The organism is Candidatus Dechloromonas phosphoritropha (assembly GCA_016722705.1).
Classification (GTDB): Bacteria; Pseudomonadota; Gammaproteobacteria; order Burkholderiales; family Rhodocyclaceae; genus Azonexus; species Azonexus phosphoritrophus.
On the sequence record JADKGN010000001.1, the window covers coordinates 1 to 57,671 of the forward strand.

Consider the following 57,671-nt stretch of genomic DNA (forward strand, 5'->3'; position numbering starts at 1 on the left):
GCAGCGGGCGAGCACCCGCCTGATCTACGACCTTTATGCCTACCAGCGCACCAAAGCCGAGCCCCAGCCGCAAGCCCCCGGTCAGGTACGCCCTCGTCCGTGAACTCACGATGCCGACCTCACAGACGGCGCGCTCACCAAGGTCAGCACGCCTTCAGCTACTCCGACGGCTTCGGCCGCGAGATCCAGAAGAAGATCCAGGCTGAGCCGGGCCCCGTGACCGACGGCGGGCCCGTGGTCAGCCCACGCTGGTGGGCAGCGGCTGGACGGTGTTCAACAACAAGGGCAAGCCGGTCCGCCAGTACGAGCCCTTCTTCACCGACACCCATGTCTTTGAATTCGATGTCCGCCGCGGCGTCAGCCTGATCCTGTTCTACGACCCGGTGCAGCGCGTCGTCGCCACCCTCAATCCCAATCACACTTGGCAGAAAGTGGTGTTCGACCCCTGGCGGCAGGAGACCTGGGACGTCAACGACACTGTCCTGATCGACGATCCCAAGGAACCCAATGACGATCCGGATGTGGACAATTCAGATGTAGCGGACTACTTCCGCCGTCTGCCCGACGCGGACTACCTGCCGTCCTGGTATGCGCAGCGGGCCGACGGCGCGCTGGGTGCGCAAGAGCAGGCTGCCGCAACCAAGGCAGCCAGGCATGCCTTCACGCCGAGCGCCGCGCATGTGGATTCCCTTGGCCGTGCCTTTCTCACCGTCGCCCACAACAGACTCAAGCGCAGCGATACGCCAGTCAATGACCGCCCAGAAGAGGCCTTCCGCCGCACCCGCGTCGTACTCGATATCGAAGGCAACCAGCGTAACGTCATCGACGCGCTCGACCGCAGCGTCATGCGCTACGACTACGACATGCTCGGCAACCAGGTGCACTCGTGGAGCATGGATGCCGGCGAACGCTGGCTGCTCAACGACATTGCCGACAAGCCCATTCGCGCCTGGGACAGCCGCGGCTTTGCGCGGCGCCTGACCTACGATGCGCTGCGCCGCTCTACAGGCCTGTTCGTGACCGAAAGTGGCGTGGAACGACTGGCAGAGCGTACCGTATACGGCGAAGCCCTGGGAGCCGCGACCAACCACCGCGGCCGTGTGTCCCAGCAGTTCGACGCCGCCGGCGTCGTGACCAGCATCGGCTACGACTTCAAGGGCAACTTGCTCTCGAGCCAACGCGATCTCCTGCCGGACTACCAGTCCGGGGTCGACTGGTTGCAGGACCCCTCCGCAACCGCCGGCCGCTTCACTAGTAGCGGCACGTACGACGCGCTGAATCGCCCCGTCACGGCGACCTCGCCGGACGGCAGCGTGTATCGTCCCCAATTCAACGATGCCAACCTGCTCCAACAGGTCGACGTGCACCTGCGGGGTGCAGGTACGGCCACGCACTTCGTCACCAACATCGACTACGACGCCAAGGGCCAGCGCCAGCAGATCTCCTACTACAACGGAACGGTCGCGGCGTACGAGTACGATCCGCTGACCTTCCGCTTGATGCGCTTGAAGACGACGCGCCCCGCGGGCGCCGACACAACCGCCTCGCAGATCTTTGAGAGCCCGACCCTGGTGCAGGACCTGCGCTACGTCTACGATCCGGTTGGCAACCTCACCCGCATCCATGACGCGGCCCTGAACACAACGTTCCGCGATGGTCAGCAAATCGATCCGGCCGCGGGCTACGCCTACGACGCGATCTACCAGCTCATCGAGGCCACGGGCCGCGAGCACATCGGGCAGAGCGCCTTCAACTTCGATCCACCCGGCGGCGCCTGCCGCGACTACCCCTTCGTCGGCAATCGGGCGAACCCCAACGACCTGCAGGCGCTGCGCAACTACACCGAGCGCTACCAATACGACGCCGTCGGCAACTTCGAAACAATGGCCCACCTGGCGAGTGGAGCCGGCTGGACGCGGCGCTACGAGTATGGCGAACCAAGTCTGATTGAGGCGGGCAAACCGAGCAACCGGCTGAGCCAGACGACCGTGGGCAACGGATTCACTCAGGTCGAGCGCTACGCACACGACGCCCACGGCAACATGACGGCGCTGCCGCACTTGCCGTTGATGCGTTGGGACTACCGAGATCAGCTCATGGCATCCGCGCGCCAGGTGGTCAACGACGGTACACCGGAAACGACCTACTACGTTTACGATGCCGCGGGGCAGCGGGTGCGCAAGGTTACCGAGCGGTCGGCAAACGCCGGCGTAACCGCGGCGCGGAAGAATGAGCGCATCTATCTCGGCGGGTTCGAGGTGTATCGCGAGTACGACGGCGCTGGCGCTGCGGTTACGCTGGAGCGCGAGTCTCTGCACGTCATGGATGACCAGCAACGAGTGGCGCTAGTGGAGACGCAGACCGTTGAGGACGGTAGCGTGGTCCGGACGCCCGTGCCGTTGCAGCGGTACCAGTTTGGCAACCATTTGGGTTCCGCTAGCGTGGAGTTGGATGGGGGTGGGGCGCTGATTGGGTACGAGGAGTATCACCCGTATGGAACGTCAGCGTTTCAGGCGGGGCGCAGCGCCGCGGAGGTGAGCCTGAAGCGGTATCGGTATCCGGGGATGGAGCGAGATGAGGAGACGGGGCTCGCGTGCCACGGAGTGAGGTACTACGCGACGTGGTTGGGGCGGTGGGCGAGTGCGGACCCAAAGGGGGTAAATACGGGGATAAACCGCTATCGTTACGGAAGTGGAAATCCGGCGAATCGCCTCGACCCCTCCGGCCTAGAGGATGTTGCTTCGCAATCATGGACCGATTGGTTTCTGTCGTTCAACCCTTTCAGCAATATACCGCTTATGGACGCTACTAGAACCCTTGGGCCAGTGTATGGCGACCCGGTCCACCTCGATCCGGATGCGGTCAAAGAAGGACAGACTCGCACGGCAGAATCAGTTTCAGATGTCGGTTCCACCATCCTGGACATCGTCCTTAGCGTTGCGGGTTCTGGAATTGAACTTCCGATCGGACGAGGTTGGGGCGCTGCGGAACGTGGACCATCGATGTCACGGCACCAGTTGCGGAAGGTGTTGCCCGAACGGTGGTCGCATCCGAGGCGCGCAAGGGTGTGGAGGCGGCCAGCCTCTCGAGGGTCGACCCGTTAGCGAAAAAGTTGACCGATACGTTCTACAAGAACCTTGAGCGCGCAGCGGCACGTGCTGGTAACGAAGTAATCTCCACGGGCGCCGTACGGGGAATTGAGGGTGTCCCGGTGATCATGGCTCAAGGAGAAAGTGCCGAGGCTGCTGCGCAACTCAGGCACTTCTCCGAGGGCCAGGGATTTTCGTTTGCCATGGATCCTCGGAATCGGGAGTGGGTGGCGATTGCGACTGGCGAGGGGGCTGCGCCCACAGCTCAACTGCGATCGGGTCGTGTGATGCCCGCGGCACAGCGCAATGGAACTCATCTGGATGGTGCCAGCTTGCTCGCGCGCCGCCCCCTTACCCTCGAAGAGTCAAGAGCGGCCGGCTTGTTCGGCGGGGCGATCGTGATGCGGGCCGATAACACGATCGAACTTGGCGTCGCCTCTGGAGTGCTGAATAGGGCATACGTCAATGGCCCTGGAGGGGCGATGGGGCGAACACTTCCCGAAGCTGAGATCCAAATGATGACCGAGCTATTCGAAAGCATGGGGTTCCAAACAATTGTCAATAGGTAGTGGTGTTGCGATCACTTTATCAGGCTCAGAGCGAGCGATTCTGCAGGGGTCATCATGGCAAACCAAATTGCGATAGCAGAGAGTGCAATTCCCTTGAGTATCAAAGGGTCCAAGGTCGATTTGCTGTTGCCCGAAGCCCGATCACAGCTAAACCTTTATCCGCTAAAGCCAACCACGCCGCAGAACTGTAGCCCCACCGCAAGCAAGCCGACGAAAGGATCCCGTGATGAACAAGATCACCTTCCCTCTCAATCTCCAGGTGCAGGGCCCCGAAGTCGCTGACCTTCACGAGGCACTGGCATTGCTGGGCTTCGCGATCGCCAAGTCGGAACAGACCAAGCAGCGCTTCGGCCCTACGACTCAGGCCGCGCTGAGCAAATTTCAGACGGTGCAGAAGCTCGCCGCGACCGGCGAGGTCGACGCGGCCACCGCCGATGCCCTCAACGCGGTGCTGGCCGACATGGGTGCCTTCGATCCAGCGCCGGGCGGCGGCAACGATCCGCCCGTACCCAACATCCCTCCCGAAACTTCTCGGCTATTCAGCGTTCAGGGCGAGGTGGTCAAGCCGGATGGCGCGCCGGTGCCCAACCAGATCGTGCGCGCCTACGACCGGGCGCTGTGCGAATGGCGCCAGCTGGGTGACGCCGATGCCGTAGTCCGCACCAACGATCTGGGCCGCTATGAATTCACCTACGATCCGGCGCAGCTGACGCAGTGGGGAAGACTCGCGCCGACCTCAAGGTCGAGGTGCGCGATCCGACCGCCGACACCGTGCTCGCCGAGTCGCCGCTGATCCTGCGCGCGCTGCCGCATGAGACGGTGAATTTCTCGATTGGCAAGGACCCCTACCGTGGCCCTGACGAATTCAGCCGATTGCAGAAGACGCTCGCACCGATGCTCGGCGCGCATGACGCCGATTTGAGTTGCCTGCTGGTGTCGGACGTGCTGATTCTGGCCCGCGAGGCCGGCCTGGCCATCTCCAAGGTCGCCTACTATGTAAAGGCGCGGCGCTGGTCGGCAACGTTCGGCCTGCCCACTGCGCTTTTTTACGGCTTGTTGCGCGGTGGCGAGCCGACCCGCATCGACGCCTTGTTGGCCCGACCGCTGGAGCGTCTGTGGGCGCGACTGCAGGAAGCGAAATCGCGCAATTTCATCGGCCTCGCGCTGTCGCTCAATTTGCGTGGGCAACTGGCGCAGGTGCAACAGGGCTATCTTGCGCGGCCCGAGCATCCCTATGCGAAATTGTTGCAAACCACGGGGCTCGGCACCGACAAGCAGTCCACCTTCACCCGCCGGCTCACCACGGGCGATGCTTCGGGCGATGAGCTGTGGCAAGCCCTGCAAGTCGAAGACGGTTTCAGTGCCGGCGAGGTGGGCACACTGCAACAGACTTTCGAGCTGCAGGCCGTGGTCGGCGACAACACCAGCCTGAGCGGGGCCCTGCGCGGTGGCCTGGCAGTGCAGGCTGCGCGAGAGGTGGCCGCGTTCAGCCCCGAATATTGGCGCGACATGGTGTTGACCATCGCCACGGTGGAGTTTCCCGACGAGGTGCTGCCCGATGGCACCCCGGCACAGCGCAGGGCCGCGTACGCGCAGATGCTCTACCGCGAGGCGGAGCGGCGCTATCCGACCGCTTCGCTGACCGGCCAGATGACGCGAAATGCGCAGTGGGCGAGCCACCCGGCGCTTGGCTTCATGTCCGACAACCCGGACTTCGAATTCGGCGATTTGCGGCTGCTCAACTTCCTGCGCGAGAACCCTGGAGCACTTGACGCCGGGCAGGGCGAGGTTCGCGGCGACCTGTTGCGCATTGAGCAGCTCTTTCATCTGACCGCGCCGCAGGACAAGCTCGTCTCGATCCAAGCGATGTGGAATGCCGGGATGCGCTCGGCCTCCCAGGTCGCCGCGGCGGGCCGCGCCGGACTGGCGCGGCGCCTGGCTGGCACGGTCGACACCAAGACCGTTCAGCGCATGTACCGCAAGGCGGTGCATGTGACCTCGCTGGCGCTGAGCGTCTATCTGCGTTTCAACCCCAACCTGAATCGCCTGCCGCTCGCCACGCTGCGCTCGAATCAAGCGCCCGACGGGCAGGCGGCGACCACACAGGCCCTGGCGCGGTCGACCATCGCGCTGCCCGAATGGCAAGAGTTGTTCGGCTCACCCGACGCCTGTGAATGCTCGCACTGCGAATCGGCGCTCAGTCCCGCCGCCTATCTGGTGTCGATCATGGCCTTTCTTGAGTGCGCCGTGGATGCCGACGGCCACAACGCGCTGGACGAACTGCTCGCGCGCCGCCCAGACCTTGGCGCACTGCAGCTGAGCTGCGAGAACACTGAGACCTTGGTGCCACACATCGATCTGGCAATCGAGATCCTCGAATCCATCGTTGCCAGTGCCAACGGCCAGACACTGTCGGCCACCGATATCGGCCCCACGACCTGGGATGCCGACCTGCTCGCCGCGCAACCCGAATACCTGCGCACGGCGGCCTACGACATCGTGCGCCTCGCGCCCTACCCTTTGCGGAGCCTGCCATTCGACCTGTGGGCTGAGGAAGGCCGACGCTACCTGAAGCGCATGGGCATCGAGCGCGAGGAGTTGATGTTGGCCATGCCGGCGATGCCCGGCGTCGGTCCGCTGCAAATGGCCACCGAGGCGCTCGGCATGAGCCGCTTCGAGCGCGAACTGATTGCCCAGCCGAAAGTGGCACCCGCTGCATTGGCACCTCTGTGGGGCTACGACAGTGCTGCGAAGCTTGCCGCAGCAAAGCTTGGAACGGTGGCCAACCTGCTGGCGCGTGCCGACATCGACTACGACACCTTGCTGCGCCTGCTGAACACGCGCTACTTGAATCCAGCGCGATCGATCAGCATTCGCTTCGACGGCACACCCTGCTCGGTCGACGGCGCCGTGCTCATCGACGCGGCCGGTGTCGAACTAGCTGGAGCACCCTTGCGCACGATGCTCGACCGGTTGCACCGGTTCGTGCGTTTGCAGTCACGTCTGGATTGCGACGAATACACACTCGACTTGGTCATCCAGGCCCTGGGTGCCGGCGATTTCGATGCGCCGCACTTCTTCGAGAAACTCGCCGCCGTGCAAGCGCTGCGGCGCGACTTGCGTGTCGGACTCGCCGACCTGGGGAGTTGGTGGGGCGCCGCGCTCGACACCTTCATCTTTGAGGACGACCAGCCCTCGCAGTACGAGTCGATCTACCTCGACGAGGCGCGATTCCCGGACACACACTCGGGCACTGGCGTGGACCTGCGAAACGCCGTCTTCGCGCTGCGCGCGGACCGTGCCGATCTGGCGATCACGACCTCGGCCGACGCCAGCTTGAGCCCGTGGCTGGCCGAATCCGACAGCGCCGCTGAGCCGACTTACCTCCTCCAGGCCGACTACGGCGCGTACATCCAGAGCGCCACCCGTTTGACGGGCGACGATCTGCTGCTGCTGGTGGGCGCCATGCTACCCAAGGATGCCATCAGCGGGCATGTCGCACTCGACCTGGCGAATGTATCGCTGACCTATCGGATCGCTACGTTTGCTCGCGCATCGAAGCTCAGTGTCAAGGACTTCATTCGTCTGATCGCCTTGACGGGCCAGATGCCACTGCATGCGCCGTCTGTCGATGCCGGCCCGGTCGACACCCAGAGCTTCGTCGACGTGTTGCGCGAAATCCAGGCCGCCGAACATTCCGTCGAGCAACTGGCCTACCTGCATCTTCACGAGGCGCAAGCCGTGGCGGCGCTGGCGCCCGGCGCCGAGACCGCCGCGGCGTGGCTCGAGTCGATGGTCGAAAGTTTCAATGGCATCGTGCGCCTGGACGACGCCGGCTTGACTGACGAGCTGAAGTCCTCGCTGACCCAGTCTCTCGGTTCGACGCTGAGCTTGGACCCAGCCGCGCTGGACGCCTTGTTGTTCACAAACCGCCCTCGGTTGGGCGACGCGTTGTTGTCGCACGTGATCGTTGCCGCCAACCAGGGCGGTACGGACCTGCCGGTGCCAGTGGGCGAGTTCCCGGCCTTGTTCGATCAACTCAACAAGTTCAGTCTCGCGTGGAGCGGCTTGAAGCTCGATCTCGCGTTCTTGCCCTTCTTGCTGGTTACGGGCCCAAGAATGGGATGGGCAGACATTGCCGCGCTGCCGGTGACTGCTCCCCCCACGGCCGTATTCGACCCCTGGCGCAGATTGGTGTCCGCTGCGGCATTGCAGAACTCAACCTTCACGCCAGAGGAGTCACTGTTTGCCTTCATCGAGCAAGCCATTGCGCAGTCGATTGATCCCGCGAGCTTCTTGCTCGACGACTTTCTGGCACAACTCAGCGCGTGGACCGCATGGCCCCTGGCCGACGTCACCTATCTGACAGGGTCGAGGGGCTTCAATCTCGCCCTGCCCTCAGCCATGCGCGACGAGCGCGCGTTGCTCGCCATGAAGGAGGTCTTCGATCTGATCCGGACCTCGGGCGTGAGCGTGGCGCAGGCCCACAGCTGGACGATCGAGGAGCTCGGGTACGTGCAGACGCAGGCGATCAAGCAAGGCCTGTCCCCTGCGTTCGCCCCGGAGCGGTGGCTCGATGTGCTGGGCACGATCCAGGACCAATTGCGCACGCTCAAGCGCGATGCCTTGCTCGGCCAGGCATTGAACCATCTGGGCATGAAGGACGCCGAGGCGTTTTACGCCCAGTACCTGATTGATCCGGCAATGTCGCCGGCCGACCGCACCTCGCGCATCGTGCTGGCGCATTCGGCGGTGCAGTTGTTCGTGCAGCGCATCCTGCTGAATCTGGAGCGCTACAAATTCGATAAGGCCGACGCGACGGCCTGGCAGTGGCAGCAGAACTACCGTGTCTGGGAGGCGGCGCGGCGGGTCTTCCTGACGCCCGAGAACTGGCTCGAGCCGGAGTGGCGCGACGACAAGTCAGCCTTCTTCCGCGAACTCGAAGACGCCCTGGACCAGGAGGATGTGACGGCCGAATCCGCCGAACGCATCTATGTCGACTACCTTCGCAAGGTCGACCAGGTGAGTCGGCTCGAGATTCTCGGCAGCTACGAGGAATCGTGGACCGCCGGCGATACCGATACCGTCCATCTGCACGTCGTAGGCCGCACGCAGGAGGTGCCGGCAGCCTACTTCTACCGACGGCTGGAAGACCATCTGCACTGGACGCCATGGGAGCGCATCCAGCTCGACATGTCTGGCGACCACCTCGTTCCGGTCGCCTACAACGGCAAGCTCTACCTCTTCTGGCCCGAATTCAAGGTCACCGATTCGAACGATCCAACGGCTATGGAGCAAACGATGGATAAGGTCGCCGCCGCGCAACAGGATATTGCCGATGTCCAGAACGATATCGACGCCAAGAAGCGGGAGATCAAGCAAAACGACGACCCCGAGGAACTCCCCTCGTTAGCGGCCGATCTCCTGGCGCTTGTCGACGAGCTGCGCATTGCGCAGGGTGCATACGACAAATTTGTTGACCCGGACGGCACGGTGCATGTCGACCCTGATATTGAGAATCCCGTGCGCTTCGATGTCGAGCTGGGCATGTCCTGGTGCACCCTCGGACCAAATGGAACCTCGCCCAAGCAGAGTGCTCGCGAGAAACTCGTCTATCAAACCAACGTCGACCCCGAGTGGCACTATTTCAGTGGCTGGGTCAGCGGCGACAACCTGCTGCGCATTGCGGTACGGTCGTCGCATTCTTCAGAGCCCGACATTGGCTATTTCTATCTCGACAACCTCAATGGTGAGTTACATGCCAGCACGTTCCTGAGCGGCGCGCCGGTCGGCGACGTGTCGATCACGGGCGCGTCGCAGAGCTTTCAGTCCCTCAACCTTATCTATTTCACCGACGGAATATCGCGACTGGAGTTGCAAATTGCGGGCGACCCATGGCTGGGCGAGATGGTGAAGGAAGAAGCCCGATCCGCAGCTGCGGGCCTCAGGGCCGTCGAGACAAACGTCGGCAATATGGACATGTTGTCGGTGCCTCGAATACCGCAAATTCGCACGCTGTTCAATACCCTGACCGACGGCTACGGCCGCGTTCACTATCTCCATCAGCTGGGGTTGGGGGCACCGAGGCGGCACCGTTCTTTTTTTCCAGCAATCTGGGCTGCTACTTTGCTCAGCAGGAGTCCGTGCCGGTGCGGCCGATTTTCCAGGTCGCTGCAACAAGCGCATCGCCCGGCTCGGTTCGCCTGATGGCACCGGTGCCGTCGGCCCGTGCTGCGGTTGTCGAGGCCGACGCGCACTATCAGTCGAACGGCACCCAGATCATCGACCGAGGCCTCGGCAGCGCGGCCGGCACCACGTTGCAATCGAATACGACGCTGGTGAACAGCATCCTCGTCGACGACAAGGAACCCATTGTGTTAGCCGGCACCGACCTGTTGGAGACCACGACGAAGTACCGCTTCACGCAATTCGCCGACCCGAACAGCAGCCTGTTCTTACGCCAGGTGTGGCGCCACGGCGTGACCGGCTTGCTCAGTCCTGACCCATTGGACGACGAGGATTCGGAAACTCTCTATCGGCAACTTTTGCCGCTCGACGGTTTTGATTTTGCAGCGTCCTACGAGCCCAACACCGCTTGGGTGGCCACGCCATACCCCAAGGGCGAGATCGATTTCGACGACAGTTCGCCCTGCGCATGGTCGAACTGGGAACTCTTTTCCATATCCCGATGACCATCGCGACCCGGCTGATGCGCAACGAGCGCCACGCCGAAGCGCGACTATGGATGCAGCACATCTTCGACCCAACTGCCGCCGACGACGCCGGCCCCGAGGGCTTCTGGAAGATCAAGCCCTTCTACGAGGAGCAGCAGGGTGGGGCCGTGCAGTCGCTCGACGAATTGCTGACAACTGGCAATAGCGCCTACGAGCAGCAGGTCGAGGCCTGGGTAGCCGATCCCTTCCAGCCCCACGTGATTGCCAGGTTGCGCATTTCGGCCTACATGCAATTCGTCGTGATGCGCTACCTGAGCTCGTTGATCGGCGAGGCGGACCTGCTGTTCCGCCGCGACACGCGCGAATACATCGATCAAGCGCGGCAACTCTATGTGCTGGCCAGCAGCATCCTGGGCGAACGACCGATCATGCTGCCGGCGCAGGAGACATTCATCACAACGCCGAACCTGCTGCTGAACCGGTTCCGATTCGACTGGAACGGGCTGGCAGGCGGCAATCCACTGGACTCGCTGACGTCGTGGCTTTCGGTGGGTTTGCCTGGGGCTTCGACAACACCGAAGAGGAGCATCGGCTTGGCAAGTGGCGGGCTGACCGTCGATGCCACGGGTGCTGGCGGTGCCTTGTCCACCTCATTCGGCGGGACCGGGCACGCTGTCACGCTGGGCAGCGCCAGCGGGGTGGATACCTTGTTGCTGATGTGCATCCCGCACAACGATGTCCTGTATGGCTACTGGGACCTGGTCGCCGATCGTCTGTTCAAGATCCGGCACAGCATGAATTTGAGCGGCCAGGTCAGGCAGCTTGCGCTGTTTGCGCCGCCAATAGACCCTGCGTTACTGGTACGTGCTGCCGCCGCGGGCCTGGATATCGAGGCCGTTCTGAGCGGGCAGTTTGCGCCGCGCTCGAACTACCGGTTCGCCTTCATGTTGCAGAAAGCCCTGGAGCTTTGCGGCGAAGCGCGCAATTTGGGCCAGATGCTGCTGGCCGCTCTCGAGAAGCGCGATGCCGAGCAACTCGGCGTGTTGCGCAGCACACACGAGCTTGGGCTGTTGGCGGCGATTCGCTCGCTCAAGACGAAGAGTGTCGATGAGGCAGATGCCTCGCTGGCGAGCCTTGTGGAGAGCCGAGAAGCGGCGCAGTTCAGGATCGAGTACTACTCGGGCCTGGAAAGGGTCAACGCGGGAGAGCAGAAGAGCCTCGATGCTTTGGAGAAGGGCCGAGTTTTCCAGATCGCGGCCGAGATCGCCGAGACGTCGGCAGGCCTCTTGAATCTTTTGCCAAATATATCGATCGGCTTCGCACCCCCAGCTCCTCCATCGACATCGATTTCCTTCGGCGGCTCGAATCTCGGTGCTGCGGTGCAAGCCACCGCAAGTGCGGCCAGGGCGCTTGCAAACGCCAAGACCTACGAAGCTTCGAAGGCCAGCACGATGGCGGGATACGGCCGCCGGTCGCGCGACTGGCGCTTCCAGGCCGATCTGGCACGGCGCGACGTCAAACAATTCGACAAGCAGATCCTGGCTGCCGAGATACGCAAGCAGAGTGCCGAAACCGATCGTGACAATCACGACAAGCAGATTGACCAAGCCAAGCAGGTCGATGAATTTCTCAAGCTCAAGTTCAGCAACCAGCAACTCTACGGCTGGATGGTTTCCAAGCTGGCGTCCGTGCATTTCCAGGCCTATCAGATGGGCTACCAGATGGCCGTGCAGGCCGAGGCCGCATTCAGAGAGGAGTTGGGCCCCGCCGAACAATCGATGTCGTTCATCAAGTTCGACAACTGGGACAGTCTCAAGAAGGGGCTGCTCGCCGGGGACCTGCTGTGCCAGCAGCTGCGCCAAATGGAAGTTGCTCACATTGCCGCCAACAAGCGCGAGCTCGAGATCACGAAGCACATCTCCCTGTTCCAGCTCGATCCGACCGCTCTACTGGCACTCCGCGAAACCGGCAGTTGCGATATCCATATCCCCGAGGTGTTGTTCAACATGGATTTCGCGGGCCACTATTTCCGCCGCATCAAGTCGGCGCGCATCTCGATTCCCTGTGTGGTCGGCCCCTATACCAACGTCAGCGGCGTCTTGACGCTGACCGAAAGCTGGACAAGAAGGAACGCGAATCTCGCCGACCCGACTCAGCCGGAACGTGACCTGACGGTCTCCCCGCAGACCGCCATCGCGACCAGCAGCGCCAATCAGGATGGTGGCGTATTTGAGCTCAGCTTCAGCGATCCGCGCTACCTTCCATTCGAAGGCGAAGGGGCCGTCAGCACCTGGCGGCTGGAACTCCCGAGCGCCGTCCGAGCCTTCGACTATGACACCATCACCGACGTAATCCTGCATTTGAGCTATTCGGCACGTGATGGGGGTGCCACAGTGCAGGAAGACGGGGCCACCAGCTTCAAACAGGCGGTGAGCGAAGGACTGACTGCCGCGCTGAACGACCTGAAATCGCTGCTCGAACAACCGGATGTGAGCTTGTCGCGCCTCTTCAGCCTGCGCCAGGAGTTCGCCGCCGAGTGGAACCGCCTACTCTTTCCGGGCGAGGGCCAGCCGCAAACGCTGACCTTGAGTCTGACCAAGCGGCATTTTCCGAAGTACCTGGATTATGTCTGGCTGGATTCGTCAGCTGCACCCATCGTTTTGGTGGTCGACTCACTCAACGTCTTCCTCAACCCCGCCCTCGATCACCCGATCGACGCGGCGGGCGTCGTCTTCAAGGTCAACAATTCGACGGCCAGCGATAGCGACCCACCGGGACTCATCGAGTTCGAAGCGGTGTCCGGCCTGTCCGGCAACACTATTGACAACTTGGCGGGGCTGACTCTCACGCTCACGATCAACAATGGCACATTGCTTCCAGAGGCGTGGAAGGATATGTACTTCCTCGTGAGATATCGCGTGAACATAGGCGGCTAGCCTGAACGCCAGACCAACGCGCGCTCCCATGGCAGCAGACATGGGAGCGCGCCGCGGTACCCGGGGCCGATCAAAACGGGCAGGTAGAAGCAGACTCCCGGCAAACCGTCGCAAGCGGGCGCGATACTGGCATGTTCCTCGATCCGAGCACATTCCAGGCAAGGAAAGGTGCCGAATCTCTTTGCGGCACTCGCAAGCTGGCCGCTACAGGCGGCCATCGCGTTCGGCGATACTGCAAGGAGGGGGAGACGCGCGGACCCAAAGCGATGCTTGCCGTCACGCGCATCGTCCTGCAGGTGGTCGGAGCGTATCTGTGGGGAAGAACCCCAGGGCGCCGGTTCCGCGGCTCCTGGGCTCAGTGGTCTTTGCTCAAGGGTCCGGAGCGTCGCCGGCGCACCACATCTTTTCGGGTGCTCCATCATCGACGACGTACGATGCCGCGGCGATGACACGTCCAAGACATCGTGATCTGTTGCGTGCGACGGTCGGCAATGGTTAGATGGACGGTCATTACGGTTTCAAAGTCGGATGTCCGTTGTTGGCCGAAAGTGTGAGTACGGCCAAGCTACCAGAAAGCCGACGTCGGCAGTAGGCACTCCGATCCCTGGAAGGTGAGAGACAACTTCGATAATCGTGCATTATTTCGGCAGATGCCGCCATTCCCACGGTGGCACAGGATCTTTCTCCGACCACAGCCCTGCTTTCTTGGCTTTGGCCTCGGTTTCAGCGAATTCATAGCGGTGACGATCCGCTTCGCTTTGCTCCTTGGCATATTGACGATACGCTTCGTCGATCAGACGACTGAGCAGCAGGTCGCTTTCATCGACCAGTTTCGGTTTGTGCTGTACATAGACCGTGGCGCGGGAGACACCGGCCAGAACGCATTGCTGTGGCACCTCGCACCCTTATGCGCAGACCGGGCTACACTCGTTTGTCTTCTTGCTGAAACTGCTATGTCAGTAATGATTTCCCTGCAACACCGCACCTGCAGCCCGATCCAGCGCCGTCCTCAATGACCAATTCCCCCGCCCCTGAACTCGACCGCTTGGCTGGTCTGGTTGAACGTGTTACCTACCACAACGAGGAGAACGGTTTTTGCGTGCTTCGCCTTAAGGTGAGGGGTGAGCGAGAACTGATCACCCTGATTGGTCATGCGCCCGCTGTATCTCCGGGTGAATACGCCTCTGCTTCCGGTCACTGGATCACCGATCGCGAACATGGCCGACAGTTCCGCGCGGTGTTCGTCAAGATCTCTCCGCCAACCACCCTGACCGGCATTGAGCGTTACCTCGGTTCGGGCATGGTCAAAGGCATCGGCCCGGTCTATGCCGGGAAACTGGTCAAAGCGTTCGGTGCATCCGTCTTCGACATCATCGAGCAGTCACCGCAACGGCTTCGTGACATCGCTGGCATCGGAGAAGTTCGCGCCAGAAAAATCACCTCCGGCTGGGCCGACCAGAAGATCATTCGCGGCATCATGGTCTTCCTGCATGCGCATGGTGTCTCCACTTCCCGCGCAGTGCGCATCTTCAAGACCTATGGCCACGACGCAATCGACATCGTCCGCGAGAATCCTTACCGACTCGCGCGGGACATTCGCGGCATCGGATTCCTTTCGGCAGATACCATTGCCCAGAAGATCGGCATAGGGAAGGATTCTCCTCTGCGGGCTCAAGCCGGGATTTCCTATGCGCTCAGCGAAGCCTCTGGGCAGGGCCACTGCGGATTACCCTATGCCGAACTGGTGCCTTTGGCGGTGAAACTCCTCAATATTTCAGAATCCATCATCGAAACGGCCATCGCGCGGGAGATCGAGACCAAGGAACTGGTTCCCGACACCGTCGATGCTCAGCCCTGTGTGTTTCTGGCCACTCTTTACGCGGCAGAGCAATCCATCGCTGCTCAGATCGAGCGTCTGATTGGCGATACGACGACGCTGCCATCCTTCGATGCGGAGAAGGCTATCCCTTGGGTTGAGCAGAAACTCTCCATCCAGTTGGCGGATAGCCAGAAGGCGGCAGTACGCCTCGCACTCCCTGCCAAGTTCCTGGTGATTACCGGCGGGCCAGGGGTGGGCAAGACGACCCTGGTCAATTCCATCCTGACCATCATGAACGCCAAGGGTGTAAAGCCGCTGCTCTGCGCACCCACTGGGCGAGCAGCCAAGCGACTCTCGGAATCCACTGGCATCGAAGCAAAGACGATCCATCGCTTGCTGGAAGTCAATCCGATCAATGGTCAGTTCAAGCGCAACGCTGACAATCCGCTGGAATGCGATCTCCTGATCGCTGATGAATGTTCGATGATCGACGTGCCGTTGGCAAACCAACTGTTCAAGGCAGTGGCGACTTCCACCGCTGTGATCCTGGTGGGGGACGTGGATCAACTGCCTTCGGTGGGCCCCGGACAGTTTCTGGCCGATCTGATCGACTCCGGCGCGGTGCCTGTCATTCGGCTGACAGAGGTGTTCCGCCAGGCGGCCGCATCGCGCATTGTGCGTATTGCCCACCAGATCAACCAGGGCATCTACCCTGACTTCCCAGCCAAAGGCGAGGTCTCGGATTTTTACTTTGTCGGTGCCGAAGACCCAGAGGCCATCGCCCAAACCGTGGTTGATCTGGTGCAAACGCGCCTACCCAAGAAGTTTCGCCTTGATCCGGTGCGTGACATTCAGGTGCTGTGCCCGATGAACCGGGGGATCACCGGTGCTCGCGGCATCAACCAGTCCCTGCAGGCAGCCCTCAATCCTCCTGGCGAACACAGTGTCGATAAATTCGGCTACCGCTTCAGCGCTGGCGACAAGGTGATGCAGATCGAGAACAACTATGACCGGGATGTCTATAACGGCGACATCGGCTTTGTGACCAGCGTCAATCTCGACGATGCCGAACTTGCCGTTGAGTTCGATGGGCGCGCGGTGAGCTATCCGTTCGGGGAACTCGATGAACTGGTGCTCTGTTACGCAACGACAATTCACAAATCACAGGGCTCAGAATATCCGGTGGTGGTGATTCCCGTATCGACCCAGCACTACATGATGCTCAAGCGCAATTTGATCTACACAGGGATCACCCGTGGCAAGAAGCTGGTTGTGCTGGTCGGCCAGAAACGCGCTCTGGCCATGGCGGTCAAGGGGAAACAGGTCGGACGACGCTGGTCGAAGCTGAAAGAACGGCTGGTCACGGCGAAAAGGTAGCCGCCCATCAGCACCCTATCGGGGTTGTAAGCCGGAATCCCAGAAATTTCCGTCACCCCAGCTCCAGTCCGGCCACGAGCGCGTCCAGGTCGATCACCTTGCCGTCGCTCTGGAAGGTGTAGTGCCCATTCAGCAGGATATGTCGCCACGCCGCTGGCGATATCTGGGTGATGAGCGGCAACGCCTTGGCGTTGCCGCTGGCCTCGAATTTCGTCAGCCACCGCGATAGGATGGCCGAGTGGTAGAAGATGATCGCATTAGCAATCAGCCGCGCGCACTGGTTGCTGGTCTCGATTTCGATGTCGGTGCGCCTGGTCAGTTCTTTCTTGCCGCCGACCTGCGCGATGGCTGAGCGTAGCTGGTGATAGGACTCGATGCGGTTCTGCGAACGGTGCACGTTGCGCTCCAACAGCGGATCGCGCAGGTACCTGCCGCTCGTAAAGCTCGATCCTTAGAGCCTTCTACGGCCGGTTGTGGCCGGGTGTGATCATCTGACTAAAACAGTCTGGCGTCTCTTCAATCTGCTTTGCCGACCCTGATCAGGTGCGTCCTGACGGGCTGGTATAGGCCATGCTGCCGCCCATCGGTTAGCAGCACATCCTCGATTTTGCGAAACAGATTCAACCGTCGTCGTTCAGGTCATCTTGACGGATATGCAGGCCGCCGGGCTCAGCGTCTCGTATGTCTGATCAGGTGCTATCGACCAGCGTCCCCATGCCCGAATCGCGCAGCTCACGGGCCAGCGCCTTGGCAAGCACGCTGACATCTGACTGCGCGGCGAGTTGTGGCGTCCCCAAACCACGAATGATCTCGCCCTGCCGGCGGTTCTCGACCTGACCATAGCTCAGAAAGGTCGTCAGCACCTTTTCATGGCCAAGATTCTGGCTCCAAGCCTTGAAATCCTCCGGGGTCTTGCAGACCGACTGTCCGAACCGAACGAGAGTATTTCTAAGGCTGTGCGGGTTGAAGTAGGGCAGGCCGGCGCCGGCAAAGGCATCCCTGAAGATCGTGCGAATTCGCGCGGCGCTGCTCCAATGTGCCCGTTTCAGGCCGACCGCTTCAAACTGCCGAGAGTCACCCAGTGCAATGTCCGTGGCCGGGAAGAGCGGATCGTCATTGCCCCAGAGCTTCTCCGCCTGAAGAAACGCCACCCACTCCTCGACAATTCGGCGAATCTCGTCCCCAACCGGGAAAAAGTACGTTGTGAAGGTTTTGCTGAATTTGGTCCGAACCTCTCGCGCATCTTGATGGACGCAACCAGCAGCGAGGTCGACGTGCTTCAGCTTCAGCGAGGCGATGGCGCTGTCCCGTGCGCCGGTCAAGAGCGTGAACGCGATGAGGGCGCGGTCGCGGCGCTGGATCGCGCTCTCGGCCGGCATCATGGCGATGACATGCTTCACCTGTTCCACAGTCGGCCCCGCCTGCTCCCGTCTGGCCGTCGCAACGCGCACGTCCTTTTCCGACAGGTTGAAATACTCCGCGTCGGAATACTGAAGGCGCGACTTGTAGCCCGGTTGCCCAGCGAGCCAGTGGAAGAATCGTTTGACGTGCGCGAAGGTGGCGTTCAGGGTTGCCTTGCTCAGCTTCTCGCCGGATCGTTGCCCCTTTTGCTCGACCATGTGCTTCTTGAATGCAATGGCCTGCTCGAAGTGAAACGCCTTGAAATCACGGTGCTTGGTATCGGCCTCGAACTTGGCTAAAGCGTTCGCGACTGCGTCAACAGTCGGCTCGCTGTGGCCCTTCGCCTCCTTCAGATAAGCGAAGTACCGGCGCTTGATCCGTTCGTTGTTGGCGTTGTGTTTCGTCATGCTTTGATGCTCCCTATCTGAAGTCACTGTTCACGGAGGGCTGTTGGCTCTCGCCTATGTGTCGCAGTGCTTGCGGAAACGTGATGTCCAGTTTCCCGCGAACCTGCGCCAACTTGGCCAAACTGACGCGCCGATAGATGATCGTTTCGCAATCCGGGCAGATCGCGATCAGGTTCCCCTGGGTTGCGGTCAGGGCTTCGTAATCCGCCATTGACCCGGCTGGCGCTTTCGGCGCGCGGCAGCGCACGCAATAGATTTCGCCCGGCTGGCAGGTCCGCTTGTTCTTTGCCCGTTGCGCCTGAAGGAAGGTAACCAGGTCGCGCCCGAGGATCAGCATCGGTCGCCGATCATCGCTGGTCGCGAGTCCTCGCTTGACCCACGCCCGCACGGTATTGCGGTGCACACCAAAAAGCGTGGCGATTTCTTCCACGGTGTAATTGCGGTGGATCTTGGCGAGGCGGGGGTTCGGGTGACGCTTGCTCATAGATCAACTCCGAAGTGCAGGGGAGCCGCCGCGACTGGCGCGTGCATAGTCGTTGTCGGCAGTGCCGCTGACACCTTTTCCGCCCGGCTGACTGGAAAGCGATGAAACCAACGAAACCGATTCCATCACTTCGATGCGCCAACGTTCCGCCGATCCGTTGCCGGTTGCGCGCACGATGCGCATGCCATCGACGATCCGGCCCGCGTGCCGGCGAATCCACCAGCCCAGCTTGCGCCGGTTAATCTCGCCGCGCTCGTCGGCGATGTCGTGCAGGACTTCGCGCAGTTCCGCGTGTTCGTCATGCAGCGCGTGCGCCTGCCTGACGGCATCTCGCACCATCGCCGGTGTCTTGCCGAACCCCGCGAACCAGGCATTCAGCAGCCGTGCCAGCGTTTCCCGGTCGGGGTCTTCGGCCATTGCCTGAAAGATCGAGGCCGTCGGGTCGCCACAGCCCAGCCACATCAGCGGCTGCCGGCAGAGGTCGGACCAGTCGCCGTAACTCGCGAGCGACTTGCACTCGGTCCTGGGCCGGCCGGCGATGATCCAGGCGCGAATGATCGTCAAGGCCGCCGACACATAACGCCCGCGTTCGCGCAACACGTCACGCACGAGATCGGGCCGGGTGAACGTGCGTGCCGCCGGCACTTCGCAGTCGGGGGCCAGATGGATGGAGATGCAACGTCGCGTCATGTCCTGCACCGGCCCGACATTGTTGCCGCTGGAAAGGAACAACGCGCGCGTGTTGACCGTGGCGGTCTTGGAAACGCCAAGGATGCGCCCGCTCATGTGTTCCGAAGTCAGCGCTGTGCACAGGCTCTTGTGCGCCACCAGGTCACCGGTGAGATTGTCGAACTCGACCACGGCCGGGCCGCGCAACAGCTCGGCGAGCAGCAGTTTGCGACACTCCTCGTCATCGGCCGGGAAGGTCGTCGGCGTGCCGCGCTGCGGCGTGGCGAATGCCGTGATCAGTTCGCACAGGTAGGACTTGCCCGAGCCCACCATGTGCGCCCGCACATGAAACATCGGCGCCACCGGCAAGCTGGCGCGGATGGCAGCGGTGAGCAGGGCTGTCAGCGCCGCCGCGCGATCGGTCTCGCCGGCGAAACTGAACTCGGCCAGCAGGTCTCGAAGCTGCGCCAGCGCCGCTTCGGCCATCGCACGGGTTGGTTTGTCCGCAAAGGCAAACGCACGCGCATCGAACACGCCGAACATACCCGTGGTGGCATCGTAGCCGGCCGCCATCATCAGGCTGCCGTCGGGGCGCAAATAAGGCTGGCGTGCCAAGCCAGCGAGCACCGGCAGATGCGGGTAACTCGTCGAATCGAACAGCACCGCCGCATGTCTGGCCGGAGGGTCGGTGCGTACCCAATCCTGAGCGCGGGCGTCATAACGTTCCCACAGTGCGGCTCCCGCGAGCGAGCGCACCAGCGCCGGCTGCGAGACATCCTGAATCCGTGTTTCGCGGGTGCCGGGATCGGTCACCACCGTGACAATCAATCCGCCGCGCTGGTAGTGCCGCCGCGATTGCGCCAGTTCCCGCTCGGCCACATCGACCACGCGGTGGATTTCGCCCGCGACAACCCGAATCGTCGATTTCATTCGTGCCGCGTTGACCTCGACATTCAGAAAGGCGAGCAGATCGCGAATGTGTCGCTCGGCACAGTGGCCGTGCAGACACTTGAAGCCGCCGATGGGCCAGTTGTCGTCGGGCTCGAAATAGGCCGTGCCGCCATCCGCCGCGCCGGTGTGCGCCTCGACCCAGGGACAGGTGATATCGTACTTGCCGTCGCCCAGCGGAACTTTATACAAGCCCCGCTCACGCAGGACGACCAGAACGGCGTTTTCTTCCGGGCGCGGAATCCACACCGCCTCGCCGTCGTCCGGCCGCGCCTGCGGTGCGCGTGTTGCCTGACGCGTGGGGCGTTCGGTCCGCATCGATTCAAGTTGCAGGCCAGTGACCAGTTCCTCGACCGAATAGCGCAGATCGGGCGCCCATGTCAGCAGCCGACAGGGGAAGGGTGGCGCATGTTTGCCATTGACCGCCATCGGCAACCGCGCCAGCCGTGCGCGTGGGCCATTGGCGCCGGGGTCGCACAAACCGGCGGCGACGATTGCATTCATCAAACGGTCGGCGAGCAGCCCGTCGGCCAAGGGTTCGCGCAGCAGGTAGCCGGCCTGATGGTTGCCGGGCGAGGTTTCCAGCATCCAGGTCGGCGGCAGTGTCACGCGCTCCAGTGGCACCTTGCCGCCCACGTCGTCGAGCATCACCGCATGCAGCGCGACGAACTGCGCTTTGCGCCGCCGGTACGCGCCGGTCTCATTCGGGCGGAAGGTGCCCAACGAAAAGTAGTTGTTGGCAGCGGACGGCAGGGCGATCTCGCCGTCCGTCCAGCGCCGGCTCTTCCAGGCGGACGCTGGCATGCTCGCCGGGTTGCCGACGAAACTGCTCACCACCGGCGCCACGTCTGGAGCTAGGCAGGCGAACAGTGTGTGCAGGAACGCATCGTTGCTCACAACGGGGGCTTCAGCGGTTTCGCCGGTTTTATCGGTTTCCACGAGAGCGAGCGAATAATCTGTCGCGGGGGCGTTCATCATTGCCCCGTCAGATTGCCGTCTTGCGCGCCGCTTCGAGCTTCACCACCAGCGCGCGGATATCGTCGTCAGTCTTCCCGGCAATGCGGGCCGCATTCAGCGCCTCGACCTCGTTGTCAGGTGTGCCAGTCGCCCGCAATCCGATCAATACCGGTTTGACGAAGAGCCCGGCCTTGATGTCCGCGTAATGTGAACTTCGCGACCTGCCGCGACGTTTCAGTACCGCGGGGAGTCGAAGGAGGGTTATTTGCCCTGTGGGGAAGTTTGCCGCTTGGCGGTCTTTGGGGGGGTTGGAGGTGAACATGTCTGTCCTTTGTAGGGTCTTGCGGCACGTTGCCGCACAACCCTACGCATGACATGTCATGCCGCTGCTCACCAACCCAGACTGGGTCAGGAAATCACCCGAAAAGAGTTGTCATGACAAATGCCGACTTGTCACGCGGCCTCGTTGGGGTCGTTGTTCTTCAGCCATTCGTCGGCATCGTCGTTTCCGCAATCGACCGAACGGTCTGCTTCGTAGGTGTCAGCAAACCGGTCACCCCGATCATTCAATTGCTCATATGAATCCGTGCGGCGTTCTGCCTCGCGCTTCGCTCTCTCGTCAGCGGCCCCGCGCTTGTCCGTAATCTTGAATCGGGGCACCCACCCGACCCCCTTTCGGTAGGGCTCGAACGGATCGGTACGGGTGCCCAGATGGGCTCGAAACACGTCACGCAGCCGTTTCATCTTTGCCGCGTTTGCCCCGCTGTGTGGCAGCCTCATCTTGTTTGCCATCCCCAATAAAAGCGCGCCCTGGCTGTTTACGCTACCCCGACGCCTATCCACCAGTTCCAGCACGCCTAACGCAACTCGCCGTGTCTCATGGCGTGCACGAATTTCCACCATATTGTTTGCAGCCAATCCAGTCTCTGATTTATCCCCGACGAAAGCGATACTCAGTTCGCTGGCATCAAGCTTCTCCATGGTGAGGAAGATATTGCACGGGCTTCCTGAAACAGCAAGGACGGGGTGCTCATCAGCTTCGGTATCCGTCGTCGGCATATCGGCGGACTTGCCTCTATCTTCATCAACACCAAAATCTTCCGCCTCGATCGCCTCCACATAAGCGGTTTCGAATAGAGCGAGTTCGAGAGGCGGGCAAGAAGTGTCTTCTGGATTTGACCCTCTCGTAAGGCCAGTGATCGGGTGCATGTCCATCAATCGCGATTCTTCAATCTTTGCACGGATGAACGCCTTCGCCTGAATGCCCGGTTGCTTGCTCCAGCGCTCGATCAGCGCCTTGCCGGTGATGTAGCGGTCGGCTGGCTCGAAGGCTGAAATATCATCCTCCCTGAACCGGCACGCCATCAGGGGCGACAGGTAGTCGAAGTCGTTTCCGCTGCCGGGATCGAAGTAAAATTTCCGCGGAGGGTCGAGTTCATTTGCATTCCTGAACGCCGCGAGGCCACCATCATCTTGTCCAATGAATACCCAGGCGGCCAGTTCTTCTGGCGTCGCACCCAGCCGCTTGGTCAACAGTTTCATCGCTTTGGGGTAGGCAATATAGCGCACGGGCGAGGCCGGCGGGGTGGAGGGTGCTTCATCCGCGTCAGCAAAGCGCGCGCGCACCGGGTAATAATCGCCCCCCGTCTGCCGCTCCTGCGACGCCATGCGCGCAAGTTCCTGCCGAAGTTCCTTCAATCGTGCTTCCTTCAGTGCCAGATCACTGGCTGTTGGTGCTGGCGCGACCTCCCACTCCGCAATCTGCTGCTTGATGGCATCCATTTTTTGGCAGAAATCCCACCAGAGCCGGCGATCAGCCAGAGTGACAGGGTCGCTCTGGTAGTCCGTCTGGATGGCGACCGCGCGCCGCTGCGCCGGTGCCAGCGCGTCCCAGGGTGGCAGAAATTCGCTCTCCACGCGGCGGCGGAGTTTATCCGGGAGTGCATCAAGCGCTTGGTCAAACCACGCTTCCAGCGCGAGTGTCAGGCTCTCGAATTCCTCGCTGGCAATTGCCGTTCTTGACGATGCGGCCTGAGCGTTGGCATGCCTGACCTCGCGTGCCAGATCGTTCGGGAATGCGATTTTGTCCTGTGTCAGGGCGATGTACTGTGAAAGCCAATCCAGAAAGGCCGTGGCCTCCACGTAGCGATACCCGTCACGCTCAAACGTCATTGGACGCTCGATATTCAACCGGGCATCACTGAAAGCGCCGATCAATGTCCGCTCGTTCGCCAAAGCGCGCTGGCTGGGCGCCCGTAGTTCGGGCTCCAATGCGTGGTGATCATCCGAAACCGGGAGGAAACCGGCGCCCAAGCGAATGGCATCGCTGTGCAGCCACCAGAGGCACCCGTCACCGGTGACATGAAGATATGGCTCAAATTTGGTCATCGGCATGCCCGGTCATTTCCGCTTGCGGCATTGCGATTCGGATTTGGCGGGAAGACGTCTTTGGTTGAGTGTTGGCGAGCCATGTGTATTCCTTTCAAGTCTGGTGCTCAACAATCAAAATGAGATTCTGGATTATGCAGGACGTTACGGTACACTTCAGCACTGAATAGCACGGGGCCGGCTGGCGATTCTGGTAGCAAGGTGACCCCCTAAACGACGAAGATCACGAGAAAGCAGTTGATGGCCCGCTCCACCGTCCACTACGCGGACAAGGAAACCAACAACATCCTCAAGAAGCTGCATAACAAGCTGCGGCCAGCCGGCACGCCGGTGCAACGGGTCGAATACATCATCGAACTGCTGTTGCTGCGCATCTTCGAAGTCAAGCTGGTGCAAGACCCCGAGTTCACGCAGTTGCGCGGCGCGTTCGCCGGCGACAACGAGACACTGCTGTTTTCATCATTGTTGAGCCTGCCCAACGACCAGATTTTGGCCGCGCTCAATACGCGTTTTTTTCCTTTCTATGCCCGCATCCTGAGCGAAGCGCGCAAGGTCTGGCAGGGCAATCTCTCGACCAAGGTGCAGGATCAACTGATTCTGATCGAGGAGGTTTTCGGCAACTCGAATTTCACCAACAATGTCACCAGCGGCAACATGGCCGAGATCATCGGGCTGGTGGCCGAACTCGACAGCGAACGGTTGCTCAAGACCGATCTGCTGGGCGATGCCATCGAATCGGCGCTCTCGGAAACCGGTGGCACCAAGGACATCGGCCTGCATCGCACCCCCGACCACATTCGGCAATTCATGGTCGGCTTGGCGGCACCGACCTTCAAATCCCGACTTTTTGACCCGGCGGTGGGCACCGGCGGCTTCATGTTCGACAGATTCGAATATGTGCTCGAAGGCATCTACCGCGAAGGCCACTGGCCCGGCGCCAAGGCGCACCCGGAACTGATTGCATGGTTCAAGGAGTGGTTCGACCGGCATCCGACGGCGCTTCCGCCCCATGAGGTAACCACCGACTTTTACCGTAGCGGCGTCGGGGGCATCGAATATCTGGGCATGGTGCGCAAGATGGCGGCCATCAATTTCTATGTGCGCGGCCTCAACCCGGGCAACATCCAGCAAGGCGACGCGCTGGAAAAGTTCGGCACCGACATCCTGCCGTGTAGCAAGTCCATCGTCATGGCCAATCCACCCTTCGGCGCGCAGCGCGACAAGGAGTCCTACCCCAACGTCTGGAGCGAATACTCGACCGAGTCCGAGACCACCATCCTCTTCGTCAAGCTGATGCTGGAAACGCTGGAGCCGGGCGGTGTCTGTGCCGTCATCGTTTCCGAAGGTTTCTTGACCTGGGACCAGAACAGCGCGCGTGCCCTGCGCCGCGCCTTGCTCGAAGATTGCAACCTGCAAGCCATCATCAGCCTGCCGCAGGGGCTGTTCGTCAGCAAGGGCGGCCAGGGGCCGAAAACCTCCATCCTGCTTTTCGTCAAGGGACAGCCCACCAAGCGTGTCTGGTTTTACAAGGTCGGCAACGACGGCTACACCATGGGCACGAATCGCAAGCCCATCGCCGGCTGCCAACTGGTCGAGGCGCTCGACCTATTTCATGGGTTTGTGCGCCAGGGCAAGGAGCCGCCCGAGAGTCGGCATTCCTTCTGCATTCCCGCCGAATGGATCAAGACCCTCGACCCGCGTATCAAGGACCGCATCCGTACCGAAACGCGAGCCGACATGGCCACGAAGGAAGCTAACGACCGCGCCAGGCAGTTGGTAAAGTGGAATGCCCAGATCGCCGCAAAGAAGCTGGCACCCGCCGAGCGCGATGAACGGCTAAGCCAACATGCCGAACTCTGGTTCGGCAAGACCGAAAACGACATTGCCCACAAGATCGAGCGCGCGCACCTCTATTCCTTCAACCTGCCCAATTACCGCAGCAGTCTGAGCCTGGCGCAAATCGAGGCATGGAAAAGCTTTGCCGCCACTCGCCTGCGCGAAGGCAATGGCGAAGCCACGCTGGAAGCAAAATACCGCGCCGTCGCCGCTGCATGCACCGAGGAACTGGACGAGATGTTGTCCTCCCTCGATCCGAGACATACGCTGGAACTTGATTGGGCGCGGCAGTTTCTGACCGGTGTCCCGGCGGCGGAGTTCAAGAAACACCCGCACCTGAATACCTTGCAGGAAGTGATTGCGTCGCAGGCAAAGGCAGCGCGCGTCCAAGTGAAAGAACTAATCAAGCCGCGCCAGGAGAAGATCAAGAAAGACGACTACAACGGCGCACTTCCAATTGTCGAGAAAATCAGTTTCGCCGATGGTCTCCTTCACTTCCGGGAAGAGCGCGAAACCGGGATGGATTTATACAAGGCGTGCAAGGGCGATCTTGTCACTTCAAAAATCAACCTGCACCAAGGGGCGCTCGCGCTTGCGCCGTGCGATCTGGTCACCTCGACGCATTACCTGCCCTACGAGATAAACGCAGCCGATGTTGATCCGAGGTATCTGGTTGCCGTGCTTCGTTCCACGCAGTTTCGCGCGCTGATTGATGCGCAGAAGAACAGCGGAATCAAGAACGAGCAGGGAGCTGAGTTCCTTGGTGAGTTTGAGATTCCGTTGCCCGATCTCGAAGACCAAATAAGGATAGTTGGCCAACTGGAAAAATTATCTGATCTGCGGTTTCACGCTAATGGTTTTATTGGGGCATGGGGCGCCGATTTGTTCCTTTCTTTCGATGGCGAATCTATGGTGTTGGGCGAGTTGGCTGATGTCGATGCCAAGGTGGTCAAAGACCTAAACGTGGTGTCAGATGTCCGGTATGTGGGGGGCGAGCATATTGAGTCGGGAACAGGGCGACTAGTCGCATCGCAGACAGTCGCCGAGGCTGGAATAATTGGCCCATCTTATCCTTTCAAAATAGGTCAAGTTGTTTATAGCAAGGTTCGTCCTAACCTGATGAAGTGTTTTTATGCTGACTTCGATGGCGTGTGCAGCTCTGATATTTACCCATACACGATCAAATCAGAAAAAATTTCCGCAGATTATCTTGCCATAGTTATGGCATCGAACTGGTTTGCGGAGAGGACGTTAGAGTTTCAAGAGCGCGCAGGGATGCCGAAGGTGAATCGAGACCAACTTGCGACTATTCGGATCATTGTCCCGAGCATCGAAGATCAATTGAGGTGCGTGAGGAACTACAAGGCAAGTCGATTCGTCGTTGATGAGTTAGAGGCAAGTGCCAACGTTTGCAGACATAAGGCACGGGACATCATTAGCTCAATCTGGGAATCCTGACCATGCCCAAGCCAACGAAAACCGGCGTCTTCGACAACGAGGCGTCCACGGTGGACCTCAAGGTTTGCGAGACCTTGAAGGCGCTGGACTGGCGGCTGGGTGACACCTTGCTCTATCAGCCCAGCTACGCGCTGACCGAAGACGAGCAGAAGGACTATCCCGGCAGTAAGTCGATCAAGCCGGATTTCGTGTTGCAGGATTTGCAGGGCTTCGCGCTGGCGGTGATCGAGAACAAGCTGGACGATCCACGCAAGGCGCTGCCCAAGTTGCGGCTCAAATACAGCCGTTTGCTGAAACCCCGTTTCCTCTACGCCTGTGCAGCCGATGGCGCGGGTGGCCTGAAAGTGCTGTTTTTCGACCTCGCCTGGCGCGGCGTGGATGCAGCGGATTTCCGCGTGGTCGATGGCTTCATGTCATTGACGGATGTGAAGCTCAAGATCGAGCAGGACCGGCTGAGACGACAGCAGCAGGAAATCAGCATCGACACGACGTGGGCCGGCGGTTTCGACCCGGCAGCGGGAAAAGCGCGCACCTACCAACTGGATTGCATTCGCACGCTGCTCGATCATTACCGCGACGGCAAGATGAAGATGCTGGTGCACATGGCCACCGGCCTGGGCAAAACGCGAACGATGGTCGTCTTCGCCAAGGCGCTGCTCGATCATGCGCTGGCCCGGCGTATCCTGTTCGTGGTGGATCGGCGCACGCTGGCCCGGCAGGCGATCAACAAGGGGTTCCGGCTGCTCGCCCCGACCTACAACAGCCACTGGATCACCTCGGCGAGTTGGCGCGCGCACAAGAACAAGAATATCCACGCGGTGGTGATCGATACGCTTGAACTGCTTTACGACAGGATTCCAAGCAATTTTTACGACCTCATCATCGTGGATGAATGCCACCGCTCGATCACGGTCAATCGCAATCTGGTGTTCGATCATTTCGTCTGCCCGCGCGTCGGCCTGACGGCCACCCCGCGCATTGCCGTCCCGCCGAAGGGCGGCAAGCTCAACGACGATGACGCCGCGATTAACGACACCTATCGTCTGTTCGGCTGCGCGAGCGGGGCGCCGGATTTCGAGTTCAACCTTGATCGAGGCATCGACGAAGGCTTTTTGGCGCCGTATCGCAAGGAAGAGCACATTACCGCGCTGACCAAGGAAGCGATGGAAAGCGGGGTGCTCTACGATCACCTGCTCGACCCGGAGTTATGGAAGGAAGGGAAGCACCAACGTATCGAGTTGGGTGAGCAGCAGAAGATCGAACTGGAGCGGCTGAACAAGCGCATCCTGAGCGATGAACAAGCGAAGCGATGGGCGGAGATCGTCCGCAAGGAAACCGACTACGGCGAAAAGCTGCTTCTGTTCGCCGCCAGCCAGGCGCACTGCCTGATGCTGGTGAAGGCGATCAATGCCGTCTTCAACGATACCGGCCAGCGCCCGAGTTACGCCGAGGCGATCATTTCTGAAAACGACGACATCAACGAATCGCTCAAGGAATGGTTTGATCGGCCTTACTCAAATCCGCGCATCGTGGTGTCGGTGGATATCATGAGCACCGGCGTCGATATTCCCTGTCTTCGTTACATCGCCTTCGGCGCCTTGACCAAATCGGTCGGCAAGTATTTGCAGATGCTGGGGCGCGGTACCCGGCTCGATCCGAAAACCGGCAAGTTCAGTTTCAAGATCCTCGATTTCGTCGGCCTGTGCAAGAAAATGGGCGACAACGGCAAGGGCACGGTCAAGCCAAACGAAAAGGTGGTCAAGCCAGGAGGTGGCGGCGGCGGAGGTGGAGGCGGCGGCATCACGGTTGATGGCATTCTCGACAACCCCGATCCGGCCAGCCTGATTCAGCGGGTGCTGATGACTGATGACGGCATCAGGATCGTCGACAACCTTCCCATTGCCAAGGCGCGCGAACTGTTCGAGGAAGGCGTCAAGTCAACAATGGACCCGCGTATTGCCCTGCTGCGGCGCAAGGCATGGGAAGACAAGGACTACCAACCGACCGAGGAAGAACTGGCGCTCATCAAGGAATGGGCGGCCGCACCCGACGTGATTCTTTCCGAGGAGCAGTTGCAACGGATATACGAATACCCGGCCGGTTCGGTCTGGGATTTCTTTTTGGCGGTGCTTGGCGTCAGGAAGATACCCACCACACGCGAACGCATCGAGGCAGGTTTCGATAGCTATCTGGAGCTATACAATTTCACCGACGAGCAGACCACGGCACTACGCAAGATCAAGGATGTCTTTGTCGCCAATCTCTCGTCGCACGGTCGGGTCGATCTCGACACGACCTTCGCCGACCCTATTTATGCTCGGCTGATAGGCGACTTTGAGGCGATCAATCGCAAGTTCGATGGAAAGTTGCGCGAAGTGGTTGAGGGGATGCAGGGCTGTTTCCGGAATGCGGCATGAGGAAGAAAATGCAATGCTGCCGACGGCGGCATCGGATTCGCTGCGTTGGGCACCGTCCCGCCTGCGCCGACGTTTACGAGGAGATTTCTCATGCCTGACACACTGCCGCGTATCGTCCTCGACACCAATGTGCTGTATGCCGGCCTGTATTCGGCCAGCGGGAAGTCGCATCAACTGCTCAGGGCCATTGACGAGGGCCGGGTGCGCATCGTGCTGTCGACGCCGTTGCTGTTCGAATATGAAGACGTGCTCAAGCGAAATCAGGCGGTGTTGAATCTGAGCGATGCCGAGGTGGAGATCGTGCTTGATAATCTGTGCGCACTGGCTGATTTTCAGGCAGTCTATTTCCTGTGGCGCCCCTGTCTGCCAGATGCCAAGGACGATATGGTTCTGGAACTGGCGGTCGCCGCGCAAGTGCCGCGTATAGTGAGCTTTAACGCCAAGGACTTTGGTCCGGCGTCCCGCTTCGGGATTGAAGTGCTGACCCCGAAAATCATGCTGGAGGAACTGCAATGACTACCTTGAATTTGACGCTGCCCAATTCCATTCAACGCCACCTTCAGGAAATGGCCGACCTCGAAGGCGTGCCCGTCAATCAGTTCGTCATGAGCGCGGTGGTGGAGAAAATCTCCGCACTGACCGCCGAGGCGTACCTTTGCACGCGCGCCGGCCGCGCCGATCCCGGTGCGTTTCGGGCGATTCTGGACAAGGTGCCCCAGCGCCCGCCACTGGCTGGCGACGAATGATCGGCTTTGCCTGATGGCGTGCGACTTGATTTCTCGGGTTACCCCATGAGTGCCGACGCACGGTTCGGCTCGCTCTCATCGCTGGGAATCGGCGCAGGTAACGGATAAGCAGTTCACCCAGATCGGTTTCAACCTGAAAGAAGCGCCGCCCACTCGCCAGCGCCAAAGATGCTCGACACTTATCGTTTTGTAGAATATATTGATCGAGTTAGATCAATTATTATTCGACATTATGATTTCATGCCGTCTGTCCACCATCCTTGGCGCCAAGCGCCTGAAAGTCTCCGACGTGTGCCGGGCGACTGGCATCGCACGGGCGACGCTGGATCGCTACTACAACGACCGGGTAAAGAGTTTCGACCGCGACGTGCTGGGTAAGCTCTGCCAGTTCCTCCAGGTCAAACCCGGCGATTTGCTGGTAGTGGTTGAACAAGGCGATTTGTTCGGCTTGCCAACGGCCCAGGACGGGGAGTTCTCATGACCGAGCGGGAACTGAAACTGCTGATTGACGCGCAGGCCATCAAGCGCGTGCAAATCCACTATGCGGTGATGGCGCAGGGTTACATGGTGATCGCCGACGGCAAGGCGCTGGAAACGACCAAGCGCGAGACCCGGGAATTCAAGACGCTCGATGCGGCGGCGAAACTGTTGTTCAAACTGGGTGTGGCGGATTTTGCGGTGAAGTTGCGGACAACATGACGACTGGGCAACCAATGCGAGCTCAGCATGAAGCGCCTGGCTTCGAGCAACCGAAGGTGCGTCTGTTTCCTCCCGTCACGCGGCGCATGGCGCTGGATATTGCGATGCGGATGCTGTCATTGTCCAAAGTATCCGCACCGCCGATCTGTCACGGCAGGAAACCCGCGCAATTTCGCATCTATGTCACCCTGCCGGAGCCCTGCTGGTGGATTGAGGCCCCATGGGGTGATGGCAAAGACGGATTCACGATTCGCAGTAGCCGTGTGATTGTGATCGGCAGGCAAACGGGAACTGTTCACTATGACGGTTCAGCCGGCGATGAAGGGTAACGTCAAAATTTCCCCGCGCTCACCGTCTCGCCAGCGCCGGCTTTCAATTGATCACGCCGCGCCACGAATCGGCTTGACCACCGCATTGGTCGGCATCGCGGCGCAATACACAGCCCATTCCGCCATCAGGGCGGCACGCTTGGCGAACTGCGAACCGCGCTGATAGGCGCGCTCGACCGCATCCGGCAACTGGTGCGCCAGCGCGTGTTCGGCCACCTCACGCGGGTAATTGGTGGTTTCAGCCGCCCACATACGGAAGCTGCTGCGGAAGCCATGAACGGTGATGCCTTCGCCGTTGGTATCCACCCAGACGGGCTTGCCATTGCCGTTCATGCGGCGAATCACGGCAGTCAGCGACATATCCGACAAGGGCTGGCCTTTGGTTCCGGCGAATACGACATCATCGTCGCTATCCCTGGGCATCGACGCCAGCAAGGCCAGCGCCGCATCGCTCAAGGGAACCTGATGCTCGCGTTTGGCTTTCATTCGCTCGGCCGGGATTGTCCAGAGCTTACCAGTCGTATCGAACTCAGCCCATCGAGCACCGCGCACCTCACCCGACCGGCAGGCGGTGAGAATAGCGAACTCGACTGCTCGGGCGGACACACCCTCACGCACGCGCAGAGCCGACATGAACGCGCCGATGCGCGGCCACGGTAGCGATGGATGGTTCTTCGTCCGGCTCGTCTTGCTGATGGTTGCCAGCAAGTTTTCGAGGTGGCCTTTCCAGCGGGCTGGATTCTCGCCGGTGCGGTAGCCGCTGGTGGTGGCCCACCCCAGCACGGACTCGATACGCCCGCGCACACGACTGGCGGTTTCGGTCTTGCTCTCCCATATCGGCGCCAGACATTTCACGACCAAACCGGTGTCGATCTCGGCCACGGGCAAATGGCCAAATACCGGACTGGCGTAGGTGTTGAGCGTGTTGGTCCATTGGTCGCAATGCTTGGCGTTTTTCCAGCCGGCCTTGTGCGTCAGGATGTACGCCTCGGCGCACTGGTCGAAGGTCATCATCTTTGCCTCGGCCAGCGCGGCGGCGATCTGTTTCTGCTTCCTGGCCGCTAGTGGATTGATGCCGTCGATCAGCAGTTTCCGCGCATCCAGTGCCTTCTGCCGCGCTTCGGCCAGACTCACGGTATGCGTCGGCCCCAACCCCATCCCGAACGGCTTACCGGCCACCATGTAACGCAACAGCCAGGACTTCGCGCCCGTGGCAGTGATCTGGAGCGTCAAGCCGCCACCGTCGCCGTATAGCCCCGGCTTGGTAAGCTTGGTGACTTGCAGTGCTGAAAGTCGTTGCTGTTGACGTGCCATGCTATCCGCTCCACTATCAAAATGACTATCAAACTATAGTCGGATTTTGGTGGATTGTATAGGATTATCTTGGAAGCTTATATTACGTAACATATTGTTATATAAGCCACATTCTGCATTATTCTGGATTGTGCTGGACTATAATCAGGCGGACTCCGTCTCCGCCAGTTGAGTAACACAAGACCCTGATCCGTCAGGGTTTTGTCGTTTTTGAGCTACCTTTGAGATGTGATTTGAGTCATGTCTGCGAGGTGCTCCATGATTTTTGGCTATCGAAGAGCGGCTACAGATAGCTTGGTAACTCCGGGGCAAAAAAATGAAGGCCACCTAATCGGGGGGCCTTTTTCATTTGTTGCGCCGGCCGCGTTCAACGCCGGAGCGACGCTGACTCATGCACGCCAATGCCCACGTTGATCTGGCCATCGCGCGTCATGGATCGGAAAAATCACGCCCGGCACCCAGCTACCCTTGACGTCGTTACCCCGTCGTGTCGCCGAGTTCAGGGACTGGCCAACTGGCCAGCCCCTGAACTCTACCCACCCACGCCCATATCGGGCATTTCTACTTTGCCTTGACAGGGTACTGCTGAGACTTGACCAAAAGCAGCCAATCCATTAATACTTCGACGTGTTCCCCGCATTCCCTGATCTCTTGCTCGCCAGTTGCACCTTCCCAGACCTGAATCGAGAGCAGGCGTCGGTTCCGGCCATCCGAAACGGTTGGGAGGCCATCCACCAGTTATGAAGTGGTTGAGGTAGAAAGTAGGATGAAGCAACTTTCCGGTACGGACAACCTGTTTCTTGCGCAGGAAACCGGCAATCAGCGGGCCCATGTCGCTGGATTGGGCATTTACGACCCGTCGACCGCGCCCGGTGGCAAGGTGCGATTCAAGGATGTTATCGAATTCTTTACGAGCCGCCTCGACAAGTCGGCGGTGTTCCGCAGGCGACTGGTACGAGTGCCTTTCGATCTCGATCGGCCCTACTGGATTGACGAGAAGGATATTGATGTTGAATATCACGTCCGCCACATGGCGTTGCCGCGTCCCGGGGACTGGCGGCAATTGATGATTCAGGTAGCACGGATACATGCCCGCCCGCTCGACCTGTCCAAGCCCGCCTGGGAGGCCTACATCATCGAGGGCCTCGACAACGTCCCCAACCTTGCTCCCGGCAGTTTTGCGCTCTATATCAAGTTTCACCACTCGGCGATTGACGGCCAGGCCGGTGCGGCGCTGGTCGGCAGCCTGCATTCGCTGACTCCTGAAATCGAGACGGTTTCCAGGAAACCGCTCACCAAGGTGGTCGATCGCGAACCGACCACCCTTGAACTCCTCGCCCGAATGGTTGGCAGTCGCGTCGATCAGGCGGTGAATGCAACCAAACTGCTGGGCGCGCTTGCACCATTCGCGTTTCAGTTGGGACAGAAGCAGATCGAAACGATGGTTCGCGGTTCGCTGGGCGTACGAGTTGGCGAGGATGGCCGGGAAGCGGCCGGAGTTTCCAAGAAAGCGCCGCCCACCCGTTTCAACGGCCCGTTGTCGCCGCATCGCGTCGTCGATGCCATGCCGCTGCCATTCGGGGATATCCAGAAGATCAGGGAGGCGGTGCCCGGATCGACGATCAATGACGTCTTCGTGTCGGTGTGTGGCGGCACCTTGGGCAAGTACCTCCAGGCGAAGGGCGAGTTGCCGGAGATCAGTCTCAACGCCCTGGTGCCGATGAGTATCCATGGCGAAGCCAAAAGCGGGGATGCGGGGAACCAGATTGGGATGGCCTTCGTGCCGGTATTCAGCAATATTGCCGATGCTCGGGAACGCCTGCGCAAGGTATCTCGAGGCACGACGAAGGGCAAGAATGCCGTCAATTCAGTGGGCAAGGATCTGCCGGCCAGGATTTTCCAGACCCTTCCGTCCAGGGCTGTTGATTTCGCCGTACGTCACGTCCTGCTGCCGCAGTTCAATTTCACCGTGTCCAACGTACGCGGCCCGTCGCTGTCTCTTTATATGGCGGGTGCCAGACTCCACGGCTTCATGCCAGTCAGCATGCTGCTCGACGGCATGGGCCTGAATGTCACCGGATTCAGCTATAACGGCACACTCTGGGTGTGCGCGGTTTCCGACCGCATGATGATGCCCGACCCGGAATTCTTCATGAATTGCTTCCGTGAGAGCTTCGCCGAGCATCTTGCGCTGACGGTGCGAGCGCCGGAAGCTGAAACCAGGCCGGCGCGCCGGACGACTCGGAAGGCTGCGCCCGTTGCGGCAACCAGCAAACCCGAAGGCAAGCCGGCGGCCGAGACGAAACCGATACGCAAGCCTGCGATGCGGCGCAAGCCGCCCATCACTACCGCCGCTTCTGAATAAATTTTCGAATCTATTCTGGCTGAGCCTTCCCGAGACGATCGAGGCCGAAGATCCTGGACAGCTTGGCATCGAACATGGCGGTCGGCAGCAGTTTCTTGAGTAGTGGCAGCTTGAAGCTGTTCCTGCCCCCGCGCACGACAATTGGCGGGGTGCCGGCCAGGAGGGCGTCGACCACAGGCCGCGCGAACTCTTCTGCAGGCGTGGCGTCAATCTGCCCGGCTCGGGCACGCGCGCGCACGCCGTCCGCGACCGGCCGATAGACTGACCCTGGGGGCAGGCGCAGTGCTTCCTCGGCATGGGTGCCGAAGCTCGACCGCATGCCGCCGGGCTGGACGGTGACAACGCGGATGCCGAACGGGGCGAGCTCCATGCGCAGCGCGTCGGACAACGAGTGGATTGCCGCCTTGCTCGAACAGTAGGCACCGGCAAAGGGCGTTGCGAACAGGCCGACGATGCTGCCGACATTGACGACGATGGCCATGCCGTTACGCGCTGCGGCACCTCGTAGCAAGGGGAAGAGAGCGCGGGTGACGGCCACCGGCGCGATCACGTTGGTTTCGTATTGCCGGCGCAGGTCGTCGCGACTCAGGTCGATTACCGCGCCCACCTGGCTGAAACCGGCATTGTTGATCAGGATGTCGACCTGACCTACTTCGCTTTCGAGCGTGGTCACGGCGGTTGTGATGCTGGCGTCGTCATCGACGTCGATGACCAGGGTGCGGATGCCTTTTTCGGCGAGTGGCGCGAGCGCCGAGTGCCGGCGGGCGGTGGCAATGACGGAGTGCCCGCGGTTGTGAAATTCGAGTGCCAGCGCGGCGCCGATGCCGCTGGAGCAGCCGGTGATGAGTACGATCTTCTGCATGCGACAAGCCCCGGGATTACTGGATGGTCAGCGCGTCGCTCGCGCGGCGGCAAGAATGTTTGCGGCTAAGATAATATGCGCCCCAGGCGGTAGCGTTCCTGATGTCGACGGTGGCGGAGGCGATGCACCGGGGCTATTCGTACTGACGAATGCCGTGGTCAGTCGCGGTCTGGCGCGGAACGAGCGCGACCGGCCTGAGTGAAGAATGCCATCGACTCGGGATAGAGCTGATTCAGCGTCGATCCGAGGGCGCTTTCGATGACGCGACCCAGTCTTCCTTCCAGCCAGTCCGCATCCGGAAATTCAGTCCGTCCGGCCCAGATTTCGGCAAGTGGCCCTGACTGCCGGGCGACGACCACCTCGATGATCGATTGCCAGTGCGCGGGATGCTCCGATCGACTCCATTCGCCACGGCCCCTGCCGTAATGTGCCACCGCCAGGTAAAGGAGCAGTGACTCCTTGAGTATCTTGTTCAGCGCTCCTTCGTTCCAGCTGACCGTGGCACCGTCCTTGCCCGTAAAGACGTTGTAGCCCCTGGCGACGCCGGCGGCACTCAGGGCACCAAGCGCTGCACCCGCCAGGGCACCGGCTCCCAGCGTCAGGCCGCCGGCCATGAGGTCCGCCGCGAGTCCGGAAATGGCTCCACCCAGAATCGCACCGACGGTCCCGAAGGCGCTCTCGCTCAAGGGTTCATCGACGTTCCAGTCCGCCGCCAGACGCCGCAGTACCTGTTCAGCGGCCCGTCCCTTGAGTCCATGAATGTCGATCAGTTGATCGGTCAAGGCGCACAGGGCCTTTGCGGCACGCTCTTCCAGCATCGTCATGGCGCGCGTCTCGGCAGCCGGCATGTTGTCGCTGCCGATGCCAATCGCCCGGCCGACCTTGCGGAAGGTTGCTGAAACGCCGCCATCCGCGACGCGCTCGCGATCCCTGGTCAAGGTCGCGAGGTAGCTGGCGATCGCCTCGGTCGAGGCACGGTAGGCGTCGAGCCGCCGCGCCTTCCAGGCTTCCTCGAGGGTCTTGAAGGCCGCCTGTTTCTCCTCGGTCAGTGCGCTCGCGACGGCATCGAGCAGGGAGAATTCCTGAACCCAGCAGCGTGCGAACGCGTCTAGAGACAGGACGTCCCCGACGAAGCGGTGCTGGTAAACGTAGTCGCGCCACTGCTTTTTCTCGGCCTCCTCGACCTCTCTCGGGCGTGGTTCGCCCATCTGGTTCAGCAGAACCAGAACTGGCTTGCCGATCCACGAGAGTATTTCCATTTCAGCAAGGACGTAAGCCGCGTCGGCCGGGTTCTCCGAGGCATTGACCAGGTACAAGATGACGTCCGACTGGTCACGAACAGTCTTCAGCACCTGCTGGCTGGACCACGATGCCTTGTCCCGCCAGCGATCCCAGATTTCGGAGAGAAACCAGCCGATCGGATTGTTTCTCTGGCGCAGGCGCTTGGCCAATCGAATACTGTCGCCGAACCCGGGCGTGTCCCACAGGGCCAGGACGTGTCCCTCCGGGCTTCTGATCATGGCATGGGATTCGGAGACTGCGGTCACATGAGGCGCATCGCGAATCTCTCCGATGTCTCGACCGAGAAGGGTTCGCGCCAGCGTCGTCTTGCCGACATTGGTATGGGAGACGAGACTGAGGTCGATTCTGAATGTGGCTTCGCTCACTGGCGGACCTTGCGTGAAGTGTCATTGGCGAACTCGAACCCGGCAAAGGCCCGCGAGGCGCCCGTCTGGGTCAGGTCACAGAAAACATGGGCAACGGCCGTACCGCCGAGAAACCGGGCCCACAGCGCGCGCCGCTCATCCAGGCGCTCTCCTTGTTTTCCGAAGCGTTTGAGAAAAGCGCTTTCATCGATGATGGAGATCACGGGTGGCCCCTGTCGGATTACTGCGCTCAGCGACCTGAGCAGGGTACCGTGGCTTTCATCCTCGGGCGTCGATGTCAGACTGAAAAGGACAAAGCGGCCGGCAAGGTCAGGTGCGCAAATGGCGTCAGGAGGATTGTCTTCCTGGCCGATCGCGATCGGATCGAGTATTTCCAGTCGGGCATCGGTGTCGTACAGTTCCTGAACGACCCTGTTCAACCCCAGCGCGACCTGGGAGGTAATCCGGTAGTTGTAGGGGACGACGACAACCCTGGCCTCGGTTCCCCGGAACCGGCGCAAGAGGCGCTGATAGTATGCCTCGCGCAGATCAATGGGAAACTTCCGCCGCAGTCGCTGCTGCGTGAGCCATGCCCAGCCGGCCAGCAACACCCTCGGCAACACGACGAGGAATCCAACCGTCAGTGCAATCCGGTGAATCCACGGAGCGGCCCCGGTGCCGGTCGGATGGCGCGCCAGATCGAGCGCTGCGATTTCGTCGGCAGTGGGTAGCGGAATGCCGAAAAACGAAGGGATCGCACCGAGAACTGCCATCACATACCATTGCACGACGCGCGCCGCAGCGGGGACGAAAGTGCTCTTCCATCCGGACACATATTCGTTGAAGAAGCCCCGGTAATAGAGCGAGACAATGATTCCGGCGGCGAATGCGGCTGCGGCCAGGTGGAGCAGCCGGCTGACGTAGGCTTTTGACAGCGGGTACGAAACCCGACCCCAGTCGCTCCAGTACGCCGTCCGGAACGATACATCGGCCGTGCCGGAGACCACGCTGCGAAACCGGCCAACTATCACGGCAATAGCCCTGCGCAGCGGGCCGGGCGCTCTCGTTTGTCGGCCGAAAAGGCGACCTGTCGTTTGTCCCAGGAGGAATGCGTAGACCGCCGTGTTCCAGAGCAGAAGCCCGAAGAGTGGAAACGAAGTCAGGTTGATGAGGTTGTCAGGGCCGACCTGGTCGACGAGCACCCCGGAAAGCAGCGCCGTTCCAACCAGCGCCCAGCCGAGCCACTCATGCCAGTCGGTGTCGGTCGTCAGGCGCGCCAGATTCGGCTGCCGCGCGGTGATTTTCTCCCAGGCCAGTTCCGCGCGGCGCCGGATGAAGCTTTCGTCACCGGTGTTTGCGGCGACCTCCCGCGCGGCCTGGTCGCCGATCAGTACGGAATCCGCCTGAGACCAGGACTTCTCGGGTTGCGCGGCGGTTTCGAAGGCCTTGACCAGGCACACGATTCGCGCCGAGTCTTCAGTCATTCGGACCCGCCTGGGTGAGAAGAAGCACGGTCATGGTAGATGTCGCTGTGCATGGGGACAAGACGGAAGCTTGTCATATTAGCGTGCGGTTTCGCAAGTCTTCGCCGTGCCTGAATCGATACTGGGTTTCTTACCGCAGGCGGATGACCCGTTGAGATGAAGAAAAGCGTGCGGTTCGGACGTGCTGCCAACCAGCGAGGCAACGCTCGCCGGGCTACTCCAGAAGAGCCAGATCATTGTTGATGTCAGGGAACAGGACCTGTTGTCCTGGTCGCGGGCGCCTGCCGGCACCGGCCGTGGAGTCTGCACTGGCTGCGGCGCGAGGACCTGGCATGATCAAGGTACGGCAATGAATTGTGAGACAAGCCAATGTTGACCATAATGTACCGGTCGTATGAAGTCGATCTGAATGCGCGCTGGCAGCATCAATTTCCGGTCGCGTCCCATTGAACTGGCAAAGTTGCGCAAACCGGCAATGCGCCGACCGCATTCCTCTCGGAATGTTTCCACCAACCAGGAGATAACCATGGTAAGAAAAAAACTGGTGCTCAGCCTGCTGGCGATGTCGCTTGCGGCACCCGGCATCAATGCACAGACAGTACCTGCCGCGCCGGCCGCTGCTGCCCAGCAGGCCGTCAATCCGGTCGACCCGGCGGCAATTCAGGCGCTTAAAGACATGGGCGCCCATCTGCAAACCCTGAAGCGCTTTCACGTGGCCACCGATCTGACCGGCGAGCGAGTGCTGGCTGATGGCCAGAAGCTGCAGCATATGGCTTCAGCCGACCTCGATGTCGTGCGGCCCAACATGATCCGTGCCCGGATGTCGAGCGCGCGTTCAGAACGTGAACTGATCTATGATGGAAAAGTAGTCACGCTCTATGTGCCGGCGCAAAAGTATTATTCGACTGTCGAATTTTCCGGAACGCTGGGCGAACTGGTAAACAAGCTGGAAGAACGATATGGCGTTGAAATTCCGCTCTCCGACCTTTTCCTCTGGGGAACGCCGGCCGCGCCGCTCGACAATATCCAATCGGCGATGAACGCCGGCCAGGATTTCATCGGCGACGATCTCTGCGATCATTACGCCTTCCGCCAAGGTGAGATCGACTGGCAGATCTGGATCACGACCGGGGAAAAGCCACTGCCGCGCCGGCTGGTGATTACCAATCGCGCCGACGAGGCGCGTCCGCAATCGGCGTCCGTGATCTCCTGGAATCTCAAGCCGACGTTCAAGGACTCGAATTTCAAGTTCGTGCCACCCAAGGGCGCGACTGCTGTCGAACTTCATTCGCTGGAAAAGAAATAAAGGAGCGCCAACATGAAAAAATCATTCAGCAAGTTCTTCCTGGGTCCCCTGACAGTTCTCGCCTTGGCCAGCTTCGTCATGAGTCCGGTGGCTGAGGCGCGGGGCGGTGCTCGTGCGGGCGGTGGCGGCGGCGCTTATGCAGGAGGGGGTGGCAACCGGCAGGTCAATAACGCCCATGCTGACGTGCGGACCAACAATGTGCGCAATACCAGCGTCAACAACGTCAATCGCAACACCAACATCAATGCCAACAAGAACGTTAATGTCAATGTCAATAACAATAATCGTGGCGGCGGCTGGGACAACAACTATCACCCGGTCGCCACGGCAGCAGCGGTTACTGCAGCGGTGGTCGTGACTTCTGCAGTTGTTGGTTCGATGGTGCGCACTGTGCCGGCAGGTTGTGTTCCCGTAAACTATGGCGGCATGATCTATCAGCAGTGCGGCAGTACCTGGTATCAACCTCAAGGCACGCAGTATGTCGTGATCAACCCACCGTATTGATTGCAGTTAATAAAAAGGACCGCAAAATCTGCGGTCCTTTTTGTGGAAAATTTCGAACCCTTGATGATTCGAAATAGATCTGCTTACAAGACTTGGCTACAGGTCGAGCGGCGTGACCCGGTTGCCATTCAGACTCAGATTCGCCATCAATCCACCATTCGTGAGAACGAATCCAACGATCGGCTGCTGGGCGGTCCGGGTCGTCACGCGGGCATCGGCGCCCACCGTCAACAGGGCTACCGAACCATCGACACCTGCCGTCCATCCTCTGCTGGAATGGAATCGGCTCAGCACTTCCTGCGTCATGAAGAGAATGAAGACTGCCTGCGATTGCGCACCCGCGAGCAGCCCGACCGAGGCCTCGGTCATACGGAAATAGCCACTGGTTTTGCCGCCCTGACGCATCGCGCCCTGGCCGTGTGAGCCACCGACGATGAAGCCGGCCGAGACAAAGGACGGAAACACCAGAACGCCCCGCGCCGACGTGACCATTTCTTCCGATCCCCTAGCTTCCTTGTAGAGGCGTGACAGAGCGCTATCCACTGCCGAATCGATGGCCTGGCGCTGGGCAGCGGGGTCGCCCGAGGCGCCGCTGGTGGTCGAGCAGCCGGCCGTAATGGCCGCAAGGGTCGTAAGGGCAGCCATTGATGCACCGGTAGCGATGAATTCACGCTTGTTCATAAGTTGATCCTTTCGATTGTAGGGATAAACATTGTATACCGGATGCGCGCAAATCGTCCGGGAAAAAACGAGCGATCCGACGCCCGAAAAAAGTATGTTCTTCCCCGGTGATCTGGTTAAGCGAAGCCAGCACCGACGAACGCCGGATTGAAGGCCTCGCCCCCATTGAGAACGACATTGTCGAATATCTCCCTTGCGTCATTCGCGGCGGGGAAATCAGGAGGCGAGATCGAAGACCAGAACTTCGGCATCCTTGCCGTCGCTCAGATTCAGATGGCTTTCGTCCGCCAAAAGCGCGGCATCGCCTTTTTGCAAGATTTCGCCGTTGACCGCAAGCGTGCCGCGAACAACATGGACATAGGCCTTGCGCGTCGGGTCCAGCGTCAGCGTGGCGGCTTCGCTGCCATCGAACAACCCGGCGTAGAGCGCCGCATCGGCGTGAATGGTTACTGAGCCGTCGGCGCCATTTTCCGAGGCAATCAAGCGCAGCTTGCCACGCTTTTCGGCGTCGTCGAAACTTTTCTGTTCGTAACCGGGGTCGATACCCTTGACGCGCGGCGTAATCCAGATCTGGAAGAGATGTGTCGTCTGCTCCGGCGCATGGTTGAACTCGCTGTGCATGACGCCGTGTCCGGCGCTCATCCGCTGGACGTCGCCGGGCGGGATGTCTGCGCCGTTGCCCATGCTGTCCTGGTGGGCCAGCATGCCGGTGGTGACGTAGGTGACGATCTCCATGTCGTGGTGGCCGTGTTTGCCGAAACCAGTGCCCGGTGCGATCCAGTCTTCGTTGATGACGCGCAGGTTGCCCCAGCCCATGTGCTCCGGATCGTGATAATCGGCGAACGAGAACGAATGGCGGCTTTGCAGCCAGCCGTGGTCGGCGTGGCCGCGCTCTGCGGATTTGCGGATGCTCAACATGGCGGGGGCTCCTTGTGCGGGTGGCGAATTACTGTTTGATGGCTTCGATGGCGATGTCGATGCGCACCTCATCGCCGACATTGGGTGCGTACTTGCCGGCGTTAAATTCAGAACGCTTGACCACGGTATAGGCGTTGGCGCCGATCGCGTCCTTCTTCAGCATCGGGTGCGGGGCTGCCTTGAAATCAGTCACGGTCAGCGTCACCGGTTTCGTCACACCTTTCAGCGTCAGCTGGCCTTCGATGGCCGCCGGCTTTTCGCCTTCGAACACCACCTTGGTCGACTTGAAATGGGCCGTCGGGTACTTTGCGGTATCGAGAAAATCTTCGCCCTGAATGTGCTCGTTGAAGGCGGCCAAGCCGGTGTCGACGGATTTGGTATCGATTTCGATGTCGACCGTGGCAGTCTTGGCGACCTTGTCCAGCACGACCTTGCCGCTTGTCCTGTTGAAGCGACTGAGCTGGGTCGAGAAGCCGAAGTGACTGTACGAGAAGCGCGGGAAGGTGTGGTTGCCGTCGACGACGAAGGTTTCCGGGGCAGCCAGGACCGGGGCAGCCAAGGCGCTGGAAAGGACGAGTACGGTAGTCAGTTGGGCGACTTTATTCATGGTGTTCTCCTGTTGGGTTGGGGTTATTTGCTGCTGGCGGTGATACGGAACCTGATCTGGACCTCGTTGGCAACGACGTCGAACTTGGCCCAGCTGCCTTCGCCGATCGAGAAATCGGCGCGGCGGATGGTGAAGCTGCCGTCGAAGACAGCCTGCTTGCCCTGTGCTGTGAAGGTGGCGGGGACGACGACCTCCTGTGTTTTACCCTTGATGCTGAGCTGGCCTGCCACTTCATAGCGGTTGCCGCCGAGCGCCTTGACGCTGCTCGACACGAAGCGGGCCGTCGGAAAGGCCTTGGTGTTAAACCAGGGCTTGCCGGCCACTTCATCATCGCCTTCCGAGGCGCCGGTGTCGACGCTGGCCAGATCGACATCGAAGGTCGCCCGCGCCGCAGCCGGCGTGGCCGGGTCAAACGCGAACTGGCTGGAAAAACGCCTGAATTTGCCGTCGACCGCAACGCCCATCTGCTTGTAGGTGAATTGGATGCTGCTCTGCTCGGCCTGCACCTGATTGAAATCGGCAGCCTGCACGGCAAAGGCAGTGGCGAGTGCGACGACGAGGACGAGTCTTTTCATGTCAGTTCTCCTTGCCGGGCTGCGGCAACATGCGGGTAAGAATGTCATCGCGGTCGATGAAGTGATGTTTCAATGCGGCGCCGATGTGGCCGGCGATGACGGCGACAAACAGCAGGTTGAGGCTCTTGTGCGCCAGCGCCAGAAGGTCGCCAAGTTCCTTGTTCTTTGCGAGCAGGTCGGGAATCGGCAGCACGCCGAACCACACCGTCTGGAAGCCCTTGGCGGAACTCATCAACCAGCCGGAAAGCGGGATGACGATCATCAACGCGTAGAGCAGGAAGTGGCCGGCGTGGGCAGCGAGTTGCATGAGCTTCGGCATGGTGTCCGGCAGCGCGGGCGGCCGGTGCGTGATACGCCAGGCCAGGCGCAGCCAGACCAGCAGGAAAGCGGTGACCCCGGCCCACTTGTGCCAGGAATAGAGCTTCAGCTTTTCCGGCGACAGCGGCAGGTCGTGCATGTAGAAGCCGAGCGCGAGAAGGCCAAACAAATGGACCGCCATCAGCCAGTGCAGGGCCTTGGCGGTAGATGTGTAACCCGAGGTTACTTTCTTTGGGGCGTAGCGGGCTGTCACGGTCGACCTCGTTGTTGGGGCAAAAATGAATGGGTGGCCATGGCGATCACGTAATCGTCGATGCTGGAACGGAAGCGCTCGCCGCAGGCATTTTCACCGCCGGCACCGAGTGCGACAGACAGTGACAGAAAATGTTCATCGTTCGGATGCGACGGCAAGGCGCCCGGCGCCTGGCGACGGCAGTCGGGCAGGGCGGGGCGAAGAGAGCGGGTTGGTGTCATGCGAACAACTCCTGAAGCGATATGCACACTTTAGCCGTTCTACAGGATCAGAAATAGGCCACAATCTGCAAACATATATTGCAGAAATAGCAACAATGGCTACGCGCCGCAGGAAAAAAAGAGCTTTGCGGGCAGCGCCCGGGTTGCCGGACTGCAGCGCGGAATTTTCCCTTGGTGCGTCTAACGCCGGTCGCGGTGGGAAATCTCGACCACGCGCGCGCGCTGCGCGAGCTGTTCGACCAATGCGGTGGCCTTGGTGCGATTGGTGGCGTCGAGATTGGCATCCCATTCGTCGAGCAGATAGACCGGGTGCTTCGTATTCGCGACGATCTCCCTGAGCACACGCAACTGCCGCTCTCCCGAGGAGTAACCCTTCTTCAGCTCCGATTCCTCAGCCGCATTCATCTGGGCCGCATCGGGGACTTCCTCATCGACGTCGTCATTTCCTGCGGCGGCCGGCGGGACGGCTGCCTGGTCACTGCGGTTAAACTCGAATGCCAGGCGATCTTGCGTCGGCCAGTAGTAAGCCTGTCCGCGCAAATGGTTCTTGAGCGCCGCCAGCAGCGTGGATTTGCCGGCGCCGTTGCCACCGCGCAGCGATACCAGACCGGTGGGGGCAGCCAGAACGTAGTGCACCGCGTCGGCCAGCGAGGAGCAGACCCGCTCCCGCATCCCGTCCTTGATCTGGAGGTGCCCGAAAACAATCCGGTCGACAAATCCCGGATCCTCCGCTGGCTCGATATGCTCGCAGACGCCCTTGATGCGCGTCCACACAGCGATCATGTCGGTCAGCCCGGCCGTGAGCTGATGCATGTCCAGCGTCATCTCGATCTGCCGTGGCAGCGTTGCCGCCAGGGCGATCAGCAGGGCGGTGTTGCCGGCATCCTGCACGGCGACCCAGGCGGTCGTCGACAGCACGATCAGCAGCGCGATGACCCCGCTGATCGCGCTCCAGCCCTCACGCGCCAGAATTGCCCTGATTTGCGCGACAAGGGCGTCTTGCAGGCGCTGGCGAAAATCACGGTGCCAGCGGGCGAAGTTGTAGCGGTTGCCGCTGAAAATATTGTCCCAGGCATTGTAGGTGCGTGCCCGCATGCGGTTGGTCATGCGCTGGTTGTGCAGGAAGGCCGCAGCCAGCGGCTTGCGCAGCAGCCACTGCAGGGTGATCAGGATGACGAACACGACAGCGAAGGAGAGTGGCAAACCAGCGTCGATTGCGAAGCCGAGAACTGCCGAATTGAACAGCAGTTGAAAGAACAGGCGCAGATAGAACTGCAGGTTGTAGATCAGGTCGAAACAGATGTCGAAGGTTTCGCTGGTCAGGAACGGCTCGACCTGCTCGCGGCTGGCGGGGTCGGCCAGCAAGGCGGTGCGGAAGCGGTTACGCCGTGCGAAATGCAGCATGTAGCGACCGAAGGCGGCGAAGCCGGCGCGCTCGGCGAAGAGCCAGCTGACCGTGCCCGCCAGGTAGGAAAATGTCTGCACCACGATGATGGCGACAAAGGCGCCTGCCGAAACGTGTTCCTCGGTGATGTCGCGGGCGATCTCGATCACCAGCCAGGTGGTCGCCGCCCCGCAGGCTTCCTCGACGATGATCAGCAGCAGCATGCCGAGTGCCGCCGCGCCGACGAAGAAACGAAGGAAGTCCCGCGGGTGAAAGTCCGCTGAAGGGGTCAAGGACATGGGCGGCAGAGTGAGCGGAAGAGTGTCCTGCTTGGCCGCAGGCCAGGGAAAACGTCTGTACGGGCTGCGCAAGGAATCAGAAAGCGACGCTCAACGCACGGAAAGCAGACTCGCGTCTGCTTTCCGTGTCTTGCTCAAGAACGGCGTCGTCAGTCTGACGCCATTACTTGGCTTTTTTACTCTTTTTCTTGGCGGCCATGGTCAGGTTCCTTGTGTGGTTGAACTAAGGGTTCGAACAGTCATGCATCTAGTTCGCGGAAGAGATTTTAATCGAGTTAGCCTTGCCGTGTCATGAAATTAATTGAAACGGGGACTGGCGTGGTTACGGGGCAACACACCAGCCCGCGCACCGTGCCGCGTCGAAGAGAGCATGGTGGCGAGTCGGGGTCAGGCGAACAACTCCTGAAACGATGCGGGAAACTGGGTCGACCCCGTTGATACGTTTTGCATGACAATCAGACAATTATTATCGTGGATGGGGCAACAATGGACAGACTCGACGCGATGCGCCTCTTTGTCCGGGTGGCCGAGCTCGACAGTTTTTCCGCCGTGGCGCTGCAGGCCGGCGTCGCGCGCTCGGTGGTGACACGGAAGATTGCGGCGCTCGAGACGCATCTCGGCGTCAAGCTGATGGCGCGCAGCACGCGCCGCTTGGCACTGACTTCGGCCGGGTCAGCCTACCTGGAGAAGTGCCGGGTCGTCCTGAACCTGGTCGAGGCGGCCGAAGCCGATGTTGCCGAAGAGCGCCTGACCCCGCGCGGGAACATCCGCATCAGCCTGCCGCTCAGCTTTGGTCTCAAGCGGCTGGCGCCGCTGTTGCTCGATTTTTCGCAGCGCTACCCGGAAGTCGCGCTGGACATGGATTACGGCGACCGCCGCATCAATCTCATCGAAGAAGGAATCGACCTGGCGATCCGCATTACCCCGCAACTGGAATCCGGCGACGTGGCGCGCAAGATTGGCACCGGCCGCATGCTGGTCGTCGCTGCCCCGCAATACCTCGCCCGCCACGGTCGACCGCAACATCCGGCGGAACTCGCGCATCACGAATGCCTTGGCTATACCAATGTCGGCAGTCCCATGCTCTGGCAATTCATGGTCAACGGGCAACTCGAGAGCTTTCCGGTACGCAGCCGGATCAACGCCAACAATGGCGACGTGCTGACCGAGGCCGCGGCGCAGGGACTGGGAATCACCCTGCAGCCCGATTTCATTGCCGCCAGTTGCCTTGACGCCGGTCGGGTCGAGCAGATTCTTGCCGATTTCGCGATCCCCGAACTCGGCATCTACGCGATGCTGCCCGGCAACCGCCATGTGCCGCACCGCGTCAGGGTGCTGATGGACATGCTTTCTGCGGAGCTGACGACGGAATAGCGCTGCTCCTTTCGGCGTCAGGCCGGCGGCCTCGCCGCTCTGATGTTGTTGCGCACGAAGCTGATGATCAGAGCGATGATGGTCAGCGGCAGAACGTAGCCGAGCATCGCTTCGGACAGGGCTGGCACGCTGTCATGCTGCATCGCAGCCAGCACCAGATAGGTCGTGTAGATGACGTAGTAGGCGAGGAAGACTGCGCCTTCCCAGCGAGCGATCTCGCGGCCGGTGATCATGATAGGCAGGCAAGCGACAGCGACGGCAAGCATCACCCAGATGTCGAAATGGCGCGCCGTTTCGGAAACTGCGATCCCGCCATCGGCCAGAATACCGGCGAGCCCGAGGCAGGCGAAAATGTTGAAGATGTTGCTGCCGACCACATTGCCGACCGCGATATCGCGCTCGCCACGAACCGCGGCGACCAGCGAGGTGGCAATTTCCGGCATCGAGGTGCCGACGGCGACTACCGTCAGGCCGATGACCAGATCGCTTACCCCGAAGCTGCGGGCGACGGCGACGGCGGCATCGACCAGCCAGTCGGCGCCGAGGACAAGCAGGCCGAGGCCAGCGATGACCAGCAGGATCTGTACGCTCCAGTGCGCATCCCAGCGACTGCCGGCATCCGGCATTTCGTTGGCGAACTCCTCCAGGGTAGCCTTGCTCGCCCGCCGCGACTGGATGACCAGAAAACCGGTATAGACGACGACCAGAGCCAGAAACAGGGCGGCTTCGCCACTGCTGATGCGTCCGTCCAGAGCGAAAATGGCAAAAAGCAGGCTGGCGCCGATCATGATCGGGATTTCCTGGCGGACGATCTGCTCGGCGACGACCAGCGGCGCGATCAGCGCGGACAATCCGAGAATCAGGAGAACGTTGGCGATATTGCTGCCGACGACGTTACCAATGGCCAGATCGCCGGAACCGTTCAGCGCGGCACCGACCGACACCGCCATTTCCGGCGCGCTGGTGCCGAAGGCAACGATGGTGAGACCGACCACAAGCGGCGAAACACCGAGCGTCAGGGCGAGCCGTGAGGCCCCCCGCACCATGGCCTCGGCGCCGACGGTGAGGGCGGTGAGCCCAAGAACGAACATCATTGCGTGCTGGAGCATGGTTGCGAGCAAGAGGGGTGGTCGAACAGGCCGGAATGCGAATCTGCTTCGGCAAGCCGGTGGTCAAGGAAGTGGCATTCTAATACTGCTGACTGGTGTCTGCCCGGCCGATCGCTACGAGAAATGATCGAAGGAAGCCTTCGATCAGGCGTCGGAAGATTTCCTCTTCTTGAAACTGCGCTCGCCGTCGGACTTGCGCTCGTCATCGAAACGCGGCGCTCCTTCGTCGGGGCGCAGGTTGATCGGCACGCCGCGGACGCGGACTCGCTTCAGCGCGTTTTCGGCTTCCTTGGGCATGCCGGCCGGCAGTTCGATAGTGCTCGACTCGTCGTAAAGGCCGATGCGGCCAATGAAACGGCTTTCAATTCCGGCTTCGTTAGCGATGGCGCCGACGATGTCCTTGACCTGGACGCCGTGATCGCGGCCAACGTCGATACGGTAGCGCACCATGTCGCCGGCGGGAACCGGACGGCGAGGCTTGTCATCGAAGCGCGGCCGATCCTCGAAGCGCGGGCGGTCCTCGAAACGCGGGCGGTCGCCACGCTCTGCGAAACGCGGAGGGCGCTCGCGGTCGCCGAAACTTGTCGGCCGGCGGCTGTCGTCTGCGGCGGGCCGGGCTGGCGGGGGATCCTCGCCGGCGACTTGCAACGGCTTGACTTCCTGCGCCATCATCGCTAGCGCGGCGGCGATTTCCTCGGGCCCGACATCCTGTTCCTCGGCAATCTGCGAAACGATGTTGGCGAAGAACTCGAGGCCCTCGGCATTCAGCACCTCGGCGACGCGTTCCTTGAAGCCGGCGACGCGCTTGTTGGTGACGTCGGCTCGACTGGGTAGGGTCAGCGGCGCGATCGGCTGGCGGGTGGCGCGCTCAATAGTGCGCAGCATGCGGATCTCGCGCGGCGCGACGAACAGAATGGCGTTGCCGGTACGGCCGGCGCGGCCGGTGCGGCCGATGCGGTGCACGTAGGCTTCGGTGTCGTAGGGAATGTCATAGTTGACGACGTGGCTGATGCGTGGCACGTCGATGCCGCGCGCGGCGACGTCGGTGGCGATGACGATGTCGAGCGCGCCCGACTTCAGTTGTTCGATGACGCGTTCGCGCATCTGCTGGTTGAGGTCGCCGTTCAGCGCCGCAGCAGCGTAGCCGCGGGCGGCCAGCTTGTCGGCCAGTTCGACGGTGGCGGTCTTGGTGCGGACAAAAATGAGGGCGGCGTCAAAATCCTCTTCGACTTCGAGAATGCGGGTCAGTGCGTCGAGCTTGTGCATGCCGCTGACCTGCCAGTAAACCTGACGGGTGGCGGCGATCGTCGTCGTCGCCGACTTGATCTTGACCTCGCGCGGTTCGACCAGGTACTTCTGGGCGACGCGGCGGATCGGGTCCGGCATGGTGGCCGAGAACAGCGCGGTCTGGTGTTTCGCCGGAGTGCGCTCGAGTATCCATTCGACGTCGTCGATGAAGCCCATGCGCAGCATTTCGTCGGCTTCGTCGAGGACCAGGGTCTTCAGGTTGTCGAGGCTGAGTGTCTTGCGCTCGAGGTGGTCCATGACGCGGCCCGGGGTGCCAACAATGACGTGCGCGCCGCGTGCCAGCTGCTTGAGCTGGATGGTGTAGCTCTGGCCGCCGTAGATCGGCAGCACATGGAAGCCGGGCAGATGGCGGGCGTAGCTCTGCAACGCCTCGGCGACCTGGATCGCCAACTCGCGGGTCGGGGTCAGGATCAGCGCCTGCGGTTTGGTGATCTTGACATCGATCTGCTCAAGCAGCGGCAACGCGAAGGCGGCGGTCTTGCCGGTGCCGGTCTGCGCCTGGCCGATGAGGTCATGGCCGTCGAGGAGGACGGGGATGCACTCGGCCTGGATCGGCGACGGGGTTTCGTAGCCGATATCGGTGAGCGCCTGGAGAAGCCCCGAGCTCAAGCCGAAATCGGCAAAGCTCTCAGCGGGAGATGACATGCTGTTTCCTTTCGACGTCGCGCCTTCTCTTTTTATGCTGGGCGACGTGTTGGCCCGACGGTCGGGCGGCCTGGGGACCCCGATGCAGCCGTACCGGGGGAGAGTCAATGGTGAAACCTGCAAAACGAGTGGAAAGCGGTGGCTGCCCGGGAGACCTGCGGGCGCTGCATCAACCCATCGGATCTTCAAGTTTACTCGATTTCGAGCAGGGCCGCCAGTTCGCCGGCGGTGAAACCCGCCGCGAGGCGTGCACTTTCGTTGAGTGGTGCCTGCGGTCGGGGGCCATCGAAGGTCTTCAGCAGGTGGCGGTAGGTGCTTTCGGGTTCGAGATCGCGGTCGCCGCAGAGCTGGCGGAACCAGGCGTCGCCGAGGCCGACATGGCCGATTTCGTCGGCCAGGATGATGTCGAGCAGACGGGCCGATTCATGGTCGCCGGCCTCCGCCAGCTTCTGCCGGATCGGCGGCGTGGCGTCGAGTCCGCGCGCTTCGAGCAGGCGCGGGACCAGCGCCATGCGGGCCAGGACGTCGCCGGTCGTCTTCTCGGCCATGTCCCAGAGGCCGGCGTGGGCGGCAAAGTCGCCGTAGTCGTGACCGAGTTCGCGCAGGCGCTGGCGCAGGATGGTGAAGTGATGGGCCTCCTCGGCGGCGACACCAATCCAGTCGGCGTAGTACTGCCGGGGCATGCCACGGAAGCGGGCGGCATGATCGAGCGCCAGGTTGATCGCCGAGTACTCGATATGGACGATGGCATGCAACAGCCGGGCGCGGCCTTCCGGGCTTTTTGCGCCGCGTTGCGGAACCTGCCTGGGCGGCACCAGTTCGGGGCGCGGCGGCCGGCCGCAGACCAGATCGACCGGCGTCGTGTCCTGCCAGTCGAGTATGCCGGCCTGCCAGTCAGTAGCGACTGTTGCGGTCAACGCCAGTTTTTGCCCGATTTCCGTGGTGGCCAGCGCCGCCGCGAGCGCCGCGAACAGCGAGCGGGTCATGGCGCCGGGTTGGTGTAGCGCAGGTGGACGGCGTCGATTTCAGCGAGCAGTTCGGCGGAAATCGGCGTTCGCGTGGCGGGCAGGGTTTCCTTGAGTTGCGCCAGTGATGAGGCGCCGATAATGGTGCTGCTGACGAACCAGCGTGAGCGTGCGAAACCGAGCGCCAACTGAGTCAGGGTCAGGCCGTGCTTTTTGGCCAGCGCCGCGTAGGCGCTGACGGCGGGGATCACGTTGGGCTTGGCGTAGCGCTGGCCGAAGTTGGGCCACAGCGTCAGGCGGCCGGATGCCGCCGGATCGGCGAGGTACTTGCCTGTGAGGTGACCGAAGGCCAGCGCCGAATAGGCGAGCAGGCCGACCTCTTCGCGGTGGCAGACTTCGGCGAGCGCGGTTTCGAAGGTCCGGTTGAGCAGACTGTAGGCATTCTGCGTGCACAGCACGCGCGGCAGGCCGAATTCATCAGCAAGGCGAACGAACTGCATGACACCCCAAGGGTGCTCGTTGGACAGGCCGATGGCGCGAACCTTGCCTTCCCGGACCAGTTCGGCGAGGGCGTCGAGTTGGTCGCGGATCGGCGTGCAGGCGCGCTCGTCAGCCGGATCGAATTGCCATTGGCCGAACATCGGCTGGTTGCGTTCCGGCCAGTGCAGCTGGTAAAGGTCGATGTAGTCGGTCTGCAGGCGTTGCAGCGAGCCGTCGATGGCGGCGCGGATATTGGCGCGGTCGAGCGCCGGCGGGCCATTGCGGATCCAGCCCAGGTTGCGCGAGGGACCGGCGACCTTGGTGGCGACGATGATTTGCTCGCGCTGCTGGCGTTTGAGCCAGCGCCCGACAATGGTTTCCGAAACACCATAGGTTTCGGCGCGCGGTGGAACGGCGTACATCTCGGCGGTATCGAGGAAATTGACGCCGCTGGCCAGCGCGTAATCGAGCTGGCTGTGGGCGTCGGCCTCGCCGGTCTGCTCGCCGAAGGTCATCGTGCCGAGGCAGACATCGGGTACGACGAGCGTGCTGCGGCCGAGGGGGCGGGGATTGAACTGGCTGGCCATGGCTTTCTCCGGAATTTGGCGGGTTTTCAGGGTTGACCGCAGAGCACGCCGTAGATCAGCACGTGGCGCTGCCGGACTTCGTCGAACCCGGCGGGGACGATTGCGAGACGATGGTCTTCCGGCGCGCTGCAATGGGCTTCGACCCAGCGGCAAGCGGCGGCGAAGGCATCGTCGAAGCTGGCAAACAGGCCGTCAAGCTTCGCCGAGCGCACCGGCAGGAAGTTGCCGGACGCGCGGTCAAGCAGGGTGTCGGTATCGAGCATTTGAACGGCATAGCCGCCAGGCGGGCGCGGCAGGGACAGGTCGTCGAGGTCGAAGCGGTCGCCGAAAGTGTCGGTGCCGAATGCGGATCGCCGCATGCTGCTTGTCGCGCTGACGACTAGGCTGGAATGTCGGGCACCAGCATTTGCTCGAGGTGCAGAATCCTGTCCTTCAGGGCCAGTTTGCGCTTCTTCAGACGGCGGATCAGCAGGTCGTCGGGCGGCGGGCTATCCGTCAGGTGGGCAATGACCAGATCGAGATCGCGATGCTCGATCTGCAATTCCTGCAGTTGATGACGGAGATCGGCGATTTCAGCGTCGTTGAGTGATTGATTGGGCATGGTGCATTCCTTGCGACGGGCGATGTTTTGCTAGAATAACCGAAGGCTTCTCGGGAGGAGGGAAAAATGCAACATCACGTCATCGTGTCGTTCGGCAGGAACAAGGAATACGAGTTCAGGTTTGCCGGCGGCGGCCATGCCGACGAGGCGCGCAAGTGGTTCGAGCGCGAGTTCAAGGCGCTTGAATGCGATGTTGCGACGCCGACCGGGAAGATCCTCGCCGTCGACCGCATCCTCAGCGTCGCAAGATATGCCGGCGAGGCGCGCTTTCGCGACCGGCAGGGCTGGTCGGAGCAATTCGCGAAGAACACCGCCGCCATCCTCGGCCGCGACCTGATCCGGGTGGATGTCCCGAACTATCTTATCGGGTACTGATGAACAAGGCGTTCGTCAGGGAGGCTGACGGCGATGATGACGAAAGTCTCGAACCGTCGCTGAAGCTGCCGCCGGGGACGCGCAATTACATTACCCCGCTCGGGCATTCCCGGCTCAGGGACGAACTGGAACATCTCGTCAAGCGCGAACGCCCGCAGGTAGTCGAGGTCGTCGCGTGGGCCGCGTCCAATGGCGACCGCTCGGAAAACGGCGATTACATCTATGGCAAACGCCGCCTGCGCGAGATCGATCGGCGCATCCGCTTCCTCACCCGCCGTCTGGAGATTGCCGAGGTGGTCGACCCGTCGCGCCAGGTCGACAACGATCAGGTTTTCTTCGGTGCCTGCGTGACCGTAGCCGACGGCGAGGGCAATGAGAACACCTACACGATTGTCGGCGTCGACGAAGCCGATGCCGCTCGTGGCCTCATCAGCTGGGTTTCGCCGCTGGCACGGGCGCTGATCAAAGCACGCGCTGGCGACAACGTGCGCTTCCAGTCTCCACTCGGAGTCCGTGAACTCGACATCGTCGACGTCATCTACCAAAGGATCGTCTGAAGCCCGCGGCTGGATAGGCCGACCGTTTTCCGGACCAGGCGGCAGCGAATTATCAAAGTAAAGCAGACCTATCCGGTCGTCGTGCGCCGGGCGTTATTTTTCCGATCCATGACGCGCGACCGCCAGATACTTGGAAATCGCGCGCGCCTCCCTCGCCCGGCTCGTTGCATCGCCGATGAACGCGACGAGATGTGGCTGCGCGACCAGATCATTGGTGGCAACCCGCGGCAGATGAAACTGCCGTTCGCGCCATAGAGTCGCCTGGCGATCAACGGCTTGTTAGCTTGACGCAGTGGCCGGAAAAAATACGGGCCTGGTTCAGGCACTCCGTTCTAAATGGAAGCGGCGCGCTGTTCCTGATTCGGCTGCCGCCACCTATACTCGAGACACTGCGCTTGAGCGAGACATCGAGGGTATGCAGGCCGACATGAGCAGTTTGCAGTGCTCCATTCCGGGATTTGTCCCAGCGAGCAGTCATTTGCTGACGAGAGCTACTTGCGGGCTCGCGATCTTCAGTCCACCTTCGCTGTTTGTCGCCTTGCTGGTGGCGCTGGCGGGATGCGCCAGCACGGATCGCCCTCCAGAGCCGACCCCGCCGTTGGTCGAGATCCCGGAGAGCACGTGGTGGCGGGTCGACGCCGACATAGGTGTCGCCTCGCTGGCTGCGGCCGGCCAGGCCGGGAAATACGCGCGCGGCGAAATGGAAGGCTGGAGAAGCTACGTCGAGGCGCGCACCGACGCCGACTTCATCCCGTGGTTCACCGGCTACTTGACTCAGCAATGGCTGGCCATCAAGGTCGCCTGGTACAGGCTGGGCGCTGAGGAAGGGACAGACCCGGCCGTCAATCGCCTGGCCTCCTATCTACAGGAGCAGTACGACGAGCGCGTGCTCGATCCCGTCGCCAAGAAGATCAATCCTGACGCGGTTAGAGAGGAGGCGACAATGCTCTACATCCGGGTTCTCGGCGAGCAACTGCCGGGAATCCGGCGGCGCCACGGCGTGCCGCAAGCGCAGTTCGACCGGCGGCTCAAGGACATTCCGGCGATCGCGCTGCCACCTCCGCCGGTACACGGCGCTTCGCTATACGAGGTTGTCCGCGCCGGCCCGATCGAAAGTCTGCCCGCCTATGTGGCACTGACCGCTGGCTTGAGCAAGGAGGCGGAGGGTGCCGGCCCGTCGGACACCAGGCTATCGCCAGTGGCGAAGCGGGTCAGCGAAAATATGCTGGCCAGGCTCGGCCCTGGCATTGGTGCAAGCGCTGCCGCAGCGGCGGTCGGCGGCGTCGCCGGCATGGCCATTTCGCTGGGGGTGGCCGGTATTGGTGCCATCGCGTACGAGAAGGAACGCCCGAAAATCGAGGCGCAGCTCAGGGATAGTCTCGACGCCGCATTGGGCGAAATGTGGCGGAGTCTGGTCGAGGATCCCGCCGGCGGGGTGATGGCCGGGGTTCATCACATCTCCGGGCAGATCACGGACGGTCTCGCCAGAACCTTTGCGCAGCCAGTTCAACTGGAACCGTTGCCGCAAGAAATTTCCCTGCCAGGTGACAAGGCGCCCGAGGACGAGGACAAAGACAGGACGGATGAAGGCGCGCCCGACAACAATTAGGCCGATGACCGTGCGGCACCCTCGATGCGGTCATCAAGGCGCGTGCCTAGTCCCCCCGAATTCGAGCGCACGCCGTCGGTTGGTACTATCATTGCCTCTGCGGACAAGTCGGTTCCGGTACGATCACTCAAGGAGAGAAAATTATGGGAAGCAAGGACAAGAGGAAAGAGCCCAAGGGCAAGCAGCCGAAACCAAAACCGGTGCCCCTGGGAACCTGAACGACGCCTGCCGATCGACTCGAGCCGGGCTGCGGACCTTACAAGCCCTGGCAGGTGTCTTAGTGGAGAGTCCGTGGCCCTGGCCAGAGGTCAGTAGACGAAATGTGCATCGCCTTAGTTCCTGATCCTGGACGAGGGCCGCTTGGGCGCCTCTCGTCCGGGAGCCAAGGCGCTTTCGTCATTGATTTGCGGGTCTTTAAACTCGCGAGCCACTCGGTCAGCGGGCTGGGCTTCGCCGAGGCCGGTGAGTTGCTAGTCGATTGCGTCGTGGTTGCTCCACACCACATCGCCCAAGGTAGCCATGTTCCGCATGATTTCCCGCAGCCACTCCGCCGATAGCGCAGCCATTCCTTCCCGCAGCAAGCCCCATTCCGCCACCGCCAGTCGCGGCACATCGGCGAGGCGGCATGACATGGGAAGGCTCGGTTAGACGATGGTTTACATCTTGGGACTTCTAGCCGCCCCAAGAGAATTTGAGCAAGCGTTCAAGATCGCTGCGCACGCCTTTGGCGACGACCTCAGAAGGGTAATTCATGAACAGGTTACCCTGCGAGTCGACTATGTGCAGTTTATAGCCTGAGTCCCCTGAGTCGTCACCCGAACCAGGCAACCAGTTTGCTGGCGCCTCGGCCAGCACGAGGTCCGGTTGCCGCTGGAGGGTGGCGGCGAGTTCCACGTCAGTGATCCGGTCGGTGAGGACGACACGGCGCAGGCGTACCATTTGCTTGTCCAGCGAAACATGAATTCGGCGCATCTCATCAATGCGCCGGACGCAGTCCGAATCGCAACTACCCTTGCCGCTCAATAGCAGCAGCCATTTCCCTTGAAGTTCAGCAGTTGCCAACGGGCGACCATCAGTCGTCTTGAGTCCGCTGGCCGGCAAGGGAACTGGTGGATTGACCAGGTGCCCGTTGTTCCCCGTGCGGTCGGGCTGCCAGCCGAAGAAATAAAGCCCGGCGGCGATGACGAAGGGCAGGGTCAGGAGGCCAACAACCAGTGCCAGCATCGGCAGGCCACTGCTCTTTTGTGCGGGTGTTTGCAGGGCGCTGGTGGTCATGGCCGGCGCAACAGGAAATAGGCCCAGATGCCGATGCTCGCGACGGCGAAACCGAACCATTGCAGGGCATAGCTGCGATGGCGTTCGCTGCGCTCGTCGGGTCGTGGCCATTCGCGCAGGTAGCCGCCCGGCGCGTCGGCATCGAGCAGGATCACCAATGGCTGCAGCGGGTAGCTGACGACGGCGCGGAAGCGTTTCAGGTCGAGGTTTTGCCACACCGGCTCCCAGCCGGTAGTTGGTTGGGCGGCCAGGTTGAAAAAGCGCTGCTCGGGGATGATGGCGATGCCGGTCAGTTCGACGTTGCCGCTCGGCACGCCGGCTTCGGGCAGAACCCGATGGTTGGCATCCGCAGGCAGCCAGCCGCGATTGACCAGCACGTGCATGGTGGAACCCGCGAGGCGCAGCGGGGTGATGACGTGGTAGCCGGCCTGCTCGAGATGTAAGCGGTTGTCAATCAGCACCTGGCGCTGAGGATCGAAGGTGCCGCGCAGGACGACCCTCCGGTAACGCAGCGATTCGGCGTCGACTGTCTCGCTTGGCATGGTGACCAGCAATCCCGAACTGCGGGCATCAAGTTCGTGCTGCAGATTGACCTTGGTTTCGGCCTTGCGCCACTGCCACATCCCGAGCGAGATGAATGCCGGCAGGAGAACAGCTAGCAGCAGAGCACCGAACAGCGCTGTCCGAACGCGGCCGGCCCTTGCCGATTCGGATACTAAACGCGCATACTCGGGTTGCGCTTGCCTTTCGGAGGACTCCGCGATGATCAGGGTGCTGGTTGTATTGCTGATGTTGGGCATTATCGGAAGCCTGTTTTCCGGGCTGTTCTATATCTATCGCGACCGT

At 61.2% G+C, this 57,671-nt stretch carries 49 protein-coding genes and 1 pseudogene (1 of these 50 running past the window's edge); 23 read left to right on the forward strand and 27 right to left on the reverse strand.

Annotation, left to right across the window (positions count from 1 at the left end; all coding sequences use genetic code 11):
• Positions 1 to 251 precede the first annotated feature (251 nt).
• The 6 genes from IPP03_00005 (at position 252) to IPP03_00030 (ending at position 13,268) form a co-directional block, all read left to right on the forward strand.
• A complete protein-coding gene (locus tag IPP03_00005; protein ID MBL0351164.1) occupies positions 252 to 3,104 on the forward strand; it encodes an RHS repeat-associated core domain-containing protein in 2,853 nt (950 codons plus the stop codon).
• 8 nt (positions 3,105 to 3,112) lie between these two features.
• Positions 3,113 to 3,658: a hypothetical protein gene (locus IPP03_00010; GenBank protein ID MBL0351165.1), complete on the forward strand. Its 546-nt coding sequence runs from the start codon at positions 3,113 to 3,115 to the stop codon at positions 3,656 to 3,658.
• A 226-nt stretch (positions 3,659 to 3,884) separates the two neighbouring features.
• Positions 3,885 to 4,451 (forward strand): peptidoglycan-binding protein, encoded by a 567-nt coding sequence (locus IPP03_00015; protein ID MBL0351166.1) that lies wholly within the window; start codon positions 3,885 to 3,887, stop codon positions 4,449 to 4,451.
• A complete protein-coding gene (locus IPP03_00020; GenBank protein ID MBL0351167.1) occupies positions 4,373 to 9,865 on the forward strand; it encodes a hypothetical protein in 5,493 nt (1,830 codons plus the stop codon). Before IPP03_00015 ends, IPP03_00020 begins: the two co-directional genes overlap by 79 nt.
• On the forward strand, positions 9,808 to 10,350 hold the full coding sequence (locus IPP03_00025) for a hypothetical protein (GenBank protein MBL0351168.1): 543 nt from the start codon (positions 9,808 to 9,810) through the stop codon (positions 10,348 to 10,350). Before IPP03_00020 ends, IPP03_00025 begins: the two co-directional genes overlap by 58 nt.
• A 17-nt stretch (positions 10,351 to 10,367) precedes the next feature.
• Positions 10,368 to 13,268, forward strand: a complete 2,901-nt coding sequence (locus IPP03_00030; protein ID MBL0351169.1) for a hypothetical protein — start codon at positions 10,368 to 10,370, stop codon at positions 13,266 to 13,268.
• Between the two features lie 638 nt (positions 13,269 to 13,906).
• Here IPP03_00030 and IPP03_00035 read toward each other — a convergent pair.
• A complete protein-coding gene (locus tag IPP03_00035; GenBank protein MBL0351170.1) occupies positions 13,907 to 14,164 on the reverse strand; it encodes a hypothetical protein in 258 nt (85 codons plus the stop codon).
• Between the two features lie 116 nt (positions 14,165 to 14,280).
• Between IPP03_00035 and IPP03_00040 the strand changes: the two genes are divergently transcribed.
• The gene (locus IPP03_00040) at positions 14,281 to 16,464 is read left to right on the forward strand and encodes an ATP-dependent RecD-like DNA helicase (protein MBL0351171.1); all 2,184 of its coding nucleotides are present in this window, start codon (positions 14,281 to 14,283) and stop codon (positions 16,462 to 16,464) included.
• Between the two features lie 52 nt (positions 16,465 to 16,516).
• Here IPP03_00040 and IPP03_00045 read toward each other — a convergent pair.
• The 6 genes and pseudogenes from IPP03_00045 to IPP03_00070 form a co-directional block, all read right to left on the reverse strand.
• Positions 16,517 to 16,894 (reverse strand): annotated as a pseudogene (locus IPP03_00045) (Tn3 family transposase).
• Between the two features lie 259 nt (positions 16,895 to 17,153).
• Positions 17,154 to 18,272, reverse strand: coding sequence for a site-specific integrase (locus IPP03_00050; GenBank protein MBL0351172.1), 1,119 nt, complete (start codon positions 18,270 to 18,272; stop codon positions 17,154 to 17,156).
• 13 nt (positions 18,273 to 18,285) lie between these two features.
• A complete protein-coding gene (locus tag IPP03_00055) occupies positions 18,286 to 18,756 on the reverse strand; it encodes a helix-turn-helix domain-containing protein (protein ID MBL0351173.1) in 471 nt (156 codons plus the stop codon).
• 3 nt (positions 18,757 to 18,759) lie between these two features.
• Complete coding sequence (locus IPP03_00060; GenBank protein MBL0351174.1) at positions 18,760 to 21,270, reverse strand: hypothetical protein; 2,511 nt, start codon at positions 21,268 to 21,270, stop codon at positions 18,760 to 18,762.
• 88 nt (positions 21,271 to 21,358) lie between these two features.
• Complete coding sequence (locus IPP03_00065; GenBank protein MBL0351175.1) at positions 21,359 to 21,652, reverse strand: transcriptional regulator; 294 nt, start codon at positions 21,650 to 21,652, stop codon at positions 21,359 to 21,361.
• A gap of 131 nt (positions 21,653 to 21,783) precedes the next feature.
• Complete coding sequence (locus tag IPP03_00070) at positions 21,784 to 23,724, reverse strand: hypothetical protein (protein MBL0351176.1); 1,941 nt, start codon at positions 23,722 to 23,724, stop codon at positions 21,784 to 21,786.
• A 357-nt stretch (positions 23,725 to 24,081) separates the two neighbouring features.
• Here IPP03_00070 and IPP03_00075 point away from each other — a divergent pair, with 357 nt between their 5' ends.
• From IPP03_00075 to IPP03_00105, 7 genes are all read left to right on the forward strand, one after another.
• Positions 24,082 to 27,012, forward strand: a complete 2,931-nt coding sequence (locus tag IPP03_00075; protein MBL0351177.1) for an N-6 DNA methylase — start codon at positions 24,082 to 24,084, stop codon at positions 27,010 to 27,012.
• Between the two features lie 2 nt (positions 27,013 to 27,014).
• Positions 27,015 to 29,429 carry a DEAD/DEAH box helicase family protein gene (locus tag IPP03_00080; protein MBL0351178.1) on the forward strand — a complete coding sequence of 805 codons (2,415 nt, stop codon included), beginning with the start codon at positions 27,015 to 27,017 and terminating at the stop codon, positions 29,427 to 29,429.
• A gap of 102 nt (positions 29,430 to 29,531) precedes the next feature.
• Positions 29,532 to 29,945, forward strand: a complete 414-nt coding sequence (locus IPP03_00085) for a putative toxin-antitoxin system toxin component, PIN family (GenBank protein MBL0351179.1) — start codon at positions 29,532 to 29,534, stop codon at positions 29,943 to 29,945.
• The gene (locus IPP03_00090; protein MBL0351180.1) at positions 29,942 to 30,175 is read left to right on the forward strand and encodes a toxin-antitoxin system HicB family antitoxin; all 234 of its coding nucleotides are present in this window, start codon (positions 29,942 to 29,944) and stop codon (positions 30,173 to 30,175) included. Before IPP03_00085 ends, IPP03_00090 begins: the two co-directional genes overlap by 4 nt.
• A 232-nt stretch (positions 30,176 to 30,407) precedes the next feature.
• The gene (locus tag IPP03_00095; protein ID MBL0351181.1) at positions 30,408 to 30,656 is read left to right on the forward strand and encodes a helix-turn-helix transcriptional regulator; all 249 of its coding nucleotides are present in this window, start codon (positions 30,408 to 30,410) and stop codon (positions 30,654 to 30,656) included.
• Entirely contained in the window at positions 30,653 to 30,874 is a 222-nt protein-coding gene (locus IPP03_00100; GenBank protein ID MBL0351182.1) for a hypothetical protein, read from the forward strand. Before IPP03_00095 ends, IPP03_00100 begins: the two co-directional genes overlap by 4 nt.
• An 86-nt stretch (positions 30,875 to 30,960) precedes the next feature.
• Complete coding sequence (locus IPP03_00105; GenBank protein MBL0351183.1) at positions 30,961 to 31,203, forward strand: hypothetical protein; 243 nt, start codon at positions 30,961 to 30,963, stop codon at positions 31,201 to 31,203.
• Positions 31,204 to 31,254: 51 nt separating this feature from the next.
• Here the strand turns inward: IPP03_00105 and IPP03_00110 are convergent, their stop codons facing one another.
• Entirely contained in the window at positions 31,255 to 32,517 is a 1,263-nt protein-coding gene (locus IPP03_00110; protein MBL0351184.1) for a tyrosine-type recombinase/integrase, read from the reverse strand.
• A 766-nt stretch (positions 32,518 to 33,283) separates the two neighbouring features.
• Here IPP03_00110 and IPP03_00115 point away from each other — a divergent pair.
• Positions 33,284 to 34,882 carry a wax ester/triacylglycerol synthase family O-acyltransferase gene (locus IPP03_00115; protein ID MBL0351185.1) on the forward strand — a complete coding sequence of 533 codons (1,599 nt, stop codon included), beginning with the start codon at positions 33,284 to 33,286 and terminating at the stop codon, positions 34,880 to 34,882.
• Between the two features lie 10 nt (positions 34,883 to 34,892).
• Here IPP03_00115 and IPP03_00120 read toward each other — a convergent pair whose 3' ends face one another.
• From IPP03_00120 to IPP03_00130, 3 genes are all read right to left on the reverse strand, one after another.
• Positions 34,893 to 35,744 carry an SDR family NAD(P)-dependent oxidoreductase gene (locus tag IPP03_00120; protein MBL0351186.1) on the reverse strand — a complete coding sequence of 284 codons (852 nt, stop codon included), beginning with the start codon at positions 35,742 to 35,744 and terminating at the stop codon, positions 34,893 to 34,895.
• Positions 35,745 to 35,902: 158 nt separating this feature from the next.
• Positions 35,903 to 37,390 (reverse strand): GTPase domain-containing protein, encoded by a 1,488-nt coding sequence (locus IPP03_00125; GenBank protein ID MBL0351187.1) that lies wholly within the window; start codon positions 37,388 to 37,390, stop codon positions 35,903 to 35,905.
• 17 nt (positions 37,391 to 37,407) lie between these two features.
• Positions 37,408 to 38,874, reverse strand: coding sequence for a DUF2868 domain-containing protein (locus IPP03_00130; GenBank protein MBL0351188.1), 1,467 nt, complete (start codon positions 38,872 to 38,874; stop codon positions 37,408 to 37,410).
• 526 nt (positions 38,875 to 39,400) lie between these two features.
• Here IPP03_00130 and IPP03_00135 point away from each other — a divergent pair.
• Positions 39,401 to 40,180, forward strand: coding sequence for a DUF2092 domain-containing protein (locus IPP03_00135; protein ID MBL0351189.1), 780 nt, complete (start codon positions 39,401 to 39,403; stop codon positions 40,178 to 40,180).
• 12 nt (positions 40,181 to 40,192) lie between these two features.
• The gene (locus tag IPP03_00140) at positions 40,193 to 40,684 is read left to right on the forward strand and encodes a hypothetical protein (GenBank protein ID MBL0351190.1); all 492 of its coding nucleotides are present in this window, start codon (positions 40,193 to 40,195) and stop codon (positions 40,682 to 40,684) included.
• Between the two features lie 96 nt (positions 40,685 to 40,780).
• On the opposite strand, the gene IPP03_00145 is transcribed toward IPP03_00140, so the two are convergent.
• The 7 genes from IPP03_00145 to IPP03_00175 all read right to left on the reverse strand — a co-directional run bounded on the left by IPP03_00145 (position 40,781) and on the right by IPP03_00175 (position 45,934).
• Positions 40,781 to 41,365, reverse strand: a complete 585-nt coding sequence (locus IPP03_00145) for a hypothetical protein (GenBank protein MBL0351191.1) — start codon at positions 41,363 to 41,365, stop codon at positions 40,781 to 40,783.
• Between the two features lie 216 nt (positions 41,366 to 41,581).
• Positions 41,582 to 42,283 carry a pirin family protein gene (locus tag IPP03_00150; GenBank protein ID MBL0351192.1) on the reverse strand — a complete coding sequence of 234 codons (702 nt, stop codon included), beginning with the start codon at positions 42,281 to 42,283 and terminating at the stop codon, positions 41,582 to 41,584.
• Positions 42,284 to 42,311: 28 nt separating this feature from the next.
• A complete protein-coding gene (locus IPP03_00155) occupies positions 42,312 to 42,890 on the reverse strand; it encodes a polyisoprenoid-binding protein (GenBank protein MBL0351193.1) in 579 nt (192 codons plus the stop codon).
• A gap of 23 nt (positions 42,891 to 42,913) precedes the next feature.
• A complete protein-coding gene (locus tag IPP03_00160) occupies positions 42,914 to 43,465 on the reverse strand; it encodes a YceI family protein (GenBank protein MBL0351194.1) in 552 nt (183 codons plus the stop codon).
• Position 43,466: 1 nt separating this feature from the next.
• Positions 43,467 to 43,964, reverse strand: coding sequence for a cytochrome b (locus IPP03_00165; GenBank protein MBL0351195.1), 498 nt, complete (start codon positions 43,962 to 43,964; stop codon positions 43,467 to 43,469).
• A 68-nt stretch (positions 43,965 to 44,032) separates the two neighbouring features.
• The gene (locus tag IPP03_00170) at positions 44,033 to 44,257 is read right to left on the reverse strand and encodes a hypothetical protein (protein ID MBL0351196.1); all 225 of its coding nucleotides are present in this window, start codon (positions 44,255 to 44,257) and stop codon (positions 44,033 to 44,035) included.
• A gap of 180 nt (positions 44,258 to 44,437) precedes the next feature.
• The gene (locus IPP03_00175; protein ID MBL0351197.1) at positions 44,438 to 45,934 is read right to left on the reverse strand and encodes an ABC transporter ATP-binding protein; all 1,497 of its coding nucleotides are present in this window, start codon (positions 45,932 to 45,934) and stop codon (positions 44,438 to 44,440) included.
• A 37-nt stretch (positions 45,935 to 45,971) separates the two neighbouring features.
• Between IPP03_00175 and IPP03_00180 the strand changes: the two genes are divergently transcribed.
• Positions 45,972 to 46,235, forward strand: a complete 264-nt coding sequence (locus tag IPP03_00180) for a hypothetical protein (GenBank protein ID MBL0351198.1) — start codon at positions 45,972 to 45,974, stop codon at positions 46,233 to 46,235.
• 191 nt (positions 46,236 to 46,426) lie between these two features.
• Positions 46,427 to 47,314 (forward strand): LysR family transcriptional regulator, encoded by an 888-nt coding sequence (locus IPP03_00185; protein MBL0351199.1) that lies wholly within the window; start codon positions 46,427 to 46,429, stop codon positions 47,312 to 47,314.
• Between the two features lie 17 nt (positions 47,315 to 47,331).
• On the opposite strand, the gene IPP03_00190 is transcribed toward IPP03_00185, so the two are convergent.
• The 6 genes from IPP03_00190 to IPP03_00215 all read right to left on the reverse strand — a co-directional run bounded on the left by IPP03_00190 (position 47,332) and on the right by IPP03_00215 (position 53,009).
• A complete protein-coding gene (locus IPP03_00190) occupies positions 47,332 to 48,423 on the reverse strand; it encodes a calcium/sodium antiporter (GenBank protein MBL0351200.1) in 1,092 nt (363 codons plus the stop codon).
• 144 nt (positions 48,424 to 48,567) lie between these two features.
• Positions 48,568 to 50,376, reverse strand: a complete 1,809-nt coding sequence (locus tag IPP03_00195) for a DEAD/DEAH box helicase (protein ID MBL0351201.1) — start codon at positions 50,374 to 50,376, stop codon at positions 48,568 to 48,570.
• Between the two features lie 191 nt (positions 50,377 to 50,567).
• On the reverse strand, positions 50,568 to 51,362 hold the full coding sequence (locus IPP03_00200; GenBank protein MBL0351202.1) for a ferritin-like domain-containing protein: 795 nt from the start codon (positions 51,360 to 51,362) through the stop codon (positions 50,568 to 50,570).
• Positions 51,359 to 52,408 (reverse strand): aldo/keto reductase, encoded by a 1,050-nt coding sequence (locus IPP03_00205; GenBank protein MBL0351203.1) that lies wholly within the window; start codon positions 52,406 to 52,408, stop codon positions 51,359 to 51,361. The genes IPP03_00200 and IPP03_00205 overlap by 4 nt, the downstream gene beginning before the upstream one ends.
• A 26-nt stretch (positions 52,409 to 52,434) precedes the next feature.
• On the reverse strand, positions 52,435 to 52,767 hold the full coding sequence (locus IPP03_00210) for a hypothetical protein (protein ID MBL0351204.1): 333 nt from the start codon (positions 52,765 to 52,767) through the stop codon (positions 52,435 to 52,437).
• A gap of 20 nt (positions 52,768 to 52,787) precedes the next feature.
• Positions 52,788 to 53,009 (reverse strand): YdcH family protein, encoded by a 222-nt coding sequence (locus tag IPP03_00215; protein ID MBL0351205.1) that lies wholly within the window; start codon positions 53,007 to 53,009, stop codon positions 52,788 to 52,790.
• 66 nt (positions 53,010 to 53,075) lie between these two features.
• Here IPP03_00215 and IPP03_00220 point away from each other — a divergent pair, with 66 nt between their 5' ends.
• From IPP03_00220 to IPP03_00230, 3 genes are all read left to right on the forward strand, one after another.
• Positions 53,076 to 53,384 (forward strand): hypothetical protein, encoded by a 309-nt coding sequence (locus tag IPP03_00220; GenBank protein MBL0351206.1) that lies wholly within the window; start codon positions 53,076 to 53,078, stop codon positions 53,382 to 53,384.
• Positions 53,384 to 53,941, forward strand: coding sequence for a transcription elongation factor GreB (gene greB / locus IPP03_00225; GenBank protein MBL0351207.1), 558 nt, complete (start codon positions 53,384 to 53,386; stop codon positions 53,939 to 53,941). The genes IPP03_00220 and greB overlap by 1 nt, the downstream gene beginning before the upstream one ends.
• A gap of 427 nt (positions 53,942 to 54,368) precedes the next feature.
• A complete protein-coding gene (locus IPP03_00230) occupies positions 54,369 to 55,550 on the forward strand; it encodes a hypothetical protein (protein MBL0351208.1) in 1,182 nt (393 codons plus the stop codon).
• A 470-nt stretch (positions 55,551 to 56,020) separates the two neighbouring features.
• Here the strand turns inward: IPP03_00230 and IPP03_00235 are convergent, their stop codons facing one another.
• The 3 genes from IPP03_00235 to IPP03_00245 are packed head-to-tail and all read right to left on the reverse strand — an operon-like array spanning position 56,021 to position 57,625.
• Positions 56,021 to 56,182, reverse strand: a complete 162-nt coding sequence (locus tag IPP03_00235; protein ID MBL0351209.1) for a hypothetical protein — start codon at positions 56,180 to 56,182, stop codon at positions 56,021 to 56,023.
• A gap of 40 nt (positions 56,183 to 56,222) precedes the next feature.
• Positions 56,223 to 56,825 carry a hypothetical protein gene (locus tag IPP03_00240; GenBank protein MBL0351210.1) on the reverse strand — a complete coding sequence of 201 codons (603 nt, stop codon included), beginning with the start codon at positions 56,823 to 56,825 and terminating at the stop codon, positions 56,223 to 56,225.
• Complete coding sequence (locus IPP03_00245) at positions 56,822 to 57,625, reverse strand: SURF1 family protein (GenBank protein ID MBL0351211.1); 804 nt, start codon at positions 57,623 to 57,625, stop codon at positions 56,822 to 56,824. The genes IPP03_00240 and IPP03_00245 overlap by 4 nt, the downstream gene beginning before the upstream one ends.
• On the opposite strand from IPP03_00245, the gene IPP03_00250 reads away from it, so the two are divergent.
• Positions 57,588 to 57,671, forward strand: the beginning of a protein-coding gene (locus IPP03_00250) for a twin transmembrane helix small protein (GenBank protein MBL0351212.1). The gene runs 117 nt beyond the window's last position; the window shows 84 of its 201 coding nt (coding positions 1–84); its start codon is at positions 57,588 to 57,590; the stop codon falls past the right edge of the window. The two genes, IPP03_00245 and IPP03_00250, sit on opposite strands and share 38 nt — an antisense overlap.

Coding starts and splice junctions, on each gene's coding strand:
- IPP03_00165 (MBL0351195.1), bottom strand. CDS start 43,964: ATGGCGGTCCATTTGTTTGGCCTTCTCGCGCTCGGCTTCTACATGCAC.
- IPP03_00210 (MBL0351204.1), bottom strand. CDS start 52,767: ATGCGGCGATCCGCATTCGGCACCGACACTTTCGGCGACCGCTTCGAC.
- IPP03_00160 (MBL0351194.1), bottom strand. CDS start 43,465: ATGAAAAGACTCGTCCTCGTCGTCGCACTCGCCACTGCCTTTGCCGTG.
- IPP03_00235 (MBL0351209.1), bottom strand. CDS start 56,182: ATGTCATGCCGCCTCGCCGATGTGCCGCGACTGGCGGTGGCGGAATGG.
- IPP03_00215 (MBL0351205.1), bottom strand. CDS start 53,009: ATGCCCAATCAATCACTCAACGACGCTGAAATCGCCGATCTCCGTCAT.
- IPP03_00030 (MBL0351169.1), top strand. CDS start 10,368: ATGCGCAACGAGCGCCACGCCGAAGCGCGACTATGGATGCAGCACATC.
- IPP03_00110 (MBL0351184.1), bottom strand. CDS start 32,517: ATGGCACGTCAACAGCAACGACTTTCAGCACTGCAAGTCACCAAGCTT.
- IPP03_00055 (MBL0351173.1), bottom strand. CDS start 18,756: ATGAGCAAGCGTCACCCGAACCCCCGCCTCGCCAAGATCCACCGCAAT.
- IPP03_00140 (MBL0351190.1), top strand. CDS start 40,193: ATGAAAAAATCATTCAGCAAGTTCTTCCTGGGTCCCCTGACAGTTCTC.
- IPP03_00120 (MBL0351186.1), bottom strand. CDS start 35,744: ATGCAGAAGATCGTACTCATCACCGGCTGCTCCAGCGGCATCGGCGCC.
- greB (MBL0351207.1), top strand. CDS start 53,384: ATGAACAAGGCGTTCGTCAGGGAGGCTGACGGCGATGATGACGAAAGT.
- IPP03_00230 (MBL0351208.1), top strand. CDS start 54,369: ATGAGCAGTTTGCAGTGCTCCATTCCGGGATTTGTCCCAGCGAGCAGT.
- IPP03_00080 (MBL0351178.1), top strand. CDS start 27,015: ATGCCCAAGCCAACGAAAACCGGCGTCTTCGACAACGAGGCGTCCACG.
- IPP03_00135 (MBL0351189.1), top strand. CDS start 39,401: ATGGTAAGAAAAAAACTGGTGCTCAGCCTGCTGGCGATGTCGCTTGCG.
- IPP03_00245 (MBL0351211.1), bottom strand. CDS start 57,625: ATGCCCAACATCAGCAATACAACCAGCACCCTGATCATCGCGGAGTCC.
- IPP03_00130 (MBL0351188.1), bottom strand. CDS start 38,874: ATGACTGAAGACTCGGCGCGAATCGTGTGCCTGGTCAAGGCCTTCGAA.
- IPP03_00150 (MBL0351192.1), bottom strand. CDS start 42,283: ATGTTGAGCATCCGCAAATCCGCAGAGCGCGGCCACGCCGACCACGGC.
- IPP03_00155 (MBL0351193.1), bottom strand. CDS start 42,890: ATGAATAAAGTCGCCCAACTGACTACCGTACTCGTCCTTTCCAGCGCC.
- IPP03_00190 (MBL0351200.1), bottom strand. CDS start 48,423: ATGCTCCAGCACGCAATGATGTTCGTTCTTGGGCTCACCGCCCTCACC.
- IPP03_00100 (MBL0351182.1), top strand. CDS start 30,653: ATGACCGAGCGGGAACTGAAACTGCTGATTGACGCGCAGGCCATCAAG.
- IPP03_00220 (MBL0351206.1), top strand. CDS start 53,076: ATGCAACATCACGTCATCGTGTCGTTCGGCAGGAACAAGGAATACGAG.
- IPP03_00200 (MBL0351202.1), bottom strand. CDS start 51,362: ATGACCCGCTCGCTGTTCGCGGCGCTCGCGGCGGCGCTGGCCACCACG.
- IPP03_00195 (MBL0351201.1), bottom strand. CDS start 50,376: ATGTCATCTCCCGCTGAGAGCTTTGCCGATTTCGGCTTGAGCTCGGGG.
- IPP03_00185 (MBL0351199.1), top strand. CDS start 46,427: ATGGACAGACTCGACGCGATGCGCCTCTTTGTCCGGGTGGCCGAGCTC.
- IPP03_00145 (MBL0351191.1), bottom strand. CDS start 41,365: ATGAACAAGCGTGAATTCATCGCTACCGGTGCATCAATGGCTGCCCTT.
- IPP03_00090 (MBL0351180.1), top strand. CDS start 29,942: ATGACTACCTTGAATTTGACGCTGCCCAATTCCATTCAACGCCACCTT.
- IPP03_00170 (MBL0351196.1), bottom strand. CDS start 44,257: ATGACACCAACCCGCTCTCTTCGCCCCGCCCTGCCCGACTGCCGTCGC.
- IPP03_00015 (MBL0351166.1), top strand. CDS start 3,885: ATGAACAAGATCACCTTCCCTCTCAATCTCCAGGTGCAGGGCCCCGAA.
- IPP03_00205 (MBL0351203.1), bottom strand. CDS start 52,408: ATGGCCAGCCAGTTCAATCCCCGCCCCCTCGGCCGCAGCACGCTCGTC.
- IPP03_00105 (MBL0351183.1), top strand. CDS start 30,961: ATGGCGCTGGATATTGCGATGCGGATGCTGTCATTGTCCAAAGTATCC.
- IPP03_00040 (MBL0351171.1), top strand. CDS start 14,281: ATGACCAATTCCCCCGCCCCTGAACTCGACCGCTTGGCTGGTCTGGTT.
- IPP03_00115 (MBL0351185.1), top strand. CDS start 33,284: ATGAAGCAACTTTCCGGTACGGACAACCTGTTTCTTGCGCAGGAAACC.
- IPP03_00065 (MBL0351175.1), bottom strand. CDS start 21,652: ATGTTCACCTCCAACCCCCCCAAAGACCGCCAAGCGGCAAACTTCCCC.
- IPP03_00240 (MBL0351210.1), bottom strand. CDS start 56,825: ATGACCACCAGCGCCCTGCAAACACCCGCACAAAAGAGCAGTGGCCTG.
- IPP03_00095 (MBL0351181.1), top strand. CDS start 30,408: ATGATTTCATGCCGTCTGTCCACCATCCTTGGCGCCAAGCGCCTGAAA.
- IPP03_00050 (MBL0351172.1), bottom strand. CDS start 18,272: ATGACGAAACACAACGCCAACAACGAACGGATCAAGCGCCGGTACTTC.
- IPP03_00070 (MBL0351176.1), bottom strand. CDS start 23,724: ATGCCGATGACCAAATTTGAGCCATATCTTCATGTCACCGGTGACGGG.